The 56560-nt window shown below is 58.5% G+C and carries 55 protein-coding genes (1 of these 55 cut by a window edge); 26 read left to right on the top strand and 29 right to left on the bottom strand.

The genetic code is table 11. From position 1 onward, the window contains the following. The 6 genes in view from BLT54_RS04110 to BLT54_RS04085 are tightly spaced (at most 25 nt apart) and all read right to left on the bottom strand, a layout consistent with a single transcriptional unit that may run on beyond the window. On the bottom strand, positions 1 to 61 hold the 5' end (the start) of the coding sequence (locus BLT54_RS04110) for a hypothetical protein (protein WP_074641284.1). 1397 nt of this gene lie to the left of the window's left edge; only the first 61 of its 1458 coding nucleotides appear in the window; it begins with the start codon at positions 59 to 61; the stop codon falls past the left edge of the window. Further along, complete coding sequence (locus tag BLT54_RS04105; protein WP_074641282.1) at positions 61 to 462, bottom strand: TniQ family protein; 402 nt, start codon at positions 460 to 462, stop codon at positions 61 to 63. Before BLT54_RS04105 ends, BLT54_RS04110 begins: the two co-directional genes overlap by 1 nt. A 25-nt stretch (positions 463 to 487) precedes the next feature. Continuing rightward, on the bottom strand, positions 488 to 1240 hold the full coding sequence (locus BLT54_RS04100; protein ID WP_083351677.1) for a M48 family metallopeptidase: 753 nt from the start codon (positions 1238 to 1240) through the stop codon (positions 488 to 490). After that, positions 1240 to 4506 carry a type I restriction endonuclease subunit R gene (locus BLT54_RS04095; protein ID WP_074641280.1) on the bottom strand — a complete coding sequence of 1089 codons (3267 nt, stop codon included), beginning with the start codon at positions 4504 to 4506 and terminating at the stop codon, positions 1240 to 1242. Before BLT54_RS04095 ends, BLT54_RS04100 begins: the two co-directional genes overlap by 1 nt. Before the next feature lie 15 nt (positions 4507 to 4521). Further along, positions 4522 to 5787 (bottom strand): restriction endonuclease subunit S, encoded by a 1266-nt coding sequence (locus BLT54_RS04090; RefSeq protein ID WP_074641279.1) that lies wholly within the window; start codon positions 5785 to 5787, stop codon positions 4522 to 4524. Next, on the bottom strand, positions 5780 to 8254 hold the full coding sequence (locus BLT54_RS04085; protein WP_074641278.1) for a type I restriction-modification system subunit M: 2475 nt from the start codon (positions 8252 to 8254) through the stop codon (positions 5780 to 5782). The genes BLT54_RS04090 and BLT54_RS04085 overlap by 8 nt, the downstream gene beginning before the upstream one ends. A 529-nt stretch (positions 8255 to 8783) precedes the next feature. Between BLT54_RS04085 and BLT54_RS04080 the strand changes: the two genes are divergently transcribed. From BLT54_RS04080 to BLT54_RS04060, 5 genes are all read left to right on the top strand, one after another. Then, complete coding sequence (locus tag BLT54_RS04080; protein ID WP_176832819.1) at positions 8784 to 10892, top strand: AAA family ATPase; 2109 nt, start codon at positions 8784 to 8786, stop codon at positions 10890 to 10892. 286 nt (positions 10893 to 11178) lie between these two features. Continuing rightward, positions 11179 to 11643, top strand: a complete 465-nt coding sequence (locus BLT54_RS23080; RefSeq protein ID WP_074641273.1) for a transposase — start codon at positions 11179 to 11181, stop codon at positions 11641 to 11643. A gap of 813 nt (positions 11644 to 12456) precedes the next feature. Beyond that, positions 12457 to 13236 (top strand): hypothetical protein, encoded by a 780-nt coding sequence (locus tag BLT54_RS04070; RefSeq protein ID WP_074641271.1) that lies wholly within the window; start codon positions 12457 to 12459, stop codon positions 13234 to 13236. Next, positions 13233 to 15599: a hypothetical protein gene (locus BLT54_RS04065; RefSeq protein WP_074641268.1), complete on the top strand. Its 2367-nt coding sequence runs from the start codon at positions 13233 to 13235 to the stop codon at positions 15597 to 15599. The genes BLT54_RS04070 and BLT54_RS04065 overlap by 4 nt, the downstream gene beginning before the upstream one ends. After that, positions 15599 to 16591 carry an ATP-binding protein gene (locus BLT54_RS04060; RefSeq protein WP_083351675.1) on the top strand — a complete coding sequence of 331 codons (993 nt, stop codon included), beginning with the start codon at positions 15599 to 15601 and terminating at the stop codon, positions 16589 to 16591. Before BLT54_RS04065 ends, BLT54_RS04060 begins: the two co-directional genes overlap by 1 nt. A gap of 366 nt (positions 16592 to 16957) precedes the next feature. Here BLT54_RS04060 and BLT54_RS04055 read toward each other — a convergent pair whose 3' ends face one another. Further along, positions 16958 to 18130 carry an ROK family transcriptional regulator gene (locus BLT54_RS04055; RefSeq protein WP_074641263.1) on the bottom strand — a complete coding sequence of 391 codons (1173 nt, stop codon included), beginning with the start codon at positions 18128 to 18130 and terminating at the stop codon, positions 16958 to 16960. 173 nt (positions 18131 to 18303) lie between these two features. Between BLT54_RS04055 and BLT54_RS04050 the strand changes: the two genes are divergently transcribed. The 4 genes from BLT54_RS04050 to BLT54_RS04035 all read left to right on the top strand — a co-directional run bounded on the left by BLT54_RS04050 (position 18304) and on the right by BLT54_RS04035 (position 21879). Continuing rightward, complete coding sequence (locus tag BLT54_RS04050) at positions 18304 to 19314, top strand: sugar ABC transporter substrate-binding protein (RefSeq protein ID WP_074641261.1); 1011 nt, start codon at positions 18304 to 18306, stop codon at positions 19312 to 19314. An 83-nt stretch (positions 19315 to 19397) separates the two neighbouring features. After that, the gene (locus BLT54_RS04045) at positions 19398 to 20477 is read left to right on the top strand and encodes an ABC transporter permease (RefSeq protein WP_074641259.1); all 1080 of its coding nucleotides are present in this window, start codon (positions 19398 to 19400) and stop codon (positions 20475 to 20477) included. Next, entirely contained in the window at positions 20474 to 21265 is a 792-nt protein-coding gene (locus BLT54_RS04040; RefSeq protein ID WP_218129361.1) for an ATP-binding cassette domain-containing protein, read from the top strand. The genes BLT54_RS04045 and BLT54_RS04040 overlap by 4 nt, the downstream gene beginning before the upstream one ends. Then, on the top strand, positions 21265 to 21879 hold the full coding sequence (locus BLT54_RS04035) for a nucleoside/nucleotide kinase family protein (protein WP_074641253.1): 615 nt from the start codon (positions 21265 to 21267) through the stop codon (positions 21877 to 21879). The genes BLT54_RS04040 and BLT54_RS04035 overlap by 1 nt, the downstream gene beginning before the upstream one ends. Here the strand turns inward: BLT54_RS04035 and BLT54_RS04030 are convergent. From BLT54_RS04030 to BLT54_RS03995, 8 genes are all read right to left on the bottom strand, one after another. Then, positions 21876 to 22445 (bottom strand): maleylpyruvate isomerase N-terminal domain-containing protein, encoded by a 570-nt coding sequence (locus BLT54_RS04030; protein WP_074641250.1) that lies wholly within the window; start codon positions 22443 to 22445, stop codon positions 21876 to 21878. The two genes, BLT54_RS04035 and BLT54_RS04030, sit on opposite strands and share 4 nt — an antisense overlap. Next, positions 22445 to 23548: a cupin domain-containing protein gene (locus tag BLT54_RS04025; RefSeq protein ID WP_074641248.1), complete on the bottom strand. Its 1104-nt coding sequence runs from the start codon at positions 23546 to 23548 to the stop codon at positions 22445 to 22447. The genes BLT54_RS04030 and BLT54_RS04025 overlap by 1 nt, the downstream gene beginning before the upstream one ends. Before the next feature lie 28 nt (positions 23549 to 23576). Continuing rightward, positions 23577 to 24224 carry a maleylacetoacetate isomerase gene (gene maiA / locus BLT54_RS04020; RefSeq protein WP_074641245.1) on the bottom strand — a complete coding sequence of 216 codons (648 nt, stop codon included), beginning with the start codon at positions 24222 to 24224 and terminating at the stop codon, positions 23577 to 23579. A gap of 15 nt (positions 24225 to 24239) precedes the next feature. Then, positions 24240 to 24938, bottom strand: coding sequence for a fumarylacetoacetate hydrolase family protein (locus BLT54_RS04015; RefSeq protein WP_074641243.1), 699 nt, complete (start codon positions 24936 to 24938; stop codon positions 24240 to 24242). A 32-nt stretch (positions 24939 to 24970) separates the two neighbouring features. Continuing rightward, positions 24971 to 26173: a 3-hydroxybenzoate 6-monooxygenase gene (locus tag BLT54_RS04010; protein ID WP_074641240.1), complete on the bottom strand. Its 1203-nt coding sequence runs from the start codon at positions 26171 to 26173 to the stop codon at positions 24971 to 24973. A 136-nt stretch (positions 26174 to 26309) separates the two neighbouring features. Continuing rightward, on the bottom strand, positions 26310 to 27701 hold the full coding sequence (locus BLT54_RS04005) for a TRAP transporter large permease (RefSeq protein WP_074641237.1): 1392 nt from the start codon (positions 27699 to 27701) through the stop codon (positions 26310 to 26312). Continuing rightward, a complete protein-coding gene (locus tag BLT54_RS04000) occupies positions 27694 to 28191 on the bottom strand; it encodes a TRAP transporter small permease (protein WP_074641235.1) in 498 nt (165 codons plus the stop codon). The genes BLT54_RS04005 and BLT54_RS04000 overlap by 8 nt, the downstream gene beginning before the upstream one ends. A gap of 83 nt (positions 28192 to 28274) precedes the next feature. Next, the gene (locus BLT54_RS03995) at positions 28275 to 29309 is read right to left on the bottom strand and encodes a TRAP transporter substrate-binding protein (protein ID WP_074641233.1); all 1035 of its coding nucleotides are present in this window, start codon (positions 29307 to 29309) and stop codon (positions 28275 to 28277) included. A 165-nt stretch (positions 29310 to 29474) separates the two neighbouring features. Between BLT54_RS03995 and BLT54_RS03990 the strand changes: the two genes are divergently transcribed. The 10 genes from BLT54_RS03990 (at position 29475) to BLT54_RS03945 (ending at position 39481) form a co-directional block, all read left to right on the top strand. Continuing rightward, complete coding sequence (locus BLT54_RS03990; RefSeq protein WP_074641230.1) at positions 29475 to 29945, top strand: MarR family winged helix-turn-helix transcriptional regulator; 471 nt, start codon at positions 29475 to 29477, stop codon at positions 29943 to 29945. A 207-nt stretch (positions 29946 to 30152) separates the two neighbouring features. Then, complete coding sequence (locus tag BLT54_RS03985; RefSeq protein ID WP_074641227.1) at positions 30153 to 30917, top strand: SDR family NAD(P)-dependent oxidoreductase; 765 nt, start codon at positions 30153 to 30155, stop codon at positions 30915 to 30917. Positions 30918 to 30940: 23 nt separating this feature from the next. Further along, positions 30941 to 31714, top strand: coding sequence for a crotonase/enoyl-CoA hydratase family protein (locus tag BLT54_RS03980; protein ID WP_074641224.1), 774 nt, complete (start codon positions 30941 to 30943; stop codon positions 31712 to 31714). Positions 31715 to 31811: 97 nt separating this feature from the next. Beyond that, complete coding sequence (locus BLT54_RS03975; RefSeq protein WP_245707942.1) at positions 31812 to 32852, top strand: TRAP transporter substrate-binding protein; 1041 nt, start codon at positions 31812 to 31814, stop codon at positions 32850 to 32852. Between the two features lie 3 nt (positions 32853 to 32855). Further along, the gene (locus BLT54_RS03970; RefSeq protein ID WP_074641219.1) at positions 32856 to 33395 is read left to right on the top strand and encodes a TRAP transporter small permease; all 540 of its coding nucleotides are present in this window, start codon (positions 32856 to 32858) and stop codon (positions 33393 to 33395) included. Beyond that, on the top strand, positions 33395 to 34717 hold the full coding sequence (locus BLT54_RS03965) for a TRAP transporter large permease (protein ID WP_074641217.1): 1323 nt from the start codon (positions 33395 to 33397) through the stop codon (positions 34715 to 34717). Before BLT54_RS03970 ends, BLT54_RS03965 begins: the two co-directional genes overlap by 1 nt. Positions 34718 to 34730: 13 nt before the next feature. Continuing rightward, positions 34731 to 35186 (top strand): MarR family winged helix-turn-helix transcriptional regulator, encoded by a 456-nt coding sequence (locus BLT54_RS03960; RefSeq protein ID WP_074641215.1) that lies wholly within the window; start codon positions 34731 to 34733, stop codon positions 35184 to 35186. Between the two features lie 38 nt (positions 35187 to 35224). Next, positions 35225 to 37042 carry a feruloyl-CoA synthase gene (locus tag BLT54_RS03955; protein WP_143026729.1) on the top strand — a complete coding sequence of 606 codons (1818 nt, stop codon included), beginning with the start codon at positions 35225 to 35227 and terminating at the stop codon, positions 37040 to 37042. 10 nt (positions 37043 to 37052) lie between these two features. Then, on the top strand, positions 37053 to 37928 hold the full coding sequence (locus BLT54_RS03950; protein WP_074641211.1) for an amidohydrolase family protein: 876 nt from the start codon (positions 37053 to 37055) through the stop codon (positions 37926 to 37928). Beyond that, positions 37925 to 39481 carry an acyl-CoA dehydrogenase family protein gene (locus BLT54_RS03945; RefSeq protein WP_074641209.1) on the top strand — a complete coding sequence of 519 codons (1557 nt, stop codon included), beginning with the start codon at positions 37925 to 37927 and terminating at the stop codon, positions 39479 to 39481. The genes BLT54_RS03950 and BLT54_RS03945 overlap by 4 nt, the downstream gene beginning before the upstream one ends. Here BLT54_RS03945 and BLT54_RS03940 read toward each other — a convergent pair. Beyond that, entirely contained in the window at positions 39478 to 40335 is an 858-nt protein-coding gene (locus tag BLT54_RS03940) for a helix-turn-helix domain-containing protein (protein WP_074641521.1), read from the bottom strand. The two genes, BLT54_RS03945 and BLT54_RS03940, sit on opposite strands and share 4 nt — an antisense overlap. Before the next feature lie 91 nt (positions 40336 to 40426). Here BLT54_RS03940 and pobA point away from each other — a divergent pair, with 91 nt between their 5' ends. After that, positions 40427 to 41596: a 4-hydroxybenzoate 3-monooxygenase gene (gene pobA / locus BLT54_RS03935; protein ID WP_074641208.1), complete on the top strand. Its 1170-nt coding sequence runs from the start codon at positions 40427 to 40429 to the stop codon at positions 41594 to 41596. Here pobA and BLT54_RS03930 read toward each other — a convergent pair. The 5 genes from BLT54_RS03930 to pcaD form a co-directional block, all read right to left on the bottom strand. After that, positions 41593 to 42645 carry a 3-carboxy-cis,cis-muconate cycloisomerase gene (locus tag BLT54_RS03930; RefSeq protein ID WP_074641206.1) on the bottom strand — a complete coding sequence of 351 codons (1053 nt, stop codon included), beginning with the start codon at positions 42643 to 42645 and terminating at the stop codon, positions 41593 to 41595. The genes pobA and BLT54_RS03930 overlap by 4 nt on opposite strands. A gap of 68 nt (positions 42646 to 42713) precedes the next feature. Then, complete coding sequence (gene pcaG / locus BLT54_RS03925) at positions 42714 to 43319, bottom strand: protocatechuate 3,4-dioxygenase subunit alpha (RefSeq protein ID WP_074641204.1); 606 nt, start codon at positions 43317 to 43319, stop codon at positions 42714 to 42716. Position 43320: 1 nt separating this feature from the next. Continuing rightward, on the bottom strand, positions 43321 to 44049 hold the full coding sequence (gene pcaH, locus BLT54_RS03920; RefSeq protein ID WP_009573830.1) for a protocatechuate 3,4-dioxygenase subunit beta: 729 nt from the start codon (positions 44047 to 44049) through the stop codon (positions 43321 to 43323). Further along, a complete protein-coding gene (pcaC, locus tag BLT54_RS03915) occupies positions 44042 to 44428 on the bottom strand; it encodes a 4-carboxymuconolactone decarboxylase (protein ID WP_074641202.1) in 387 nt (128 codons plus the stop codon). The genes pcaH and pcaC overlap by 8 nt, the downstream gene beginning before the upstream one ends. After that, positions 44425 to 45207, bottom strand: a complete 783-nt coding sequence (pcaD, locus tag BLT54_RS03910; protein ID WP_074641200.1) for a 3-oxoadipate enol-lactonase — start codon at positions 45205 to 45207, stop codon at positions 44425 to 44427. The genes pcaC and pcaD overlap by 4 nt, the downstream gene beginning before the upstream one ends. A 75-nt stretch (positions 45208 to 45282) precedes the next feature. On the opposite strand from pcaD, the gene BLT54_RS03905 reads away from it, so the two are divergent. Beyond that, entirely contained in the window at positions 45283 to 46197 is a 915-nt protein-coding gene (locus tag BLT54_RS03905; RefSeq protein WP_074641198.1) for a LysR substrate-binding domain-containing protein, read from the top strand. Positions 46198 to 46206: 9 nt separating this feature from the next. Here BLT54_RS03905 and pcaF read toward each other — a convergent pair whose 3' ends face one another. From pcaF to BLT54_RS03890, 3 genes are read right to left on the bottom strand one after another with little or no spacing between them, the layout of a single operon-like run. Next, positions 46207 to 47406 (bottom strand): 3-oxoadipyl-CoA thiolase, encoded by a 1200-nt coding sequence (gene pcaF / locus BLT54_RS03900; protein WP_074641196.1) that lies wholly within the window; start codon positions 47404 to 47406, stop codon positions 46207 to 46209. Further along, on the bottom strand, positions 47406 to 48098 hold the full coding sequence (locus tag BLT54_RS03895) for a 3-oxoacid CoA-transferase subunit B (protein WP_074641194.1): 693 nt from the start codon (positions 48096 to 48098) through the stop codon (positions 47406 to 47408). The genes pcaF and BLT54_RS03895 overlap by 1 nt, the downstream gene beginning before the upstream one ends. Next, complete coding sequence (locus BLT54_RS03890) at positions 48099 to 48818, bottom strand: 3-oxoacid CoA-transferase subunit A (protein ID WP_074641193.1); 720 nt, start codon at positions 48816 to 48818, stop codon at positions 48099 to 48101. It lies immediately after the preceding gene. 106 nt (positions 48819 to 48924) lie between these two features. Here BLT54_RS03890 and BLT54_RS03885 point away from each other — a divergent pair, with 106 nt between their 5' ends. Beyond that, positions 48925 to 49683 carry an IclR family transcriptional regulator domain-containing protein gene (locus tag BLT54_RS03885; protein WP_074641519.1) on the top strand — a complete coding sequence of 253 codons (759 nt, stop codon included), beginning with the start codon at positions 48925 to 48927 and terminating at the stop codon, positions 49681 to 49683. 6 nt (positions 49684 to 49689) lie between these two features. Here BLT54_RS03885 and BLT54_RS03880 read toward each other — a convergent pair whose 3' ends face one another. Next, positions 49690 to 50325, bottom strand: coding sequence for a ChrR family anti-sigma-E factor (locus tag BLT54_RS03880; protein WP_074641191.1), 636 nt, complete (start codon positions 50323 to 50325; stop codon positions 49690 to 49692). Beyond that, a complete protein-coding gene (locus BLT54_RS03875) occupies positions 50322 to 51020 on the bottom strand; it encodes a sigma-70 family RNA polymerase sigma factor (protein ID WP_083351673.1) in 699 nt (232 codons plus the stop codon). Before BLT54_RS03875 ends, BLT54_RS03880 begins: the two co-directional genes overlap by 4 nt. Positions 51021 to 51197: 177 nt before the next feature. Between BLT54_RS03875 and BLT54_RS03870 the strand changes: the two genes are divergently transcribed. From BLT54_RS03870 to BLT54_RS03855, 4 genes are read left to right on the top strand one after another with little or no spacing between them, the layout of a single operon-like run. Further along, a complete protein-coding gene (locus tag BLT54_RS03870; protein WP_074641514.1) occupies positions 51198 to 52511 on the top strand; it encodes an NAD(P)/FAD-dependent oxidoreductase in 1314 nt (437 codons plus the stop codon). Further along, entirely contained in the window at positions 52508 to 53299 is a 792-nt protein-coding gene (locus BLT54_RS03865; protein ID WP_074641189.1) for a DUF1365 domain-containing protein, read from the top strand. Before BLT54_RS03870 ends, BLT54_RS03865 begins: the two co-directional genes overlap by 4 nt. Further along, a complete protein-coding gene (locus BLT54_RS03860; RefSeq protein ID WP_074641187.1) occupies positions 53296 to 53859 on the top strand; it encodes a DUF3833 family protein in 564 nt (187 codons plus the stop codon). Before BLT54_RS03865 ends, BLT54_RS03860 begins: the two co-directional genes overlap by 4 nt. Beyond that, entirely contained in the window at positions 53856 to 54584 is a 729-nt protein-coding gene (locus BLT54_RS03855) for an SDR family NAD(P)-dependent oxidoreductase (protein ID WP_074641185.1), read from the top strand. Before BLT54_RS03860 ends, BLT54_RS03855 begins: the two co-directional genes overlap by 4 nt. A 3-nt stretch (positions 54585 to 54587) precedes the next feature. Here the strand turns inward: BLT54_RS03855 and BLT54_RS03850 are convergent, their stop codons facing one another. The 3 genes from BLT54_RS03850 to BLT54_RS03840 are packed head-to-tail and all read right to left on the bottom strand — an operon-like array spanning position 54588 to position 56413. Then, positions 54588 to 55184: an energy-coupling factor transporter transmembrane component T family protein gene (locus BLT54_RS03850; protein WP_074641184.1), complete on the bottom strand. Its 597-nt coding sequence runs from the start codon at positions 55182 to 55184 to the stop codon at positions 54588 to 54590. Continuing rightward, entirely contained in the window at positions 55178 to 55843 is a 666-nt protein-coding gene (locus BLT54_RS03845; RefSeq protein ID WP_074641182.1) for an energy-coupling factor ABC transporter ATP-binding protein, read from the bottom strand. The genes BLT54_RS03850 and BLT54_RS03845 overlap by 7 nt, the downstream gene beginning before the upstream one ends. A gap of 18 nt (positions 55844 to 55861) precedes the next feature. Next, positions 55862 to 56413, bottom strand: coding sequence for a biotin transporter BioY (locus BLT54_RS03840; protein WP_074641180.1), 552 nt, complete (start codon positions 56411 to 56413; stop codon positions 55862 to 55864). Between the last annotated feature and the right edge of the window lie 147 nt (positions 56414 to 56560).

Here is a 56560-nt window from a genome sequence, read left to right as displayed (position 1 = left end):
CCCGCAGCGTCTCCGTCTGCCAGAGTGGGACCAGGGGATGGCTGTGCTCAACGCAGATCATCACATCCCTAAACTGCCAATCCCCCGCATGGCCATAACCTCATGTGCCGGGCGATCAGTCCCGGCAGCATCTTCCCGAAGGCACATCGGACACCCCCGGACCACCGGGTTGCGCAATGCCCGGGAAACATAGAGTTCACCCCGGAACCGCATCCGAACGTTGCCAGCCCGCATCCCGGTCCACGAGAGCATTTCGGCCATCACCTCCGGCGAGAGATCGGCCCAGCTCGAGAACACCTCCAGCGCCTCGTCATCCTGATCCATCAATCTCTTGAACGAGGCGCCCATGTCGTAGGCCAGCTGCGGGGCATCCGTGCGCCAAGTCGCCGCGAGACGCGCGAGGTAGGAATAAAGGGTTTCTCGTGAAACTGGCGAAGGGGATGAAATCGGTAGGGGCATCATATGCGATATGTCTTTCCCACCAGCATCACAGTCCTTCAACCTGAATTCCGTTCTCGGCCAACCACGTCTTTCGCCAGCGCCAATCTGGCAGGTGTTGCTCCACCTTGATCCAGAAATTGGCTGAATGATCTGGGTAATGCGCGTGAGCTAACTCATGGACCACAACATATTGGGCAATTCTTGGGGGTAGGAGGATAGACTTCCAGTGAAAGGAAACGCGTCCGTCGGAACCGAAAGAACCCCATCTGAACCCCAGGTCTTGGACTTTGACCTCCTGTACGCTCACCGCCATGCGGTTGGAGAGTTCATCGACTTGCTTCTCGAACCATTGTTGGGCTCGTAGCATATACCACGATACAAAGATGTCCCGCCCCCTGTTGATAGAGCTGCGTCTGAGACAGAACCGGCCGTTCTTCAGGCTGAGATCTACCAGCTGGTTCTCGACAAGCCGCAGTCGATGACTCCGCCCAAGATACAGGAACCCTTCGCCCTCTACGAATTCTTTCATCGGGGCGCGTTGTTGGAGACGCGCCTTCTCTTCGACCTTCGTGTGGATCCAGAGCAATTTTTCTTCAACGAAACTGACCAGTTGATCAGCGGGAACGCTCGAAGGTGCGACGATGGACAGATCGCCAGAACGTTCCACAGTAATCTGCATTGTTTTGCGCCGATCACTACGATGCACGTCGAAGGCAAGGCCGTCGATCTCCAGTCGATGCTCGCGCACTCGCGCTGGCTTTCCGCCGGTCCGGATCGGCGTCATCGGCAGCTTGGACATTAGGCCGCCCTCAGCTTGTCTTCGTTGGCTTTCGCTTGCTGCATCAACTGATCTGCAAGAGCTTCTGCCTCGTCAACGCCGAACCCCTGGAGTTGCGCGTCGAAAATGATCTCGAAGATCTCGGACCGGAGATTTTCTTGATCGGCCATTTTGAAGCTGCTCCACAAGGAACGATTTGCGCTGATCTCCTCAATGATGCGGTCCACAGCAAGGCGTGTCATCTCGTGCAACGTGTGGAGCCGGTCAGCGGGGGTCGTTTCATCAGCAGAACATGCCGCCAAGACTGTGCGGAGGAATGGAAGGTAAATCTCTGGGATGTCCGAGGTGGTTTCATCGCTTTCACTGGCTTCACCGCGAAGTTCGTCGATGATGGTTTGCAGTTGTTCAATAATCTGATCCCACTGTTGGCCGAGGCCATTCAGGATATCGTTCAATCGTTCCGACATTTTCCTGAAACGTACAGGGTCAGTTTCAAGGTTCTTGCGTATGTGAGAACGGATCGCGTGTTCCATCTCTGAAGCCTTGGCCCGGCCACTTGAGGCATGTCCAACCTGGTTGTCGAATTCGGCATCCGTGAGTTGCACGGGCGGGATCTTCGGGTCTATGCCGAGAGAAATGACGTGATCGTCAATCAGCTTCCGCACTTTGGCGCCGACATCCGCCCCGATGACCGGGATGTCGCGATACCGGTTGCGGGCGCGGGCCTGCAAATAGGCAAGTCTCTTGGCGTCCTGAACGAAGGGCAGCCCTTCCGGGCGAGGAAGGATGATTTCCAGCGACTTCAGGAAATCCTTAAGTTTGACAGTGAATTCAGCTCTGGCCTTCTCTGTGGAAAGCACCTGCAGGCAATCCTCGTCGTTCGAAAGGTCATCAAGGCCCGCGCGACGGAAAATGTCCACGACCCGGATATGCCGATCCTGAAGAACCGGGATTTGATCATTCAGACTGACCAAAGCGCCATCAATGTCCTCATCAGAATAGGCGGCCAAGGCAGCCTTCAGATGATGGGCCACGCCGAAATAATCGACGACGATGCCGCAGGTTTTCCCGAATCCTGTCCGGTTTACCCGGGCGATCGCCTGTAAGAGCTCGGCCTCGCGGATGGAGCGGTCGAGATACATCACCCCTTCGATCGGGGCGTCGAACCCGGTCAGGAGCATGGACTTGACGATCAGGAAAGCCAGCGGATCCGATTTCGTTGCATCCTTGTGAAACAGGGGCTTCTTGAACCGTTTGATGCGCGTTTCTTGTGCGGACCCGTCCGTCCATTGCTTCCATGAGGCGTCGTCGTTGTTGCCCCCCGACATGACCGCCGCGAACTCGATCTTTTCCAAAGTGTCCCGATAGCGCCAAGCCTGTACCACCGCCTGAAGCGCGGCAGGCTTGGTGCAGAGCACCTCGTCATCCATTGCCTTGTCCGGGTCAGAGAGCGCTGCTGCCTCTGCCAGCAACTCGTCACGGGCTGCCAGAAAAGCGGCCTGATATCGGACCACTGCCGTCCGGCTGTAGGCGACCACCTGTGCCTTGTATCCGTTCGGCAATAGATTGGTCACGTAATGCCGCAGCATGTCACGTGCCTTCTCTTCGATGAGCTCTTTGGCTTCGAGGATGTTGCCCTTGGTGGCGTATTTCTTGCGGATCGCTTCCAGCTCTTCATCCGTGCGGCCACGGAACATGTCCTCGAACAGACCGTCCAGCGTGGCGCCGTCCTTCACCGCACCCTCGGCCGTCCGGCCCTCGTAGAGGACCGGCACCGTTGCGCCATCGGCCTCGGCTTCCTTGATCGTGTATTTATCGATGAAGTCACCGAAGATCTGAGTGGTGCGCTTCTTCTCTCCCATGATGATAGGCGTGCCGGTGAATCCGATACGAGCACTGTTTGGTAGTGCGGCCATCAGGTTTGCGTGCAGATCCCCCGCCTGGGTCCGGTGCGCCTCGTCCACCACGACGACGATCGTGTCATCCTCGTTTAGCACCTCGAAGGCCGGTCCCTTTGTAACCCCCGCCACGTCTTCATCGGTCCGGTATTTCTGGATGGTGGCGAAGACGAGGCCTGGCCCCTTGCGCTTCGCCAGCTTCTTCAACGATCCGTTGCTCGTCGCCATCTCGACCACATCACCGGACAGGGTTGCCGTCTCCGACAGCTGCCGCTGCAGGTCCTTCCGGTCGGTGACCATGATCACCTTGAACTTACGTAGGGCCAGATCCGTCCGCATCTTGCGGATCATGAACACCATGGTCAGGCTCTTGCCAGAGCCTTGCGTGTGCCAGACGATACCGCCACGGCGGTCATACTCGCCATCCTGTAGCCGCGTCTTGCCGCTGCGCAGCCGTTCCAGCGCGCGGTTAACGGCGCGGTATTGCTGGTATCGGCAGACGGTCTTGATGGTCTGACCGCCCACGTTCATGAACAACAGGTAATGTCGCAGGATATCCAGCATATGCGCAGGGCGCAGCATCCCCGCGATAAGGCGTTCCTGTTCCGACAGGCCCTTTTTGCCCAAGGCTTTGATCACGTCATCTTCCGACCCCGTGCCATCCGGCCCCACGACCGTCTTCCACTGACCGTAATGCTCCAGCCCCGCGCCGATGCAACCCACACGGGCCTGATCGAAACTTGTGGCGATTAGCAGCTGGACGCTGGCGAACAGCGCAGGTGTGCCCTCGTTCTCCTCGACCTCCAGCGCGGCCTTGCGGGCGTTGTGATAGCGGCGCAGCTGTTTGACCGCCTCGGCCAGCGGTTCGGGAATGGCGGGGCTCTTCGCCTCGACCACCACCACGGGGATGCCGTTCACCAGCATCACCACATCAGGGATGATAAAGCCCTTGCCCACGTCATGGCCGGGCGGGCAGTCGACGCGGAACTGGTTCGCGACAGTAAAGCTGTTGGCGCCCACATCGTCCCAGGCGATGTAGCGGATAGTCTGGCCGCGCCCGCCGTCCCAGCCCGGCAGGCCCTCGACCGTCAGGCCCTTGAGCAGCAGTTCGGTGACCGCCTGATTGGCCTCCTTCAGCCCGCGATGGCCGTGGCGGGTGAGCGCGCTGACAGCCTCGGACAGGCGGGCGTCGTCGAGCCAGGGCTGGCCGTCCGGGCCCGGGTTGATGGCGCGCAGGCGCTCGCGCAGCGTGGCCTCAGCGATGACCTCCTTGAAGCTGGTGCGGCCCGTCAGGGCGGGCTCATCCTTGCTGCCGGTCTGCGCGGTCCAGCCCATGGCGACGCATTGGTCGATGAAGGGCTTTTCGACGTCATCGTATTCATGTCCCATGGGCAGACCCTTCGGTTACAACAGCGCGGTGACGAGCGTCCTGCCGGTGAGCAGGTCATCCATCAGGCCGGATTTCTGGAGGCGGAGTTTGGCGAGTAAATTCTGCTCCGTCTGAATTCTCACTTCGGCCGCATCAATTTTTGAGGTGATCTCTTCTTGCTCTGCTTTAAGCGGCTTTACGACGATCAACTCCCGCATCTCACCAACGTTGAAATGCTGTTGAGCCAGTCCACCTTGACCACTCAGGACCTGACCTTTTCCGAAAGGCGAGTTGATCCAGCTACACAGGAACTCTGAAGAAACTGAGTTGAGTGGTGTGCTGATCAAAATATCTACGCAGTTACAGCCATTGTATTTTTCCGGCACGACCGCACTTGTTCCGGGGTAGCCCGTCCGAACTGTAAGTATATCTCCTTTCCGGATCTGACTCTTATGGAGCAAGGCGTTTGACGCCGCCGAGATATAGACGAAATCGCTCTCCGATATGTATCCCTCGCGGACGTTGGCGGACCTGAAGGTTGGAACACCTTCGTCAACATAATGATCGGCAGGCCTAATTACGATCCCGACGCAAATGCGCGAACAATAGTCTGCCAACCTGCCCCAATCCCACCCCTTCGGCAGCCAGCCGAGCGGGGTTTGTTTGTAGAGGTGGGGGGCCTCGGGGTGTGGGGGGCGGAGGTCGCCGTTTGCGTCGATGCCGCGGGTCAGTAGGTCATGCAGCAGCCCCTGCTTCATCGCCTTCAACTTGGCCACCACCGCCTCGGTCCCCCGTATCGCCGCGTCCAACGTATCAAGGATTTCGGCGATCTTGGATTGGTGTGGGGGCGGCGCCAGCGGAACTTGAATGTTCAGATAGTCCGCAACCTTGATGCCCTTCACGGTCGATCCCACGGAAACGGCTTCAGCTCGCGGCTTTGCGTAATCGGCCAACCGCAGCAGGTACCGTGTGTCCGTAGAGGACGTCGGAAAGAGCGCTTTCAGGTCCTGGTTAATGGCAACATCCATCGGTGCAAGCGCCACTCTTCCGACCGCCATCCTGGTGCAGACGATTGGAGTGTTCGCAGGAATGAGGTTCGTTGCGCTGGCTGTCAGGCCTTTTTGAGTGATGTACTCGTCCGTCTCGTTGAGTTCGATCTGGCCTTCGTCGAAATCCTTGACCGAAGCCCAAGGGATGGGACCGTTCCAGAAGCCGGGATTCTGACGCGAAGGCGTGCCGCCGCCCACTTGGGCGGCCACAAATGTGCCAATAGGTCCTTCAGGGAAATTCGTCTCAGACATACCCCAGCCCCTTCAGGAAGCCAGCCAGCTTATCGGTCGCCTGCGCCCGTGCGCCTTCGATCTCGGTCAGGGTAACGCGATACTTGTCCCACCAGATTTCAAAGGCCGCCACGATCTGCCCGCGCTGCGCGGCGATGTAGCGGGTCAGGATTTTCTGCATATCATCATGCAAGATCTTCAGTAGCAGTTCCGCCGCCTCCTCGGGTGACAGCCCGTCAACGCCTGCGTTGATCTCATCCGTGAACTGCGCCTGTTTGGCTTTCAGGGTTTTCTTGACCTCGCTCAGTTCCTTCTTCCAGCGCTTGATCTGCGCCTCGTCCACCGGTTCGGCGTCTTCTTCTTCTTCCTCGTCCTCCTCGGGCTTGGCCGTCGCTGCCTTGATCTGCGCATCCAGTTCCGCCTTGCGCGCCTCAAGCTCTGAAATCTCACGCACGAAGTCGCCCATCAGGAAAGTGACCAGCTTGTGATCCAGCGGGTTCTCCTTGTTCCCCTTATCCTCCAGCGCCGTGACGATAGAGGTGCGCCAGGCATCGACAACGCCCTTTGTGTCGCGCGCCATGAGGGTCAGGAAGTCAAACCGCGACTGCATCCAGAACTGCGCGATGATCCCGCGCACGGTGAACGGGTCCAGCATGGCAAGGCTTTCGAGTGTGGTCGAGAAGCTGGACAGAAGCTCGTCGCGTAGGGCGATCAGCGCGGTCGCGTTGTCATCCCCCGCCAGCGCGGTGATGGCGTCGGTGTGGGCAGCCCACCAGCCGTTGAACTTGTCCCAAATCTCGGCCTCGCGCGCCATGAGGCCCGCATTGGTCTCGATGGCCGGTTTGATGTCGGCCTTGGTGGTGATCTGTGGCGCGAATTCGAGGTAACGTTCATCGCGCGGGGTCAGCAGGTCCATCGGGTTCAGGCCGTGGGACTTGAACAGCTCGGCCTTCGCCTCGACCTCCGGCTTCGGGATGCCGCCGACAAGGTGGGCGCGCACGTCATGCGGTTCTGGCGGCGGCGCGTTGTCGGCGTAGCGGCGGATGTTGAGGTTCCAGTCGTTCTCTTTCAGCCTGTCGATGTCGACGATGGTCGAGAAGCCGGGGATCTCGCGGTATTCCTCGAAGGTGGTGACGATCTTCTCAATATGCTCGGGCATCAGGTGGTTCTGCGCGCGGCCCTCGAAATACTCGCGGTCGGCGTTGATGAAGAGCACCTTGCCCTGACGGTCGGCGGGTTTGCCGGAGATGAGCTTCGCACCGTCATGTTTTTGCTGGCGCAGGATGATGACGCAGGCGGGGATGCCGGTGCCGTAGAAGAGCTGCGGGCCGAGGCCGATGACGGCTTCGATCTGGTCGCGTTCGATAATCTTCTGGCGGATCTTGGCTTCGTCACCGCCCCGGAAGAGGACACCATGGGGCATGACGGTCGCGATCATGCCGCCGTCACGGGTGACGTGCAGCATGTGCTGGAGGAACATGAGGTCGGCCTTCTTCGAGCCGCGCGGGACCTCGTGGAAAAATCGTTCGGGGAACTTGGGTTCCCAGAGGTAGTTGCCTGACTTGTCCTTGTCCTTCGATCCCCAGTTGATTGAGAATGGAGGATTGGTCAGGATTCGGTCAAAGCGCAGTAGTTCGCCGGTATTCTCTTCATCAAAATGCTTTGGATCCCCGAGAGTGTCTTCGTTTTGAAGGTTCGGGCTTTCCATGCCATGGAGAAGCATGTTCATCTTGGCGATTGACCAAACTGTTCCAGCATACTCCTGGCCGAAGAACTCGGCCTTGCGGCCGTCTTCCCCGTTCTCGTCAATGTACTCTTTCGCGGCAATCAGCATACCGCCAGAGCCACAACAAGGATCGTAAATGCGATGCTTCAGGGATGGCTTCAATAGCCGCACCATCATCCGAACGACAGATCGGGGCGTATAAAACTCGCCACCCTTCTTGCCGGCAGAATCTGCGAACTCCCCGATCAGATATTCATATGCAGCGCCAAGAAGATCGGGGAACTCAAAGTCCTCATTACGAAGCCGGTATTTTTGGAAGTGCAGTATCAACTGCCGCAGCTTGGTATCGCTGATCTTGCTCTGACCGATAGTTCTGGTGAAACTGATATGATTGATAACGCCATCAAGCGCAGTGTTTTCAGCTTCGAGTCCGCCGAGCGCCTTGTTCAAAAAATCGCCTACATTTAAGTGGGCGTTGTCCACAAGGTAGTCAAATCTCGAATGGGGCGGAACCCAGAATTCTCCGGTCTTGCCATACCACGCCTTGTTTTCGGCATCTTTAGCTGCTTGCTCACGATCAGCGCCCTTTGCGACGTATTTTCCGATCACTTCCTCACGCCGCTTTTCAAAAACGTCGGAACATCTTTTCAGAAACAGCATCCCAAAGATGAATTCCTTGAATTCCGACGCATCCATCTTTCCACGAAGAATGTCGGCGGCGCTGAATAGATGGCGCTCAAGTTGCGCAAGTGTCAAAGGCATGGGAATCTTCTCGTCTGATTTGCTCGCAACTTGAGGTATTTCGGCACGGAGAGCAACGAACAACCAGCGGAGCGGCTGGCCTGACCGCCACTTCCGTCGGAGACCTCGTACCGCGCTGGCGTGCGTCTTGGGAACGGTCGCGATCATGCCATGAGCGTGGCTGCGCCCCCCTTGAGAACATGTCTTTGACGAGCCCCCAGTGAATCACCCGTGCGAAAAGCAGCCATCGTTCTGCCTTCGCACACACGCACGACGCCATTTTTCGCGTCAGGTTTCTACGAATGTAGGCGTTAATCCCCTTCAGGTCGCAGAATCCGGCTTGGAGTCAGCGCTTTACGAGGGGCGCACTTGCTCGCGAAAATCAAAAAACCTTCTTTTTTCGCAATATGTTAGCTTCCAAATGGGGCTTTTTAAGACCTCGCCACTGCGGTATGTTCTTCATATGTTCCACCAGTTGGTGGCCATCCAATACCAGAAACCGAAATGCACGCGGCTTACGCGAACGATACCGCTCGCCCAGGAGATTGATATGCAGACCCAGCACCCCGAAACTGATTGGCGCCCCGTCGTGTTTGACGCTCTAGTTCGATTCTGTGCGGCCGCACATACGCCTGAAGAGGAAAACGGCAGCGAGGGCGGTGTGGCTGGCGTCTCGGCTCCGTCCGCGTCGGGCGCACTGGATTTCCGTAACCTTGCGGGAGAGGATCTGCCTTTAACCCAGGTTGCCGCACTTTGCCTCGTTGCAAAAGCCTGTGTTCAGTCCGGGGATATCGCCGACATCTGGCAGCGAGGCGCCACGACGATCGTGCATACATCGTTGGACGCCCATCGCGTCTCGTGGTCGTGGAAACGCCTCCTACCAGATCACTTTGAGTTCAGCTGGGACACCAGGAGCGAACCGCACCATGTACTCCGAATGATACGAGCCTCAAATCTGGACCCGCGCCGCGCGTCGTTCGAGCATGGCCTCGTAGACGCGATGACACGCAATGACGACCCCATCGTCTTTCTGACATCGTCGCTCGACGATCTGCATCCCGCAGTCGCAATGTTTGACGCCAATGTTGTGTCTATCGGGGGTATTGAACGCGAGGTTCTGCCCGTTCTATTTGCGATTAGGTACCCAGAGTTGACCGATGGGCAGATCGAAGAATTGGCATCTCGAGTACCAGACCTGAGCGCTGTGCCCCCGGGTGACATAGACTGCGTGGTCCTCGCTTTTCGCCAGAGCGATCCCAACGTCGTACCGATGATGATCGCTCGATACGTGGAGCAGAGCTTGGATGAAGAGGCTTCGACCGAACCAAAACTTTGGCGCCCCAGTTCTGTCGTGCCGCTGAATGACCTGGTTGGTCTCGGCGCCGCTAAGGTCGCAGCGCAAGACGCGCTGGGAGCACTTCGCGATTGGCAGGCGGGACTGCTTTCGTGGAACGCCGTACCACGTGGCCTACTCATTGCCGGGCCCGCAGGGACAGGCAAAACAGAGCTGGCGCGGTCTCTCGCCGGCGAAGCTGGCGTTCACTTGGTGGTCGCCAGCTACAATCAGTGGCAAAAAGCCGGGTCTTTAAGTCACTTTCTGACCGCGATGGAGAAGAGTTTCGACGAAGCCAAGCGCGAGGCACCGTCCATTCTCTTCATCGATGAAGTCGATTCCTTCTATACGCGAACGGATCTTAGTGGGGACGGGCGCAATGACTCTTATGACGTCAAAGCCATCGCAGCATTGCTAGAGAAGCTTGACGGGATCTCCGACCGTGAAGGGGTGATCGTCGTTGGAGCTTGCAATCATTTGAAATTCGTCGACCCAGCGATCCGTCGCGCTGGGCGGTTTGATGTGGTGGTCGAGATCGGCCTTCCCACCTTCGAGGATCTTGAGGTCATCCTTGGACAACACCTTGGAGGCATTGCATCGGGGATTGATCTGACTGCATGCGCCGCGGCGGCACTTGGGCGAACAGGGGCAGATTGTGCCGCCGCAGTTCGCCTGGCTGGCGCAACTGCGCGGCGGGGTAACCGTGCGATGACAACTGATGATGTCCTCGCGGCACTTGAAGGTGATGCGCCTAAGATGTCGGATGAAGAATGGCTTCGGCTCGCAGTCCATGAATGCGGGCACGCGATCGTCGCGACTGCGCTGACTGCCGGGTCGATAGAGTATGCCCGCATTGGCAGTTCGGGTGGCGAGTGTAAGGTTGCCGTCACGAGAGTCCTGCAGACAGAGAACGACCTTCACCTCTCTCGGTGCGTCGCGCTGGCGGGGCGGGAAGCCGAGCGTCTGCTCTATGGGTCCATTGTAGTTGGGTCGGGAGGGGTGGTCGATAGCGATATTGCGAAGGCAACTCGTTCGGCGTCTAATCAGATTTGCTCATTTGGAATGGGTAGTCTCGGACCGATCTGGCTGGCACCAGCAGGCTCTCCATCATCGGTGCGCGAAGCTGTTTCCGGCCACTTGCCAGAGGTCGCAGAACTCCTCCAGAGCGCAGAGACCACGGCCAGAAACCTCCTCGTTGAACACCGGGATGTATTGGTCGAGATGGCCAGCTACCTCGCCCAGACAAAGGTACTCTATGGGGATGACCTTGATCGGTACCTGGCGAGAGTTCCCGTTCAGGAAAGGGGTACGTCAGCCATGCGGTAATGAGCTGGCCATGTTAAACACAGGATGTCATCAGGGCTGCGAGCAGGCCATCGATCCCTGATGACATCCAACTCGATCAATCTTACCCTCGCCCCATGAGAACAACATGGCCAGATCATCAGCGCCATCGCATGGACGCACATCGCGCGCCGAAGTTGGAGAAGGCGCACAGCCATATGCCATGCGATAAGGCTGTGCGCCTCTGTGTTCGGTCGTCGGCGCCACGCGCCCGCATAGTGGACCTGGTCAAGTCTCAACAGCAGTATGTCAGCATAGTAGGCACTGCATGTTGAAGAGCGTTTCCCCACAGGCCACTCGTGAGCATTGGAAACTGCTCAGCACGGGCCTCCCGGAGGGGGGAATCGATTCGTTATTCGTCACGGAAATCGAGTGTGTTGAGCGCATGGAGGCCCTCCTGTGGCCCGAAGGACGGGACTGCCCGAGGTGTCGGAGTAAAAAATTTTGGCTGATCAAAGAGCGTAATTTGTATGAATGCGCCCATTGCAGCCATCAATTTTCGCAATGGTCATCAACGCCTATGGCGAGGCGAAAAGTGGGTCTGAAATCATGTATGCTGGGGGCGGAGTTCCTCATCGTGACCATGGCTGCAGGGCGCACGGAAATCCAAACGGTACAGAGGTTCGGAAAGGTAACGAAGCTCTCCTACGGTCCCGCACGCAACCACGGTCCTCAATGCTTAGGGAGCTCTCAAAGCTGTATGGTGGCTTTTGGGGGGGCATGGTTTGTGTGAACGAAATGGACATTACACACTATCTGGAGGATCGGCTGGACGATCTCAGAGCACACTACGGTTTTGACGAAGACTAGATTTGGTCGATCCGGAAACAGTCCAACCTGAGCGAAGTGTATAAATTCCGACATCCTGAAGCGCTTACGGCCCTGTGAAAGCTGCAGGCCAGCCCCTACTTGATTTCCAGAAGGAGGTTGTTTGCGAAAACCGAGGACGTCACATGCGAAACGAAGGAACGGAGCCCTAAAAAAGATTGCGAAAAACGAACTTGCAGAGTTTTTCGCTTTTACCATTTAAATCAATGCCTTGAAGGCTCCCTTCGGGCATGCTTATCAAACAGGCGGCAGCCAGCTCTATGGCCTGCGGCGTCGCACGAAAGGTCGAAAGGAGATCAATACAGCGAGATGTAGGAGGCCCCCGCCCTCGCAAGACGGTGGCCTCCAGAGACAGGATCAAAGCCCGGTCAGTACATACGGGTAAGATAGCCTCGGATGTCCGTGATTTCAACGGATGAATGGTCTGTCGCCGATCCTCTCTGAAGCCCGGCACTTCTGCTGGGGATCGCTCATACACACAGCATTCATGAGCTTGGTCAGCAGACAAGACCGACATCAACATTCCTGGAACATCCAATGCGCTCCGTCAGGGCGTAGCCGGAGACATCTGTCCGCAGCATTCTAGCTGCCTGATTTTCTACCGCCACGGGTTCCGGACAACAGCGAGCCACGGACAGACCGTCCAACGCTCGGGATACGAACAAAGAATCCGGCAACGCCCCACTTGGGAAGCTGCTGGCAGCTGAGAGGCGATAAAATGACCCGCAAGAAGCGAAACTATTCCGACCATATCGAAATGGTCAAAGACAACGACACGTGGCTCTACGCCCCCAAGACGCTCCCCAAAATGGATGAGATCGAATTGGGGGAAATCCATGATGTCCTGCCGTTTGATGGGGTGCGCAATCCGAGCTCCCGAAGCAACAGCAGCCACAAGGTGTTCATCCCCTATCGCACGGAGGCGAACAACAACATGCCCAAGGTGGGGATTGCAGAAAGTGCCGCAGAAGCGGTGGTTTCTATGCAGTACCTTATGTCCCAAGATGTCTATGATTTGCATTTCCAGCCTGTCGAGGTCACCTACACCGACTCGGAAGGCAAACCCCGGGACTACACCCATGATTTGCTTGTGACATTCCGGTCCGGGCATCGGCGCCTCGTGTTTGTTCGCCATGAGGGCAGCCTTCAGAAGCCACATACCACGCGGGACATTCAGGAAGTGATCGCTGCAACCCCGGAGGATGCAGCTGATGATCTGATTGTCGTGAATGCTAACGATTACACGCGACAGCGTCGTGAGAACCTGTCCCGCATGTACCTTTTGTTCTTTGATGAGGATGAAGAGGCAGACACCCTCGTTCTGGAAACCGCCCGTCGGCTGCGGACTCTCTACTATATGCAGGATCTTTTTCCGCACGTGCCGATTTCGCAAGATCGCGCGTTTCAAGCTTGCTACCGACTGGTTGCACGTGGCCTGCTCCACGCGAACCTGGACCATGTTCTCTGGGAGTATTCGCAGATTGGGGTCGCGGCATGACCACGGCCCCACGCTACAATTTCCCGCCCGGTTCCGAAGTTTCTCTGTTGCATCGTCCTATGGTGGTCACGGGCACCACGGACGTCGGATATTCTATGGTTCGCCTCGAGGACGGTGTAGAAACTGTCGTTACATTTGCGCGCCTGGTTGAGTATCTCAAACTCCCTGGCGCAAGGATCAATGCCGCCCCGACCGCAACGAGCGATCGTCCCAATTTGCGTCTTGGCGGATATACCTCTGTCGAAGCTTTGCCCAATTCGCAACAGAGAGCTCAGGCGCGCTTCCACGCAGCCATGTGCGAAGCTGCGGATATCTATGTTGCTCTGCAGCAAGAGAAGGACGCTGCGTATAAGCCCTCCGGCCGCGCTTTGAACAAGGACCACGCCCGCGCGTTCATCGCGCAGCAAATGACGCTGCTTTTGGGTGAGTCAGTCCGGACCAACCCACTGCGCGGGGGCGGAAAGACCACCGGCTGGATCCTCTACAAAGGCCGAACAATCATGGATTACTACAATAGATTTAAGGCCTTACAAGAAGAGGAGGAGATTTCCGGGGGAGGCTCGGAGGGTGGTGGGGTCAGAGAAGCATTGGTGCCTCTCTGGCATGACCGTGGAAACCGAAAGCCGCGGCTGTGCCCACGGCTTCGAGAGCTGATGACTGAGGCCTGGGAACGTATTGGCCTGGATGCGAAAAAAACCGGCGTTTCAAACGTCCTGGACCTGTTGCAAACACTGATCCACCAGGAGAACGAAGTCCGAACTATCAACGACTTGCCCGAGTTGATCGTGCCCGCGGCAAAGTCGCTGGCGCGGCACCGCGATATGCTCCTCACGCCTACAGAATACATGATTGCAACCGAAGGCATGCGGGAGACCAAACGGAAAAGAGGAAGAGGGAGCACAGATGTTCGCGCCCTGATGATCGGCGAGCTCTGCGGCATGGATGAGCAGAAATTCTCCATGGTAGCCGCGGCGAAACTCAAAGGCTTTTGGCATACCCTTTCACAAGATGAGAAGGACGCCTACGAGGCTGCAGATAAGTATATCCGCAAACGGCTGCACATTCTGATCCTCTTCGATGTTGCGAGTAGCATGCCACTCGCCTGGATTATTGCGGAGAACCCGAACGCGGAGGCGACCCTCGCACTCCTGCGCATGGCAACACGCGACAAGACCCGCGAGGAGCGCCGCTACGGCTGCATGAATAAAGCGGCACGGGGTTGTGGCATTCACTTTTTGCGCAACGACAACGGAACCGGACTTCGCAATGTACCGGTCATCAAAGCTCTGATGGGGATGGGCACCATTAATGGCATCACGCGAACTTACTCTCCGAAAGACCGGGCGCATGATGAACGTCTCTTTGGGACGCTCGAGTCACGGTTCTTCAAGGTAATGCCTGGCTACACCGGACGACGCCCTGGGGACATTCCGGGCTATGACGCCATCAAGAATGGGGTGGTCGACGTAGAGCTGCTCTATGGAATGCTTACTAGGTATCTGGTCGACGAATATCCTTTCGAGCGTAACTATGGCGTCGGCATGGGTGGTCGCCGTCCTCGCGATGTGTACGACGCGATCAATGTGGCTCGGAGGCAGGTGAGGATGCCGGATCCGAACACCCGGCGAATTCACCTTGGGTGGGAGGCCAGCACCACTCCCACTGATGACGGCGTCCGGGTGTTTGAGGGAATCTGGTTCAATTCCGACCAGCTCCAACACGCTCGGGAAAATAATCGCTTCAAGGGAAAGGTAAAAGTTTTCGTGGATCCGGATGACCTGAAGTTTGCCACGGTGCTGATGCCCGGAGAACCTGATCCCATCGAAGTCCACCTGCAGATGACAGTTTTCGCCGATATGACCCTCGGCGAAGTGTTGCAGCTCATGGCGGAGTACCGACGCGAGGAGCCTGAGGTTACCGAAATCTACCACGACCGCCTGATGGCCGTTAAAATGCGTCGCTTCGAGGACATCTCGTCGATCGGCGTCGAACACGAACTGCCGCGCAGCTACACTACCGTCGAAGAGTGCAAGGCGATGGCAAAAGTCGTATTCGCCGGTGCTCGGATGGCCCGGTCGGAAACGTTGGCTGGGACAACCGCTCCGGATGCAATCACCAGCCTCGGAAAAGATGCGACGGCGTTCAAGATCGGTGCAGGCGCGTCCGTTATCGATGGCGTCGCGAATGCGGAACCGGCTGCACCATTTGACGACCCCGGCAGTCACAGTTCTGACACAGGTTCCGACGAACGCCTCGCCTCGCCGGTAGATACCGATCACGTGGCCGCGCCTGCTGGTAAGGCGCCAGCCGTCCAGAAACCCGCCAAGCTCGCACGGCCCACCAATATCAAGGAGTTGAAGTGATGAGTTTCATCGATGGATGCGCTGTGAAGATGCTGACACCACTGCTGGCAGCTCGGTTCCCGTTCGGTCGGGCAGACCAACTGAGAGACGTGATGAAGTGGTGTGCAAGCGACTACTTCATCAAGGCATCCATCGGAGAGCGCTTCGAAGCGCGGGGCCTCGTTGTCATCGGGGAGTCGCGCCAAGGCAAATCCACCGAAATTCAAACGATGCTTAAGGCGTTCAACGATGGCACGACGATCATGCCGGATGGGCGTCCAGCAGTCATCGTTTCGTGTCTGCTATCCGGGAAGGTCACCTGGAAGGATCTCGGGATCGTAATTCTTGAGGAGCTGGGGTACCCTCTCAGGGGCCGACATTCGCAAGCCGAGATTTGGTCAAAGGTCCGCAAGTGTGCGGAGCTCCAAGGTGTTGTTGGTATTCACTTCGACGAATGTCAGCACGTTTTCACCGAGGACGATTCCGTCACCAATCAAAAGATGCTCGACAGCTTCAAGTCACTCCTCAAGGATCAGCATTGGCCGTTGATGTTGATCTTCTCCGGCATCCCCAGCCTTTCCATTCACATCAAGAAGGAGGAGCAGCTCGACAGGTTGCTTCGGACCGTGTCGTTCGAAGGGATCGACCTGACCCGAGAGGCAGACATGGAGGAGTTGCTGCAAGTCATCTTTAGCTACGCAGACAAGGCCGGTCTCGACGTTGATAGCTTCGCGACCGATGAGTTCCCTCATCGCCTCGCTTTTGCAGCATGCCAGCGTTGGGGGCTGGTGATCGAACTACTGATCGAGGCCTTCGGTCATGTTGCACATGAACCTGACAAAGTTTGCAGGATCGACCACTTCTCTGCTGCGTTCTCGAAAATTTCCGGACTGCCCCTTGGGTACTCGCCCTTCACGATGCCAGACTACCAAAGGCACTTCGATCAGTCGAAGTTGATGGAAGCCTATGAGAAGACACGATCAAAGAAAAAATCCAGAGCCAAGTCACCATAGCCAAACTGACTGAGCACCATCAGGGAAGAGCTAAGGTCCGCATATTGCGGGCCTTTTTTGTGTTCTGGTGTCCTCGAAGTGTGCATGGTTATGGTCCGAGCGTGCATGCAATTGCCATGCCTTGCCGAAAGAGCATCGATAAGTCTATATTATTCAGACACTTAACCCGAAGAGGCCGCACGCCGAATCATCCCAGCGTGCATTCATATGCTCAATCCTCATATTGTTGTTGGATTTTTGGGTAAGACGTCATCTCCGTCATTACTCATGGCAACGTATTGGGTTTTAAGGAGAGTTCTCCAGTCTTTTCCAGTCCGCACTGCCAAGCCATCAAGGCGCTGAGCGCAGGCTCTGTGTCGATCCGGTTCAGGTCAGGAAAAACTGCGAGAACATTGGTTCGGCGGCGGCGCCGATCACGCGGGCATTGCCGCCGATCTGGGCGGGCTCGATCCGGGGGGTGATCAGGCCGCGCAGATCGAGCGCCTGAAGTTCCGCGCGGGTTTCGGCCACAAGCCGCTCGCGCACATCGGCGGGAAAGGCCCCGTCGATCAGCACCGCTTCGAAATCAATCACGCTACAGACCGTGCGGCTGGCGGAGGCAAGGGCCTTGGCGGACTGGGTGATCCAGTCATCCAAATGCGCGCCAAAGCCGGCCCAATCTTGCGGCATGCGCCACATTGCGGCGGTGTCGCCCCCGGCCTTAAGCACCGCGGCCTCCAACAGATAGAGCGAGGCGGCGTCGATCAATTGCACCTCTTTGCCCTCGGCGGTGATATGGGGCAGGGAGCCAAAGGCCCCGGCATTGTGTTGCCGACCTTCGACGACTGAGGAGGCCATGACAATGCCGCCGCCGATGAAAGAGCCAATGAAGAAATAGGCATAGTCAGAAAAGGCCCGTCCTCGACCAAAGAAATGTTCGGCGCGACAGGCGGCAGTGGCGTCATTGTCAGTGTATTGCGGCAGGTCGGAAAAATTCGCGATCTCTGTCGCAAAGTCGATTTCGCGCCAAATGTTGAAATCCTCAGGCGCGCCCAAAGCATCGCTCCAGCGCCAGATTTCCGAAGGCGCGGCGACACCAATGCCACACAGGCGCTTGCGTTGATAGGGGGTGAGCCGCCCTGCGAGCGCCTCCATGCCCTCGCGCAAAAAGGTAAAGATTTGGTCGGGCATTGGATAACGATAGGTGATCAAGCGCTGTTCCAACACCCGGCCAGACAGGTCCATCACCGCCAAATCTGACGAGCGCCGCCCGATTTTAAGGCCAAAGGACAGCGCCCCGTCAGAGTCGATTTCCATCGGAATCGAGGGCTTTCCTACCTTGCCACGTTTGGGGGCACCGCGTTTGAGAAATCCCTCATTTTCAAGTTTTCTCAATATGTTAGAAACAGTTTGAGCGGAGAGGTCGGTGCGTTTGGCAAGCTCGCTTCCGGGCATGCCTCCATGACGTTGAATGAGCGAGAGGATCAATCTTTCGTTGATCTCACGCACGCCAATCTGATTGACGCCGGATCGAAGCTGGCGCACCTCAATATCATTCATCTGTCGTCCTCCCGTGGGTCATATTGTCGAACTCGCATTAATAAATCAAATGGATTTATTTATTGACGGGGCGTTAGGAATCATGTCTTTTCACCGTGAGCCGCTCGGAGGAAGTGGTGAGAGTGATGCGTGGCCCTGTAAAGGCAGCGCGACGATATTTTGGGAGGACGACCATGAAACAACTTCTGACTGGAAGCGCAATTGCGCTGGCTTTGACGGCATCCGGGGCCTTTGCTGAGGACATCAGTGCGTGCCTTGTGACCAAGACGGACACCAACCCTTTCTTTGTGAAAATGAAAGAGGGTGCAAGCGCACAAGCCGAGGCTTTGGGCATCAAACTCAACACCTATGCGGGTAAACTTGACGGCGATGTGGAAACACAAATCGCAGCCGTTGAATCTTGCATCGCAGGGGGCGCCAAAGGCATCCTGATCACCCCGTCTGACAGCCGCGCCTTGGCACCTGTCGTGACCCAGGCCCGTGAAGCAGGCGTACTGGTGATTGCGCTCGACACGCCGTTTGAGCCGACCGACACCGCAGATGCGACCTTTGCCACCGACAACTTTCTGGCTGGCGAATTGATTGGCCAATGGGCGGCGGCGAAAATGGGCGATACGTCTCAGGCGAAAATCGCGTTGTTGGATCTCAACCCCTCTGAAGTCTCCGTCGATTACCTGCGCAACAACGGGTTTTTGCAGGGCTTTGGCGTCGACATCAAAGATCCGAAAGACATCGGTGACGAAGACGATGCGCGCATCGTTGGCAATGACGTGACCAACGGCAACGAAGAGGGCGGTCGCACCGCGATGGAGAACCTGCTGCAAAAAGACAGCGGCGTGAACGTGGTTTACACCATCAACGAACCGGCCGCGGCTGGGGCCTATGAGGCGCTCAAATCCATGGGTCTTGAGTCTCAGGCCTTGATCGTGTCGGTCGACGGCGGTTGCCCCGGCGTGCAAAACGTCAAAGACGGCGTGATCGGCGCGACCTCCATGCAGTTCCCGCTGTTGATGGCCTCCAAAGGCATCGAAGCGATCAAAGCCTATGCGGACACCGGCGAAAAGCCGATGAACTCCGAAGGGCTCGATTTCTTCAACACAGGTGTTGAGCTTGTCACCGATCAACCGGTCGAAGGGATCCCGTCGATCACCTCCGAGGAAGCGCTCGGCAAGTGCTGGGGCTGACCTGATCCGCGCAGTTTCACCGGGAGAGGCGGCACGCCGCCTCTCCTCCCTCTTTTCGCCCTCCGACCTCGAAGGACAGGGAAATGAGTGACACCACCCCGGCCAAAAAAGGCCAAGACTTTGAACATGTTCTCGACAAGAGCGACCGCTCCGTCGCCTCGTTTGAGACGTCCCAGAGAAATATCATCGAACGGCTTCAGTCGGCTTTGCATGGCAATCCGACGCTGGTCCCAGTGATCGTTTTGGCCGCCGCCGTTGCTGTGTTCGGTCTGGTCGCAGGCGGTAAATTTTTCTCCGCCTTCAATCTGACATTGATCATGCAGCAGGTGTCGATCATCGGCATTCTCGCGGCCGCGCAATCCCTGATCATCCTCACCGCAGGTATTGACCTGTCGGTTGCGGCAATCATGGTTTTGATGGCGGTGATTGCGGGCAATTTGGCGGTGTATAACGGCGTACCTGCGCCCATCGCGCTCATCGTTGCTTTCGTCGGCGGGACCGTGGCGGGGCTGATCAACGGCTTCTTGGTCACCAAGGTCAAACTGCCGCCTTTCATCTCGACGCTGGGCACATGGTCGATCTTTTTCGCGCTCAACCTTTGGCTTTCGGGCGCGCAATCCATCCGCTCGCAAGACATCGACGCCAATGCGCCCTTGCTGAAATTCTTTGGCCAGACCATCGAGATGGGCGGCGCGCGCATCACCTATGGCTCGATCCTGATGGTGCTGGTCTTTGCCGTGCTGTGGTACATGCTCAACAAAACCGCTTGGGGGCGTCATGTTTACGCCGTGGGCGATGACAAAGAGGCGGCGGAACTGGCGGGCATTCGCACTGATCGCACGCTTCTGTCGGTCTATGCGCTTTCCGGTTTCGTCTGCGCCATCGCCGCTTGGGCCTCGATCGGTCGCGTTGGCTCGATCTCGCCGCAGGCCTTTTACGAGGGCAACCTGCAATCCATCACCGCTGTGGTGATCGGGGGCATCTCGCTCTTTGGCGGGCGCGGCTCGATCCTTGGCGCTCTGTTTGGTGCGCTCATCGTCGGCGTGTTCCAATCCGGGCTGCGTCTGGCCGGGGTGGATGTGCTCTGGCAGGTCTTTGCCATCGGTTGGCTCATCATCATCGCGGTCGCCATCGACCAATGGATCAGAAAGGCTTCGGCATGACACAGTCCAACACAACGCCCATTCTTTCGGCCCATGGCCTGACCAAACGCTATGGCCGCGTCACTGCCCTCGACACCTGTGATTTCGAACTCTATCCGGGCGAGATTCTGGCCGTGATCGGTGACAACGGTGCCGGCAAATCCTCCTTGATCAAAGCGCTCTCCGGCGCGGTCAAACCCGATGCGGGCACGATCAAGCTGGATGGCCAGGAGATCCATTTCCGTTCGCCGCTTGAGGCCCAGGACGCAGGCATCGCCACCGTTTACCAAACCCTCGCGCTCTCGCCCGCACTGTCCATCGTCGACAATATGTTCCTGGGGCGCGAGATTCGCAAACCCGGATTTGCGGGCAAGTTTCTACGGGCACTGGATCATGGCGCGATGCGTGATTTCGCCCGTGAAAAACTGTCCGAGCTGGGTCTGATGACGATCCAAAACATCGACCAACAGGTCGAAACCCTGTCGGGTGGTCAACGTCAGGGCGTCGCCGTGGCCCGCGCCGCGGCCTTTGGCTCAAAGGTGATCATTTTGGACGAACCGACAGCCGCCCTTGGTGTCAAAGAAAGCCGCCGGGTGTTGGAACTCATTCAGGATGTGCGCTCGCGTGGCATTCCGATCATTTTGATCTCGCACAACATGCCGCATGTGTTCGAAGTGGCGGACCGGATTCACATCCACCGCCTTGGTCGCAGGCTCTGTGTGATTGATCCGAAGCAATACACCATGTCCGATGCCGTGGCCTTTATGACCGGGGCAAAAGAGCCACCGGCAGAGGCCGCAGCCGCCTGATGGAAAGCCGCCTGAACGCTTTGGGCGCTAAAATTCGCGCTGCCGCAGAGGGGCGAACGCGGCTTTTGGTCGCCGTGGCCGGACCGCCCGGCGCGGGCAAATCGACGCTGGCCGAGGCGCTGGCCGACAAGATCGGACCAGAGGCGCAGGTCATTCCGATGGACGGGTTTCATCGCGACAATGAGTGGCTGATCCAACACGATCTTCTGGCGCGCAAAGGTGCGCCAGACACCTTTGATGCGGCGGCTTTTTTGAGCCTGATCAAACAGTTCGCCAAGGGCGAAAGCCCGCGCTTTCCGCTGTTTGACCGCGCCGGGGATTGCACCGTGCCCGAGGCGGGCGCACTGTCTGAGGCCACGCGTATCCTGTTGATCGAGGGCAATTACCTCTTGCTCGACCGCCCCATTTGGCGCGATCTCGCGGCGTTTTGGGATATGACCGTCTTTATCGACGTGCCAAAGGCGGAACTTGAACGCCGCCTGATTGCGCGCTGGATTGATCACGGGTTGGACCCGGATGCGGCGCGGGCGCGGGCGCAGAGCAATGATTTGATCAACGCCGACACGGTGATCGCGCAAAGCGCTCCGGCTGATTGGACGATATCAAACGGTTAAAGTCCACGCACCGCCTGCGGCAGGTCCGACCTCCGCCCACCATTGTCCAAATCCAACGCGCCAAACCACACCTCCCGCGCCCGTATCATCGGCAGGGCGCGCACGGTGGTCGCCGCCCTATCGGGCAGGGTCAGCGGCATGTCCCAATGCGCATCCGTGAGGTCACGCCAACAGACGTTCAAATGCACCTCAGAGTGATGAAACAGATGCCGCAAGGCCCGCGCCGGCAGGGTCGCGGCCAGATCCAAAGCGGGCATCTGGTGCTTTTCGTCATTGGGCGGGGTGTAGGCCACACCCTTGACCAATGCCTCAAGCCGCAGGGCCTGATGACGGGCGTGATAGCTGACATGGGCGATCACATGCCGCCGGGTCCAGCCGGGGCGCAATGCCGCCCCGTCCAGATCCGTGTCAGACAACTCATTGAGTTTGCGCGCAAAATAGGCGGTGCCACGGCGCGCCATCAACAGGTCTTCGGCGGGCGCAAGGGCGGCGTCATAGCGCGCGCCCTTGCCTTGGCGGGCCTTGAGCGCCGCGCGGGCGGCCTGATCGGTCTCGCCAAGCGCCATCAGCTTTGCCCCTCGACTTTCGTGCGCATGAATGAGAGCGCTTCCATGATCGGCGCGTCCGAGAAACGGAACAGATCGAATTGGCTCTCTGCCTGCAACGACCATTTGACCCAGCTTGGCACGACGAACATATCGCCGGTTTCAAGCGGGGTGGTCTCGCCGTTGAGCACCACCGAACCCGTGCCCTCGAACACTTGGAACACGCTCGATCCGACCTCTTGGCGTGGCGCGGTTTCAACGCCCGCGCGCAGACGGTGGAATTCGCAGCGGATCGTTGGCATCACATCATTGCCAGTGGTTGGATTGACGTAACGGATCGCGGCATGGCCTTGGGCGACGGTGGCGGGTTGGCCTTCGTCCTCCAACAAAAGCTGCTCGGTCAACGCCCGGTCGGTGAACTCCCACCGATAGGCCCCGATCGGCGAGGAGACGGTGTTTTGCAACTGCGACAATGGCCGCAGGCCCGGATGACACCAAAGCCGCTCGCCACGCGAAAAATTCGGCGTGGCGTAATCGGTCACCCGGTCTGATCCAAATTCAAAAAAGCCGACATCCATTTGCTGGCTGAACGGAATATCAAGCCCGTCAATCCACGCCATCGGTTTGTCCGTGTCATTGTGGTGACCGTGGAAATTCCAGCCGGGTGTCAGCAACAAATCGCCGCGCGACATCCGCACCGGATCGCCGTTGACCACGGTCCAAACACCTTCGCCCTCGACGACAAAGCGGAACGCGTTCTGAGAATGGCGGTGTTCAGGTGCGGTCTCTTTCGGGCCGAGATATTGGATCGCGGCCCACATGGTCGGTGTGACATAGGCGTTGGGCGCAAGGCCCGGATTGGCCAGCCCAAGGGCGCGGCGCTCGCCACCGCGACCCACCGGCACCAGTTCGCCGGATTTCTCTGCCAGGGGCAGCAGGGCCGACCATTTCCAAACATGCGGCACAGCCTTGGATTTCGGATGGATCGGCATCAGATCGCCAAGCTGGGTCCAAAGCGGGATCAGGCTTTCGGCCTCGAACCCTTTGTAAAGCGCGCGCAATTCCGGCGTGTCGTCGGGCTGCATCGCATGGTTTACACTGTCGTGATCAAGCTGTTCATTCATGGGAACCTCCTTGCGGGATGGGAACGCGTCAGGCCGCGTCCGGCTGTTGGGGCGGGGCCGCCTTGGCAAAGGCGGGGAGTTGGTCGAGGGCGGCATAAATGCGCGCAATCGTTGGCCAGGGATCAAGCGGGATGCCGAAGCGTGTGTTGTTCCAAACCTGCGCGTACAGGCACACGTCTGCCAAAGTGGGCGTGTCGCCGTGGCAATAGGTGCCGGTGTCTGCGCTATTCGTCAGCGCCGTTTCAAACGCATCAAAGGTGGTGGTGACCCAATGGGTGAACCAGTCTTTTTGTGCCTCTTCATCGGCACCGAATTGGTCGCGCAAGCGGAACAACACCCGCAGGTTGTTGAGCGGGTGGATTTCGCAGGCGATCATGTATGACAGCGCCCGCACCCGCGCCCGCCCATCCGCATCTTTCGGCAAAAGTGCGGGTTCGGGATGGGTCTCCTCCAGCCATTCGATGATGGCCAGAGATTGGGTCATAAACGTGCCGTCCTCGCGCTCCAAGGTTGGCACCAGCCCTTGCGGGTTTTTCGCCAAATACTCCGGCGTGCGGGTTTCCCCGTCGCGGAGCACATAGGGGATATAGTCAAAATCCACCCCCTTGAGGTTCAACGCGGCACGCAGCCGCGTTGAGGTGGAGGAGCGAAAGAAGTTGTGTAACTTCAAGGTCATGGCATTCGGCCCCGCTCAAGAATCTTTGGGGCCGATGGGGGTTTCGATCGACCCAAGGCCCTCGATCGACACCACACAGACATCCCCTTCGACAAGCGGGCCGACGCCCGCAGGCGTGCCGGTCATGATCAAATCGCCGGGGGCCAGCGCGATGGAATGGGACAGGATCGAAATGATCTCCGGCACCGACCAAATCAGCTCATTGAGATCGGCGTCTTGTTTGGTCTCGCCATTGACGGTGAGCTTGATCGAACCGCTGGACGGGTGGCCGACTTTGGCAACCGGGAACACCGGGCCGATCACGGCAGAGCGGTCAAAGGCCTTGCCCCAATCCCACGGACGGCCCTGTTCGCGGGCCACAAGTTGCAGATCGCGCCGGGTCAAATCGTTGCCCACCGCATAGCCCCAGACATGGGATAGGCTGTCCGCCTCGGTAATGTTTTTGCCGCCGCTGCCAATCACCACGACCAATTCGGCCTCATAGTGAAAGTTCTCGGTTTCGGGCGGATAGGCCACGGTCTCGCCGCTGTCCACAACCGCATCTGCCGGTTTGGTAAAGAAAAACGGCGGATCGCGATCCGGGTCTTTGCCCATCTCGCGGGCATGGGCAGCGTAGTTGCGACCGACGCAGAAAATGCGGCGCACGGGAAGACGGTCGTCGGTGCCATCAACTGCAATCGTGGCCTGCGGGGCCGGGGGGAAGACATAAGTCATCTGATCTGTCCTTTGTGTCTTTTCAGGGGAGGTTATTCGGCGGCCAGCGCGGTTTCATCGAGGCCGGTGGAGCCATAAATCCATGAGAGTTGGTCGTACCATTGTGCCGGAGACATGCCCTTCATCACATGGTTGCGCACGGCCGCCTTGGCGTCATCCGGGTGGTAGATATATTCACCGATCAGGCGGGAATTCATCTGAACCCGCGCGGTGCGCACACGGCGCATGTCTTGGTAGCGCTGAAGAGCGTTTTCAACATGGTCGCCATAGTTTTCAATGCAATGGGACAGGGCCACCGCGTCTTCCATCGCCATGCAGGCACCTTGGGCAAAATATTGCAGCATCGGATGCGCGGCATCACCCAGAAGAGCCACACGGTTCTCAACCCAGTTGGAAATCGGCTCGCGGTCGCACAGCACCCAAAGTTTCCAATCGTTGCCATGTTCGATGATCTGACGCGCTTTCGGGTGGATGTGTTCAAACCCTTGCGCGACCTCTTCTTTCGACACGGGGCGACCCGCGATGGCCTCTTTGACGTCGCGGTGATAGGTCACCACAAGGTTGAACATCTTCCAGCCCTTGAGTGGGTAATGGACGATGTGACATTTCGGACCAGCCCACAATGTGGCGGCGTTCCAACGCAGATCTTCGGGCATTTGCTCAGTGGGGATCACCGAGCGATAGGTGGTGTGGCCGGAAATCCGCGGCTCGCCATCACCGATCATCTGCGCGCGCACCGAAGAGCGCAGTCCCTCAGCCCCGATCAAAAACGAGCCTTTGATCGCATCGTGGTCTTTGAGTTTGAGCGTCACCGAGGTGCCGTCTTGGTCGTAGCCTTCGACAACATGGTTGGTGCGGATGTCGATCAGCGGGCTGTCTTCGCAATATTTCAACAACACCCCATGCAAATCGGCGCGGTGCACCACGGCGTAGGGGTTGCCAAAGCGTTCGCGAAACGGCGCGTCGAGCGGGATCGAGGTGATGTCCTCGGCGGTTTGCGCATCCATCAGGCGCAGGGCGTCGATATAAACCGCCTTGTCACGGGCCTCGTCGCCAATGCCGAGATAGTCAAAGCAATGAAAGGCGTTCGGGCCGATTTGGATGCCCGCGCCAATTTCGCCAAGCGCGGGCGCTTGTTCGACAACGATGGAGCGGTGACCTTTGCGGGCGAGGCCACAGGCGGCGGCAAGCCCCCCGATGCCCCCACCAGCGATGAGGATAGGAAGATCAGACATGAGGCGTCTCCTTTTTCGGAACTGAAAGCGTTTCGTGAAAAGCCTGGATCACAGATTTTCGCGAAACGCCGTGCAAGATTTAGATGTTGTGTGCGTTTCGCATCAAACTTGTGTCTCAAGTTTAACGCGAAACGCTTTAGCCGCCGATCAGGCGCGGAATGGTGAGGGTGAGGGCGGGGATCAGGATGATCAGCGCCACACGGATGACTTCAGAGCCAAGAAAGGGCATGACGCCGCGAAACACGGTCGACATCGGCGTGTCCTTGGCGAGAGAGGAGATGATGAACACGTTGAGGCCGACAGGCGGCGTGATCAGGCCAAGTTCGACGACGATCAGCGCCAGAATGCCGAACCAGATTTTCAAATCCTCGATGTCCATGCCAAAGGCGGCATCGGCGGCACTGATATATTCGCCGCCATTGAGCGCAATCAGCGTCGGCCAAAAGAACGGCACGACGACAAGGATCATCGCCAGACTTTCCATGAAACAACCAAGGATCACGAAGGCGATCAACATGATGACCAGCACCAACATCGGGTCCAAGCCAGATGTGGCGGCCCAGTCAGACAGCGCCTGCGGCAGGCCGGAGCGGGTGAAAAAGCCCTTGAGCACTTCAGCGCCAAACAGGATCAGATAGATCATGCCGGAGGTGATGGCCGTGGCCTGAACCGCGCGTCTGAGGCCTTTGAGGTTCAGCCCCTCACCGGTCAGCGCTCGTAGGACAAAGCCATAGGCGGCAATCATGAACACGCCGATGGAGGCGGCGGGTGTGGGGGTGAAGAGGCCAAACCCCAGCCCCAAAATGATCGCGCCGAAAATGGCGATGACCGGGAACAGGCGTTTGAGTGCGATGTTGCGTTCTGCGCGCGGCATCGGGCGCGGCTCGGGGGCCAGAGACGGGTTGATCCGCACCTGAATGGCAACCACGAGGATAAAGGACAGCACCGCCAAAAGGCCGGGGAGGACAGCGGCTTGGAACATTTTGAGGATCGACCCCTCAACGATGATCGCATAGATCACCAGCGCCACAGAGGGCGGGATCAAAATGCCCAATGTGCCGCCGGCCGCCAAAGCGCCCGCCGACAAACGGTCGGCATAGCCGAGTTTTTTCAACTCCGGCAGGGCGACTTTGCCCATGGTCGCCGCCGTCGCCAAGGACGATCCGCAGACCGCGCCAAAGCCACCACAGGCCGCAATCGCCGCCATGGCCACGCCGCCGCGCAGACGCGACAGCAGCGCCTCCAAGCCTTTGAACAGGTCAGAGGACAGCCGCGCTTCGGCGGCGATATAGCCCATGAGCACGAAAAGCGGGACGACCGAGAGGTCATAATTGGCCACGTTTTCCCAAAGCAAAGACTTGAATTGGCGAATATAGGGCACAAACCGCACATAAGGCACAGACAGAGACAGCGCATAGGTGCCGCCGACACCAACCAGGATCATCGCGATGCCCACAGGCATTCTCAGCATCAAAAGGGCGAACAGGACAACAAGGCCGACCACGCCGATGGTGATGGGATCAAGCATAGCGGGCATCTCCGAAAATTTGGCTCACAGAGACGATGGCCCAAAGGATCATCGAGGCGATGCCGGGGATATAGAATGGCCAGATCGGCCAGCCGAGCACCCCGGCCACCACCGCATCCGAGCGCGATTCCAACAGGCCGTTAATCATCCAATAGGCCAAAAACAGCGCCACACCGGCGGTGAGGGTCAGCCACATGTGATCGAGCAGACGCTTGACCGCCATCGGCGCATTGGACACGAAAAGATCGACTGCGACATGGCCGCGCGAGGCCTGCGTGTAAGGGAAAAACATCAAGGCCGCGCCGGAAATGGCGAGTTGAACAAAGTCTTCATAACCGGGCAGGCCAGAGACATTGACGCCAGCGGGCGCAAGGATGCGGTCGAGGATGAATGCGCCGGTGTTGGTGGTGGTGACCATGACGATGACAAAGAGGATCACGCCTCCAAGCATCGCAAAGATGTCAGCCAGACGCGTCACATGGGCGTGCATAGCAGGCCTCCCGGTTGGGTGGTGGTTTGGGGGTCGGTTCAGCGGGGGTATTGGGCGAACCAGCGCCCCCGCTTAGGTTTGGTTTATTGGGCTTCGGCTTTGGCCACAGCGGCACGGGCCGCGTCGACAAGCGCTGCGCCATCAATGCCTTTGCTGGAGACTTCGTCGATCCAGCGGGTCACGACGGTGTCATTGGCGGCGTCAAATTTCGCGCCCTCTTCGGCGGAGAACACGGTGCGGGTCACGCCCGCCGCGTCCAAGGCGGCAATGCCCTCGACTTCGAAATCCTCCCACATCTGGCCGATTTCTGCGGCGACATTGACGGTGGAGTTCGCGTCGATCACTGCCTTGAGATCATCCGGCAGCGCGTCATAGGCGTCCTGGTTCATCGCCACCATGAAAACGGCGGTGCCAAAGCGGTCGCCATTCGGCAATTCGGCAGTGTATTTTTCAAGTTCCTGCAATTTCAGCGCCGGTACGATTTCATAGGTGGTCAAGGCACCGTCGATCACACCTTTGGCCATGGCTTCCGGCACGGCAGGGACGGGCAGGCTGACGGGTTCTGCGCCCATGGCCTCAATCGTCCATGCGCCAGAACGACCCGGCGTGCGCAGTTTCATACCCGCGACGTCTTCGAATGTGGTGATCGGTTTGCTGGCGGAGTGGATCAGATTGCCGTCATTGGCGTGCAAAAACAGCACATGGATGTCCTTGAAATCCTCGGCCAACAGATCAAGCGAGGCATTGAGGGCGATGGTGGTGTCACGGGCAGAGCCTTTGTGAACGCGGGGCAATTCAAACACTTCGGTGCGCGGGAACACCCCCGGCGTGTAGCCCAACAGGGTCCAAACGATGTCGGCGGTGCCGTCGCGGACCTGACCGTACAACTCGCTGGGTTTGCCACCCATGGACATGGCCGGATAGATTTCAATGTCGATGCGACCGTCGCTTTCGGCTTCGATGGTCTGGGCCCAAGGTTCCAACATCACCTTATGGGCATTGGCCACCGGCGGCAGGAAATGGTGCATGATCAGCGTGACGTCCTGCGCCATGGCGGTGGTGGCCGACAGGATCGCGGCGGCCGTGAGTGTGCCGAGAATTTTGGCTTTAGAAAACATATGAGCTCCTCCGAATTTTATCTGGCGCACTCCCGTTGCGCAGATAGTGGGTATACTTACTATTGATCTGGGTCAAGTCTGTAAGCATACTTATTATTGACCTGCCTCAAGTCCCGTGGGCTATGGAGGAGGCATATGGTGGCAAAAATAATGATAAGAGGGCCGATGAAACTTGAGATCCACAACATGGCAGGACATTTGATTCGCCGGCTGAATCAGATCTCGATGTCGGTCTTTAATGAGCGGATGCGGGCCACGGGCCATGCGCTGACCTCGGTGCAATTCGCCGCGATGAATGCGCTGCACGCCAAACCCGGTCTGGATCAGGCCAGCCTTGCCGGGGTGATCGCTTATGACCGGGCGACCATCGGCGGCGTGGTGGACCGGCTGGAGGGCAAGGGGTTGGTCAAGCGGATCGTGAATGAGCGCGACCGCCGCGCCCGCACGATCACACTGACGCCAGAGGGGGAGCAGATTTTGCACGAGTTGATCCCGGTGGTGAAACGGTTTCAGGATGAGATCCTTTTGGGGCTGAACGAGGCGGAGCGGGCGGAGTTTTTGCGGCTTGCGGCCAAGGTTGCGGATGCCGGCAATCACCTCAGCCGCGCGCCGCTGATTCTTGATCGAAAGCCCTGATCTGATTTTTCTGCGCTGCCGCGTCTCGTCTGTTTTAAGGCCGAAAAAACCACACAGCCTGCGCGCCGTGTGGTTTTTTATTTGCCTTTTCAAATCGCGGCCTGCGATCTTACTCATGCTGCATCTGCGAGATAGATCATTCCATTAATTGTTCATTGACATAACAATTAAATCTTCGCATGGTTTGCTCAAATGGGAGGAGATCACATGAAGATCGAAGGGCATGTCGCCGTTGTGACGGGAGCTGCCAGCGGGCTTGGCTTTGCCACCGCCAAACGGCTTGCCGCGCTGGGTGCGAAAGTGGCGGTGTTGGACCTGTCACAAGAGGCCGCCGAACGTGCCGCCACCAAGATCGGTGGTGTGGGATTTGGCGTTGATGTCAGTGATGCTGCCGCTGTTGAGGCCGCGTTTGCCGAGATTGAAGACACCCTTGGCACCCCGCGCGTCACCGTGTCCTGCGCCGGGATCGGCACCGCCGCGCGCATCCTGCCGCGTGATGGCAGCCTGACGATTGATGCCTTTGCCAAGGCGCTGAACGTCAATCTTTTGGGCACTTACGCGGTGATGAACATTGCTGCGCGGGCCATGGCCAAAGCCGACGCGCTGGACGACGACGGCACCCGCGGCGTGATCATCAACACCTCTTCTGTCGCCTTTGAGGACGGTCAAATCGGCCAAGCGGCCTATTCTGCCTCCAAAGGTGGGGTGGCCTCGATGACCTTGCCCGCCGCGCGTGAACTCGCGCGTTTTGGCATCCGGGTCATGGCGATTGCGCCGGGGCTGTTTGAAACCGCAATGAGCGCGGGTCTGCCCGAAGAGATCAAAGCCGACATTCTCAAATCCGTGCCGTTCCCGTCGCGCATGGGCCATGCGGATGAGTATGCGCAGCTTGTGCAGTCGATTGTGGAGAACCCGATGCTCAATGGCACAGTGATCCGACTGGATGCCGCCGCGCGAATGCCGATCAAATAACCGAATAAAAAGAAGAAAATAAAATGACAGCTGATACAGAGATCCTGAAGGTCGAGATTGAGGGCACCATCGCCACGCTGACGATGAACCGCCCGGCCAAACGCAATGCCATGTGCGACGCGCTTTTGGACGCGATCGACGCGTTCTTCTCTCACCCGCCCAAAGGTGTGCGCGTGGTGATCCTGACCGGGACGGCGGGGCATTATTGTTCTGGCCTTGATCTCTCCGAACATGTCGCGCGCGATGCCGAAGGCACGATGCGCCATTCGCGCAATTGGCACGGCGTCATGGACAAAATTCAATTCTCCGGCCTGCCGGTGATCTCCGCCATGTTTGGTGCGGTGATCGGGGGTGGGTTGGAACTGGCGGCCGCGACCCATGTGCGCATTGCTGAACCTTCGACAATGTTTCAACTGCCCGAAGGGATGCGCGGCATCTTTGTGGGCGGTGGCGCGAGCGTTCGGATCGGGCGCATTCTGGGTGCCGACCGGATGTGTGAGATGATGCTGACGGGCCGCAAATACAATGCGGCTGAGGGGCTTGACCTTGGGCTGGCGCATTATGCGGTGAATGAGGGCGAGGCGATGGATTTGGCCCGCAAACTGGCGGCCAAAATTGCCAAAAACGCCACCCTATCGAATTACATGATGATTCAGGCGATCAGCCGGATTTCCGACATGTCCAAATCCGATGGTCTGTTCATGGAAAGCATGTGCGCGGCGGTGTCGCAGACCAGTGAAGATGCCGGGGAGGGCCTGAAAGCCTTTCTCGAAAAACGCGCGCCGGTCTTTCGGTAACGCGCGGTGAGGGGCCTCGCGCGGAGGAACGCGGGGCCGCTGCAAAAGGATCAGGGCTCGGGCAAGGGGCCAGATGTCATCAATGGGAGGAACCAATATGACGACTATGACACGCCGGATGGCGATGACGACACTGGGGGCGGCTTTGGCCACACCCGCATTCCTGAAAAAGGCCCATGCCGCAGAGGTAACCCTGCGCGTGCACCATTTCCTGCCGGGCGTGGCCCCGATGCAGACGCGGTTTTTCGACGTCTGGGCCAAGGAAATCTCTGAAGCCTCGGGTGGCGCGATCGAGATGCAAATGTTCCCGTCGATGCAGCTTGGTGGCAAGCCGCCGCAGCTCGCCGATCAGGCGCGTCAGGGCATCTGTGACATCGCATGGACGCTGCCGGTCTATACGCCGGACCGTTTCCCGGTGGCCGAAACCATGGCGATGCCCTTTATGGTGACCAATGCCGAAAAGACATCGGTGGCGATGCACACGTTGATGGAAGAATTCGGTCAAAACGAGTACAAAGGCATGAAACCTTTGGCGTTCCACACCCATGATGGTGGCAAAATTCACACCCGTGGTCAGATCGTGTCCACCGCCGAAGACATCAAGGGGCTGAAACTGCGCGCGCCGAACCAGGCGACCGGCGAAATGCTGGCCTTGATGGGGGCGGAAACGGTGTTTTTCCCGGTGACCGAAATGGTTGTCGGGCTGTCAAACGGCGTGATTGATGGCTGTTGCCTGCCCTATGAGGTGGTGCCGGCGTTCAAATTGCAAGAACTGACCAAAGTGACCAATGAACCCGAAGCGGGCGGGCGCGGCATCTATGCCAACACCTTTGCCCTCGTGATGAACGAGCGCAAATATGAGGGCCTCTCCGATGATCTGCGCGCGGTGATCGACGCCCATTCCGGTGCCGATCTGTCCCGTCGTCTGGGCGCGCAATTCGATGAATTCGAGGCCTTTGGCAAATCCGTGGTGGAAAAACAGGGCAATGAGATTCACACCATTGCGGCTTCTGAAATCGACACATGGCGCGAGATGGCGACCCCGATTTATGACAAATGGATCGGCAAGCTCAATGACGCAGGCCATGATGGTGCGGCGATTGTGGCGCGGGCCAACGCCCTGTTGGACGCGGGTTGAGCCATGGCCGAGCGGCTCCCAACCGAGACGGAACAGGTGCCCCAAGGCCCAGTGTTCCTGATCCTGCAACGGATCTGCTTTGGGTCTGCGGGCGTGGGCGGGGCGGTGATTTTTGCCGCCTCGATCACGGTCGCGGCCTCGGTGATCATGCGCAATCTGGGCCTTGGCGGCATTCGTGGCGATTTCGAACTGGTCGAATTGGCCTGTGCCGCCTGTGCCTCGCTGTTTTTGCCCCTGTGCCAATTCAACAAAGGCCATGTCATGGTCGATCTTTTCACTCTTTGGCTCGCACCCAAAACCCAACGCCGCATGGACGGGGTTTGGACGTTGCTCTTCGCGTTCGGCTGGGCCTTTTTGGCGTGGCGTCTGTCGGTGGGGCTTGCTGAAATGCACGAGTATGGCGACCGCACCATGTTGTTGCGCGCGCCTGTTTGGTGGGTCTATCTGCCCGCCCTGTTCGGCACCGCGCTGTCGGCCGTCGTCGCGTTTTTGCAAAGCCTGCCGATGTTGAGCCACGCCTTTCGTGCCATGGAGGTACGCTGATGGACCCGCTGACAATCGCGATCATTATGGTCATTGTGCTGTTGATCCTGATCTTTGCTCGCATGCCGATCGCCTTGGCGATGGGGATGGTGGGGGCCGTGGGCTATATGGTGCTTGCCTCGCCCTATGCGCTCATGGCCTATTTCAACACCGCCTGGGTCGACAAATTCATGTCCTATGAGTTGGCCATCGTGCCGCTCTTTATCCTCATGGGCCACCTTGCGACCCGTTCTGGCATTTCCGCCTCGATCTTTGCCGCCTCCAATGCCTGGATCGGGCATTTGCGCGGCGGTTTGGCCATGGCTTCTGTGGCGGGCTGTGCGATGTTTGGGTCAATCTCTGGCTCGTCCTTGGCCACGGCTTCGACCATGGCGCGGGTGGCGTTGCCGGAGATGCGCAAAAATGGCTATTCCGGTGCTTTGGCCTCTGGGTCCTTGGCGGCGGGGGGCACGTTGGGCATCCTGATCCCGCCCTCCGTGGTGCTGATCATCTATGCGCTTCTGACCGAGCAAAACATCGTCAAACTGTTCTTGGCGGCGACCATTCCGGGCATTTTGGCGGTCATCGGGTTCTTTATCGCCATTGCGATCTACGTCCGTCTGTTCCCGAACGAAGGGCCGACCCATGCGCCCGCCGATATGAAAACCCGGTTCAAGGCACTGCGCGACATTTGGCATGTGGTGGCGATTTTTGTGGTGGTTTTGGGCGGCATTTATGGCGGCTTCTTTACCCCGGCCGAAGGCGCGTCCGTCGGCGTCGTCCTGATGCTGATCGCGGGTCTGTTCACCGGCGGGCTGACGTCAAAAACGATCCTCGATTGCCTGATCGACACCGCCGGATCGACCGCAATGATCTTTGCCATCGTTTACGGCGCGGACATCTTTAACGTTGCTTTGGCGCTCTCAAGGATGCCGTCTGATGTGGCTGCATTCTTCTCCGCCGCAGATGTGGCGCCCATCGTGGTGCTTTTGGGCATCATCGCCTTTTATCTGGTCATGGGCTGTTTGATGGACAGCCTGTCGATGATCCTTTTGACCGTGCCGGTGTTTTTCCCAACAATCATGGCGCTGGATTTCGGCCTCATGCCGGAACAACAAGCGATGTGGTTTGGCATCATCTCCTTGGTGGTGGTCGAAATGGGGCTGATCACGCCTCCGGTGGGGATGAACCTGTTCGTCATCTCGTCGATGGCCAAAGACATCCCGACCAGCCAGATTTTCCGGGGCACCACGCCCTTTATCATCGCCGAGTTCTTCCGGATCGCCATTCTGGTGAGCTTCCCGGTTCTGAGTTATTGGCTGGTCGATATCGTGGCCAATTGATCGGGAGAGAGACGTGAAAAAAGAGAGCACCGCCAAAGAGATCACCGACGAAAATCTGCGTCAGTTCGTGGGCTATAATATGAAACGCGCCTTTCTCAACGTGCGCGCGGATTTGGCCGACACGTTGGAGCCGCTCGGGCTGCGCATGACCTCGTTTTCGGCTTTGGCGGTGATCATTGAGAACCCCGACATCTCCCAAAGCCGCCTTGCCGAGGCGCTTCATATCGAACGTTCCGGTGTGGTGGTTTTGGTCGATGAATTGGAAAGCGCCGATTTGATTTCGCGCGGACGAGTTGCGGGGGACCGACGCCAACATGCCCTGCGCGTCACCCCGGAGGGGGCCGCGAAGTGGCAAGAGGCAGAGACCGCTGTCAATGCCCATGAGGCGACGATGTTTTCAAAGCTCACAGAGGCAGAAGTGTCTGTTCTCAAAGAGCTGTTGCGCCGGGTCAGACGCCCGGAGGCATGATCGGATACCGGCTCTTAAAAGGGCCAAGGGAGGAAATGATGAAAGACCAAATCACGGGGCTCACGCTGGTTGAGCATTCTGTTCGGCTGGAAAAACGGGATGATGCAGCCCTGATTTTGACCTCTGACGTGCCGCTCGACCCGGTCGTGGCGCACACCGGCGTGTGGTTGGAAAAATGGGCCGCCGAGACACCCGACACGGTGTTTTTGGCCGAACGTGACGGGGCAGGGTGGCGCGAGTTGGGCTATGGCGAGGTGTTTGCGCGCGTCAAAGCCATCGCCGCCTCGCTGGCCGCCCGCGGGTTGGGACAAGACACGCCGATCCTGATCATGTCCGGCAACTCGGTCGATCACGCTTTGCTCTCCTTTGGCGCGCAATGGGCCGGGGTGCCGACCGTGCCTTTGGCCGAACAATATTCGCTCATCGAAGAGGCTCATTTCCGGCTGCAATACGCGATCAAAAAGACCAGCCCCAAAATGGCCTTTGTCGATGACGCCGCCCGTTACGGCAAAGCCCTCGCCCTTGCGGATCTCGACGGGATCGAAATTGTCGCCTCCAACACCGAAGGCGCGCCGCGTCCGGTCACGGCCTTTGCCGATCTGCTCAAAGGCGAGGCTTCTGTCGATCTCGATGCGGTTCACGCCAAGGTCGGCCCAGAGACGCTGGCCAAAATCCTGTTCACTTCGGGTTCAAGCTCTGACCCCAAAGGCGTGATGACCACTCAGCGGATGATGTGCGCCAATCAGGCCCAAATGGCCTCGGTCCTGCCGTTCATGAAAGAGCGCCCGCAGCACATCGTTGATTGGCTGCCGTGGAACCATGTTTTTGGCGGCTCGCATAACGTCAATATGATGCTGATGCATGGCGGGTCTTTCTATATCGACAATGGCAAGCCCACCAAGGCATTGTTCCAACATACCATTGATAACGTGACGGAAAAATCCTGCACCGCCGCGTTCAACGTGCCCGTTGGCTTTGCCATGCTGGTGCATGAAATGGAGCACAACCAAGCCCTCAAAGAAGCCTATTTCAAAGACCTCGACATGCTGTTTTACGCCGGGGCCTCCCTGCCGCAAGATGTCTGGAGCCGTCTCGAAGAGATGGCCATCGAAGTGCGCGGCAAGCTGCCGTTGATGATCTCAAGCTGGGGCCTGACCGAGACCGCGCCCGCCAACGTCATGGTCCACGAACCCATCGGTCGTTCGGGCGTCATTGGCGTGGCTTTGCCGGGGGTTGAGGTCAAACTCATCCCGGACGCCGACATGCGCTGTGAAATCCGGGTCAAAGGCCCGAATGTCATGCCCGGCTATCTCAACGATCCCGACAAAACCGCCGAAGCCTTTGATGACGAGGGCTTTTTCATCACCGGCGATGCGGTCAAATTTCTCGACCCTGAGGATATGAACCGGGGGCTGGTGTTTGATGGCCGTGTGTCCGAAGATTTCAAACTTTTGACCGGCACATGGGTGCAGGCGGGCAAGCTGCGGCTTGATGCGTTGGAGGCACTGCGCGGGTTGGTGATGGATGTGGTCGTCTGCGGTCATGATCGCGGCGAAATCGGTCTGATGATCTTCCCGCGCCCGGATCACGTTCATGGCGAAAACACCTCTGAAGGGGCCGTCATTGATGAGCATCTTCAGGCCGAGATTCACCATGTGTTGCGCAAAATGGCTCGCGCCGCCTCCGGCTCCGCCAAACGCATTGCGCGAGCTATCATTGTGGCCGAACCGCCCTCGGTCAAAGACGGCGAAATCACCGACAAAGGGTCGCTCAACACCCGCAAAATCATCACCCGTCGTGCCGCGCTTTTGGAGCGGATGTACGACAATGAAGACCCCGCATTGATCCGGGTGTAAGGAACTGAACATGGTCGATTTTACCTCTGTCCGCGCGATTGATTTTCACACCCATGCCGAAGAGGCCTGTGGCTGTCATGATGACGATGGCTATGATGATCTTCAGGCCTCCATGGCGTCCTATTTTGGCGCGCCTTGGTCGCATCCGCCGACCATTGATCAAACCGCCGCGCATTACCGCGACATGAACATCGCGGCGGTGATTTTTCCGGTCGATGCCGAGCGCGAAACCGGCTACCGCCGTTACAACAATTACGAAGTGGCCGACGCCGCCGCCAAACATTCCGACATCCTTATCCCCTTCGCCTCGATTGATCCGGCCAAGGGCAAATTGGGCGCGCGTGAGGCGCGGGATTTGGTCGAAAATCACGGCATTCAGGGCTTTAAATTCCACCCGACAATGCAGGGGTTTTACCCCAATGATCGCAACGCCTACACGCTTTATGAAGCCATCGCTGAAAGCGGCAAACCGGCGCTGTTTCACACGGGTCAGACGGGCGTGGGCTCGGGGATGCCGGGCGGCAATGGGATGCGGCTAAAGTATTCAAATCCCATGTATATTGACGATGTGGCGGTGGATTTCCCCGACATGCCAATCATCCTCGCCCACCCGTCTTTTCCGTGGCAAGAAGAGGCGTTGTCGGTGGCAACCCACAAGCCCAATGTCTACATTGATTTGTCCGGCTGGTCGCCGAAATATTTCCCGCCGATCCTTGTGCGTTACGCCAACACGATGCTGAAGGAAAAGATGCTCTTTGGCTCGGACTGGCCGATGATTGCGCCGGAAAAATGGTTGGCGGCGTTTGAGAAGGCCGAGTTCCGCGACGAGGTCCGCCCACTGATTTTGAAAGAGAATGCGATGCGGCTTTTGGGGGTGACTGCATGACCCCGTTTCAGGCTCCATTGGAGGATATTCTCTTTTGTTTGAAAGAGGTTGCAGGCGCAGATCGTTTGCCCGATTGGGATCATGAGTTGGCCGAGGGCATCCTGTCACATTTCGCCAGTTTCGCCGAGGGCGTGATCGCGCCATTGGATGAGCCGGGCGACGCGCAGGGCTGTGCCTTGGTGGAGGGTCGCGTCACCCTGCCGGACGGGTTCAAAGGCGCCTTTGCTCAACTCGCTGACGGCGGCTGGCAAGGTCTCACAGCCCCCGAAGCGTTCGGCGGTATGGCGCAAAACGCGGTGATCGCGGCGGGCGTATCCGAGATGTTTTCGGGCGCAAACCACGCGCTGCAAATGGTCTGCAACCTCGTGCCCGGTGCCATTTCGACGCTGATGAAATTCGGCTCAGAGGCGCAGCAACAAAATTGGATTCCGCGTCTGGTGTCAGGTGAAGTGCTCTCCACCATGTGCCTGACCGAACCGGGGGCGGGCTCCGATCTCTCTCGTATCCGCACCAAAGCCACCCGTGAGGGCGATTTTTGGCGGATCGAGGGGGAGAAAATTTTTATCTCCGGTGGCGACCAGGACATGTCGGAGGGGATTTTGCACCTCGTTTTGGCTCGCACCGGCGCGCCGGACGAGGGGATCAAAGGCCTGTCGCTGTTCCTCTGTGGCTCTGACATCGACGGCGCGCGCAATGCGGTCACCGTCACCCGGATCGAGGAAAAACTCGGCCTTCATGCCTCGCCTACCTGCCAACTGGCCTTTGATGGCGCGCGTGCCGAATTGATCGGCCCAGAGGGCGGCGGGTTGATGGCGATGTTTACCATGATGAACCACGCCCGTCTGGATGTGGCGCTGCAAGGCGTCGCCCACGCCAGCCGTGCCCATCAGATCGCGGCAACCTACGCCGGTGAGCGCAAACAGGGCCGCAAGCCGGACGGCACAGAAGCGGTTTTGACCGATCACCCGGACGTGCGCCGGATGCTCGACACCCAGAGATCACTGGCACTTGGTGCGCGCGCCATGGCCTATCTGACCATGGTGGAATTGGCCTTGGGCGAAAATCGCGCGTTGGTCGATTTCCTCACGCCGATCTGCAAAGTGTTCTGTACCGAGGCCGGGATTATGTCGGCGGATTTGGGCATGCAAGTGCTGGGCGGCTATGGCTACCTGACGGAATATCGCGTGTCTCAGACTTGGCGCGATGTCCGCATCACTTCGATCTATGAGGGCGCGAATGGCATTCATGCCATCTCTACTGCCACGCGGGGGCTGCGTGCGCCTGAGGGGCCGAACGCTTTTGCCGCCTTGGTCGAAACCCTTGCGGGCGGGGATGCGGCGTGTTTGGCGCTCTTGTCCGATTGGCAAGAGGCGCGAGAGACGATACCCCATGAGACCCTCGAAAAATCCCATGATTTCATGCTCTTGACCTCTGAACTTTTGTTTCAGGCGGTCTGGTGCAAACTTGCGGCCACGGGGGATGCGGAGTTGATCCGCCTGTCCAAACGCGTGGCGCGCCGTCCTTTGCCCGTGCGGCTGCCTTTGGCCGCTTAACCGGCTTCTCCCGCGACCCGGGTGCGATATGTGGTGGGGGTTTCCCCCATGCGCGCCCGGAAGCGGCGGGAGAAATACGGCGGGTCAGAATAGCCCAAACGGTAGCCAACTTCGGCCACGGACAGCCGCGTGAAGGCCAAGAGGCGGCAGGCCTCGGTCATCACGGTTGTTTCCAAAAATTGCGACAGGCTCGCTCCGGTCTGATGTTTGACGATCCGGTTCAAATGCCCCGTGGTCATATGCAGCGCGGTTGCAAATTCGCTCGGCCCCCAACCCTCAGTCAAGTGATCGGAAATCAGCGCCTCAAGCCGTTGCATTTGCTGGGTCGGAGCGTGATTTGGCGGCGCGCCGTCATCACTTTCCTCGGCCAGTGTCACAAGGAGGGCGTTTGAGAGGGCAATCAAGCGCTGTGTACGAAATGTACCAGAAACCGCATAGGAATGTGCAATCGCATTGAGCAATTGCGTGGCCGCCGTGCCCAATGGGCCGTGATGGGACGTGTTCAGCCACGCGGTAAGGGCCGGAGTGCGCGGCCCCACGCGTTGCACCACAGGCGAGGGGAGGGACAGGACCAAACCTTCGGTGCCTTTCTGAAAGGCAAACCCATGCACGATTTTTGTCGGAACATATAGGAATTCGCCGTTTTTAAGGGTTTTCTCTTCGCCATCCAAGGTCGCGCGGGCGTGACCCTGTTCGATATGGAAAATCTGGGTCATTTGATGGTGGCGGTGCGGCGAGATCACCCAATCATGCAATCCCGCCCGGTCAAACACCCGCTCGCAATGCACCACATCGGGAAAGGCGCTGGTTTCGCCAAACAGGTTGAAGGCCGGGATGATGTTTGTGTCACTCATGCCTGAATAATACCATTCATTGCCGACCCCGTCCATTCTGATGACGTGTGGTTCTCTCTAAACTTATCGATAAGAAAAGGGAGAAACGCATATGAAAACCCAAGTCGCCATTATCGGCGGAGGCCCGTCTGGCCTTTTACTGTCACACCTGTTGAACAAAGCGGGCGTCGAGACCGTGGTGCTCGAACGCTCCAGCCGCGCGCATGTGCTCTCGCGCATCCGTGCGGGCATTTTGGAATGGGGCACGGTCGAGCTTTTGAACGAGGCGGGCGTCGGCGCGCGCATGGAGAAAGAGGGCATTCCGCATGATGGCTGTTACCTCACTGACGACGAGTTGATGGTCCATATCGACTTTAAGGAACTGACCGGAAAACAGGTCATGGTCTATGGTCAGACCGAGGTCACCACCGACCTTTACAATGCCCAAGACGCCATCGGCACCACCGTGATCCACGGCGTCGAAGATGTGTCGATTCACGATCTTGACCAAGCCACATCCTATGTCGAATTCACCCATGACGGCGCGCGCAAGCGGCTTGAGTGCCTCTATGTGGCGGGCTGCGATGGCTTTCACGGGGTGTCGCGCAAAACCATCCCCGAGGAAAAACGCCGCGAGTTTGAACGCGTCTATCCCTTTGGGTGGCTTGGGATTTTGTCCGAAACCCCGCCGGTCCATGACGAGTTGATTTATTCCAATTCGCGCCACGGCTTTGCGCTCGCCTCGATGCGCAACGAAAATCTGGTGCGCTATTATGTGCAGGTGCCGCTGTCGGATAAGGTCGAAGATTGGTCGGATCAGCGGTTTTGGGACGCGTTTTCCCGCCGTATTCCCTCTGACGCCGCCGCACGTCTGATCACCGGCCCGTCGATTGAAAAATCCATTGCGCCGCTGCGCAGTTTCGTGGCCGAACCTTTGCGTTGGGGCAATATGTTCCTTGTTGGGGATGCTGCACATATCGTGCCACCGACCGGGGCGAAAGGGCTTAATCTTGCGGCTTCGGATGTCTATTACTTGTACAAAGCCCTCATTGACGCGGTGAAGGGCGGTTCAAAGACTGGCATCGACGAATACTCTGCCCGCGCCTTGGAGCGGATTTGGAAAGCCATGCGCTTTAGCTGGCAAATGACCACGATGTTGCATCGGTTTGACGGTGAAGATGCCTTTGCCGAACAAATGCGCAAAGCGACGTTGACGCATCTTGCAACCTCGGAAACCGCGCGGCGTGATTTGGCGGAAAACTACATCGGCTTGCCGTTTTAAGGCGTTCCGATCCGCTCAATATTTTTGATCAATGTGATGGCCATGGCGAGCGCCCGCCCCGTGGCCATCATCATTTGTGGCAGGACCATCCATTCAAGCGACCACGCCGCGCCCGAGCGGTCTTGTTCATGGATCATGGCGTGATGCATGGCTGAGACCTGCGTGGCGTTGAACCGTGCAAGGGTGACGAGGAGTTCTGCCGCGACCGGGTTTTGTTTATGTGGCATGGCCGACGAACCACCGCTGCCGGAAAGGGAAATCTCTTCAATACCTTGTTGCGACATAAGGGCGATGTCTTGGCCGATTTTACCAAGGCTTCCGGTGATGAGAGAAAGGAAAGAGGCATAGCCTGCGAGGCCATGCCGCATGCTGTGCCATGCCTTGTCTGTGGGCGCGAGGCCAAGGATTTTCGCGACCTCAGAGACGACCAGATCGGCCTGATCCCCAAGTGCTTTACGGTCGCCTGAGGCGCCGCCGATTTGCACTTTTTCAACATTTTCACGGCTTTGATCGAGCGTTTTGAGGTGATCCGCAAGCGGCAATCGCCAGGTCAAAACCCGATCCCGAACGCTGATCTCCGTGGCCGCTTGCATCCGGGTGCGACCCATCAACGGCGCATCGCCAAACCGGTCTTCCAACGCTTTCAAATAGGTTTCCAACGCCATCAAACGCCCCGCAATCAAAAATGACGCTTCGCGCAGGGTGAGCACCAATGCGGTGTCGACCACATCCTGTGAGGTCGCGCCTTTGTGTAACGCGGCGGCAGGGGCTGTGGCTTTGAGCTGAGCAATCAAGCGCGGAATGGGCACGCCGTCTTGCGCCATGCCTTTGGCAATATCGGCAAAGTCGATTGTGGCGCGTTCAATCGCGCGCGCGGCCTCTTCCGCCAGCGTCGGATCAAATATGCCCGCTGCGCCACAGGCGCGCGACCATGCGGCTTCGAATGTCAACATATGCGCCATCTGCCGCTCAGGCGACAGGATCGCGGCCATCTCAGGATCGCCAAAAAGGCCGGACAGCCACGGGTGATCAAAAACAGAGCTGCTCATCGAATTGTCCTTGTTTATGGCGAAAGGGGCGGTGGTTGCCGCCCCTTATAGTTTGATTTGTACAAAAGTTACAGGTCGAGAAACACCGTCTCACCTGCGCCCTGAAGGCGGATGTCAAAGCGATAGATGCCGTCGGCGGTCTTTTTTGCGATCAAAGTTTCAACGCGCGGGCGCTGTTCGATCCGGTTCAAAAGCGGGTCATTGGCATTGTCCTCATCCTCGAAATAAATTCGGGTGTTGAGGCCAATGTTGATCCCACGCGCCACCACCCAAAGGGAGATATGCGGCGCGCTTATGACGCCACCTCGGCCCATGTAAGACCCGGGTTTCACGGTGCGCAGCGTAAATTCGCCAGTGTCTGCATCGGCGGCAAAACGGCAATGGCCAGTGAAAGCCGGGTCTGCACCCTCAGCGCCAGGAAACACGCCAGCGGCATCGCATTGCCAGGACTCAATGAGAGCGTCGCGCATTGCCCAGCCGGTGCCATCAAACACCGATCCGACGATTTCAATTACGTCACCTTTGGCTTTGCTCTCGTCCACAAAAGGCGTCGTTGCGATCTCTTCGTCGTAATAGCCGCCATTGCCCGCGTAGGTCGGCATCAACCCGATATGGACATAGGGGCCCGCTGTTTGAGACGCGGTTTCAATCAATGTGTCAAGTTTCTGGACCATCTTACATGCCCTCCAGCTTGTTTTCGAACATGGTCTGGCGGCGACCGCGCAGCACGATGTCAAATTTATAGGCGAGGAAATCGAGTGGACGCGATTTCGAGAAATCCAGCGGCGCGACCAGACGATCCAGCGAGCTGCGGTCTTTGATCGTCGCCGCAATCGGGCAGTGATTGATCAAAGGATCGCCCTCGAAATACATCTGGGTGATCAGGCGCTGGCCAAAGCTGTGACCATAGACCGAAATATGGATGTGCATCGGCCGCCAATCATTGGCGCGGTTCGGCCAAGGGTAGGCGCCGGGGCGCACGGTCAGAAACTCATAATATCCGTTTTCATCCGTAATGGTCCGGCCACAGCCGCCAAAATTCGGGTCGAGCGGGGCGAAATAGCTGTCCTTCTTGTGGCGATAGCGTCCGCCTGCGTTGGCTTGCCAAATCTCGATCAATGTGTTCGGCACTGGGCGGCCCATTTCGTCCAAAACCCGACCATGCATCAGGATGCGTTCGCCCACAGCGGGGGCTGCGCCCTTGGTCCAGTTCAGGATCAGGTTGTTGTCCAAAGCGCCGAGTTTGTTATGGCCAAACGTCGGGCCAGTTTCCTCGGACGGGCTGCTTTCCATCGACAAAAGCGGCAGGTTGGGCGAGCGCGATACGCTCGTCTTATAATCCGGGTCGTAAGGCACCGGATGGATCGCGCGATTGCGCGGGATCAAGGGACCCATATCAGTCATTTTCACTCTCCTCCATTTCGGCAAAGGTCTGTTTGGCCAATTTCAGGGCGTGATTTGCCTTTGGCACACCCGCGTAAATCGCCACATGTTGCAGAGCCTCCGCCACATCCTCTTTCGATGCGCCCGTGCGCGCGGTGGCGCGGATATGCATCGGAATTTCCTCAAAATTTCCAGTCGCGGCCAATAGCGCGATGGTCAACATCGACCGCTCTCGACGCGAGATTTTGTCCGACGACCATACCGTCCCCCAAGCCCCCTCGGTGATCAGCGTTTGAAACGGCAGATCAAAGTCGGTTTTGGCGGCCTCGGCGCGGTCGACATGGGCATCGCCCAAGACCTCGCGGCGGGTTTTCATCCCTTGGTCGAATGCTGTGCTCATGCGGTGATCCTTTCGACAAATCGGACAAGCGCCTGGGTAAAGGCGTCGGGTGTTTCAATCGCGGGCAGGTGGCCTGTGGTTTCGAACATCATGAAATCGGCGCGGGGCAGAGCACGCGCGAGGGCCTCGACCACGGTCGGCGGCGTGGCCAGATCATGCTTGCCGGCGATGACCAGCGCGGGTTGGGTGATTTCGCTTAGGCGCGCGGTGATGTCGGTGCCCGCAATCGCGGCGCAGGTGGCGATATAGCCATCCTGATCGGTGCGCGCCAACATCGTGCGCCAAAGTGCTGCATCGGGATGGGTCAGAAAATCCGGCCCAAACCAACGTGGCAAAACCCCCTCGGCCATCGCTGCCATGCCCTTGCTGCGAATGGCCTCGATGCGCGACAACCAACCCTCAGCCAGGCCCAGTTGCGGCGCGGTGTTGGACAGAACCAGACCGATCACCCGTTCGGGTGCCATCAGCGCGATATGTTGCGCAATCAACCCGCCGATGGAACAGCCGACGATCACAGCGCGCTCAATCCCGGCGTGGTCCATCGCGGCCAAAACGTCTTTGGCCAAATCGAGGATGCCATAGCCCTCGGGCGCAGTCTCGGACAGGCCATGCCCGCGTTTGTCCATCCGTAGCGTGGCCCACTCCTTTGGCAGGCGCGTGCAAACCGCGTCCCACATCCGCAGGTCGGTGCCCAAAGAGTTCAGGAACACCAAAGCGGTTCCCTCGCCCTGTGTCTGGCTCAAATGCTGTGTGCCCCAAGGGCGGGTGAATGCGTGCATGTGATCCTCCTTGCTTTAGATTGCCATAATATTTTCATTGGAAAAAATACAATATCATGCCAAAACCATAACCAAATGAATATACCTAACGGTCTCAAACTCCGCCACCTCGAAGCCTTCCTCTCTGTTGCTGAGGCGGGCACCATCTCTGCTGCGGCACGGGTGCGCAATGTGTCGCAACCGGCGCTCTCGAAAACCGTGTCGGAACTTGAGGCCCAGCTTGGCACGGAATTGTTTGAACGCACAGGGCGGCGCGCGATCCTGACCCCCGGTGGCGAGGCCTTTCGCCGTCATGCTATTGCTGCCTTGCAAAGCCTTGAGGCCGGGTGTCGCGTCCTCAGCGGCCCGTCGCATCGTGATCTGGTCAAAGTTGGCGTCCTGCCCACCGTGGCGGGCGGGTTCTTTCCCTCGGTCGCTTTGGAGTTTCACGAGCTGCGGCCAGAGGCGCGCATCGGCGTGATGACCGGGCCCAATCGCTACCTGATCGACATGCTGCGGTCGGGCAAAATTGATCTGATGATCGGGCGGATGCCGGGGTCAAAGGACATGCCCGGCCTGTCCTTTGAGTATCTCTATGATGAGCCGATTGAACTGGTCGCGCGCGCCGGTCATCCGGCCTTGGGTCGCGACCCGGTTCAGGCGCTTTCGACCTATCCGCTGATCCTGCCCAACCCCGGTGCGATCATCCGGGCCACGGTCGATCAATACCTCTCCGCGATGGGCCTGTCGGCGCTGCGTCCGGTGTTTGAAACCGTGGCTTTGCCAGTGGCGCTGACGCTGTTGGAGCAATCGGATATGCTGTGGTTTATCTCGCGCGGCGTGGTGGCACGGGAATTGGCGGCGGGCACATTGGGGACGCTTGATATGAAGGCCGATTACATGTCCGGCGCGGTCGGTTTGACGCGCAAATTCGCCTTTGGTCAAAACACGCCTGCCGATCTTTTGGCGAGTTTGCTTCATCAGCGGGCGGAACAGATGGCCGCCCGCTGATCTTTGATCTTACACCGCCTCAAGCACAATCGCGATGCCTTGGCCGACGCCAATGCACATGGTCGAGAGCGATTTTTCACCCGGTTTGAGTTCCAACATCGCGGTGCCGGTGATCCGTGCTCCTGACATGCCAAGCGGATGGCCAAGCGCAATCGCGCCGCCGTTCGGATTGACGCGTGGATCGTCGTCGGCAATACCCAAATCGCGCAGCGTGGCGAGGCCTTGGCTGGCGAAGGCCTCGTTCAATTCGATCACCGCGAAGTCCTCTTGCGTGAGGCCCAGCCGCGTCATCAGTTTTTTCGACGCCGGTGCCGGGCCAAAGCCCATGATGCGCGGCGCAACCCCCGCCGTGGCCCCGCCCAACACTTTGGCAATCGGCGTAAGCCCATGTTTTTGCGCGGCTTCTTTCGTCGCCAAAATCAAAGCCGCCGCCCCGTCATTGACGCCGGAGGCATTGCCCGCCGTCACCGTGCCGTCGGCTTTGACAAAGGTTTTGAGCTTTTGCAAATCCGCCAATGTGGTCGAAGGGCGCGGGTGTTCGTCGGTGTCGATGATGATCGGATCGCCTTTGCGCTGCGGGATTGCCACCGCGACGATCTCGCGCGCGAGCCGCCCGTTTGCCATCGCAGCACCCGCTTTTTGTTGCGAGCGCAGGGCGAAAAGATCCTGATCCTCGCGCGCGATATTGAAATCTTCGGCGACGTTTTCGGCCGTCTCGGGCATCGAGTCGACGCCGTATATCTTTTTCATCAGCGGGTTCACAAATCGCCAGCCGATGGTGGTGTCATAGACCGCATTGGCGCGCGAAAACGCCGTCTCGGCCTTGGGCATCACGAAGGGCGCGCGGGACATGGATTCGACCCCACCCGCGATGATCAATTCGGCCTCGCCCGCCTTGATCGCGCGCGCGGCGGTGATGATCGCGTCCATGCCGGAGCCGCACAAACGGTTCATCGTCGTGCCCGGCACAGAGTCCGGGAAACCCGCCAGCAAAAGCGACATCCGCGCCACGTTGCGGTTGTCTTCGCCCGCTTGGTTGGCACAGCCAAAGATCACCTCGTCAATCTCTGAGAGGTCCATGCCGGGGTTGCGTTTTGCCAATTCTTTCAAAGGGATCGCGCCCAAATCATCGGCGCGCACCGAGGCCAAAGCCCCGCCATAACGGCCCACAGGCGTGCGGATATAGTCGCAGATATAGACGTCTTGCATTACAAATCCTCCGGTACATTCAGGTCGGCCACATCGCCGTCAACATGAAGCGTTGCGCCCGTGACGGCCTGCAATTGCGCCAAGGTCATCCCGGGCACTTTTTCGCGCAGGATGAATTTTCCATCCTCAATGTCGACGACCGCCAAAGAGGTGTAGACGCGGGTCACGCAGGCGACGCCGGTCAGGGGAAAGGTGCAGGCCTCAACCAATTTCGGCTTGCCATCTTTGGTGACGTGATCGGTGACCACAGCGACGCGTTTGGCACCATGGACCAAATCCATCGCCCCGCCCACCGCAGGCACCCCTTTGGAGCCGACGCGCCAGTTCGCCAAATCGCCGTTTTGGGCAATCTGATAGGCCCCCAAGACGGCAAGGTCGAGGTGACCGCCGCGAACCATGGCGAAACTGTCGGCATGGTGGAAAAACGACGCGCCCGGATTGAGCGTGATCGCCTTTTTGCCCGCATTGATCAGGTCCCAATCTTCCTCACCCTCAAGCGGCGCTTTGCCGAACCCCAAAACGCCATTTTCGGTGTGATAGGTGACGTCGCGGCCCTCGGGTTGGAATTTGGCGATCATCTCGGGAAAGCCGATCCCGAGGTTCACATAGGAGCCGTCTTCGATGTCTTGCGCGGCGCGCCAGGCGATTTGGGCGTTCGAGAGCGCCACGTCGGAAATGTTGAAATCGGACATTTAATGAACCACTCCCGTGCGCACGAGCACTTCTTCTTGTTGGGGATGTGCAACTTCGACCACCACGTCGACAAAGAGGCCGGGGGTGATAACCTGTTCCGGGTTTATGCCGCCGGGGGCGACGAGTTCGGACACTTGTGCGATGGTTTTCGTCGCGGCCATGGCCATCAGCGGATTGAAATTGCGGCCCGCAAGGCGGTAGGTCAGGTTGCCGACCGTGTCGCCCATTTGACCTTTGATCAGGGCAAAATCGGCCTTTAGACAACGCTCACGAACATACATTTTGCCGTCGAACTCTTCGGTCGGTTTGCCGATTGCAAGTTCGGTGCCAAAAGAGGAGGGCGTGTAAAACGCCGGGATGCCCGCACCAGCCGCGCGGATGCGTTCAGCCAATGTGCCCTGCGGCACCAGTTCCAATTCGATCTCGCCCGCGAGATATTTCTCGTTAAAGGCTTCGGCGTTGGAACTGCGCGGGAAGGAACAGATCATTTTAGCGACCATGCCCGCTTTGATCATCGCGGCAATGCCGATGCCGCCATTGCCCGCGTTGTTGTTGATCACGGTCAGGTTTTTCGGGCTGCCGGTTTCGCGAAAGCGGTCGATCAGCGCGTGGATCAATTCGATCGGTGCGCCGGAACCACCGAAACCGCCGATCATGACCTGTGCACCGTCGGGGATCTCGGCGATGGCCTCGGCCACTGTAGAGATGGTTTTGTCCATGAGACTCTCCTTATTCTTAACGTTGATCTAGCTTTGCAGGCGCAAAAGGCCGAGTCATTTTGTGCGCATCTTGACATTTGTTCGGCTGTTGATAATTCTCGTGCGCATGGCGAACAAATCATCAGACACCATCTCCTCTCTGGCCAAGGGCCTGCATGTTCTTGAATGTTTCGGGGCTGAGACGCCGAAACTGTCGATCACCGATGTGTCGAAACAAACCGGGCTGGATCGGGCCACTGCGCGGCGCTGTCTTTTGACGCTGCATGCGGAGGGCTATGCCGAGTATGACGGTAAATTTTTTACGCTGACCCATCGCGCTTTGCGGCTTGGGATGGGCGCGATTTCGGCCTTGCCGCTGCCGCAAATCGTGCAGCCTTGGCTGGATCAACTGACGGAAAATATTGGCGAAAGCTGTTCGGTGTCGATTTTGGATCGCACCGAAATCGTCTATCTTGCCCGTGCGGCGCAAAAACGGGTGATGTCCATCGGGTTGATGCCCGGCTCGCGCCTTCCGGCGCATTGTACCTCGATGGGGCGGGTGCTTTTGGCCGCTTTGCCGCGCGAGGAAGCGAGGGCGGTGGTCGAGGCCTCTGACCTCTCGCCACGCACGAAATTCAGTGTCACGGACCCCGAAGAGGTCATGGCGCGGGTCGATTTGGTGCGCAACCAAGGCTATGCGTTGATTGATCAAGAGGTGGAGATCGGGCTGCGCTCCATTGCCGTACCTTTGGTGAACAGCCATGGCGCAGTCGTGGCGGCACTCAACACCGGAATGGCCGCCACACAGGCGCGTGTGGAGGCCTTGATCCCGGTTTATTTGCCGAAATTGTTGAAGGTACAGTCAGGGTTGAAGCGGGTGTTGTAACCCGCCTCAAATCCGAAAGATTGGTTGCAACAGGCGCGGCACAAGCGACAAGAACCGCAATTGCGCGTCGGTCGCAGCCAGACAAATACAGGCCTCTCCCGGCTCGGCGATCGGCGTGTGTTCCAAACTGCCATCGGCGGTCTCCAGATCGCCCACGCCATAGCGCCCGGTCTCATCGCGAAACGCGCCTTGCAACACCAAGGTCAACTCCAACCCGTTGTGGCCATGATCGGGCACGGCCATGCCGCCGGGGATATACAAAAGCCGCACGCTTCCGGCCTTGTCATGCTGCAAAATCGCCTGTTTCGTGCCAAGGCCCATATGTTTCCACCGGGGTTCGGTGCCGCCAAGCGCCGCCATGACCGGGGCCGGGTAGGGGCCTTTGGCCTCAAATTCCGGTTCATCCACCACGGGGGCGTCGAGTGCGTCAAACAGCCGCGATTTCAGCGCCTCCGAGACATCGGACGTCGCACCGGCCTCCATCACCACGCCACCGGCATGGGCATGGGCTTCGGACCGTGCGCGACACTCGTCGCAGAGCGACAGATGGCTGGCGACCACCACCGCATAGGGCTGTGGCAGGTGACCCGACACATAGGCCAAAAGAACATCGTCAGAGACGTGATGGGTGATATGGCTCATGACCGTGCTCCTTTCATTTCGTGTCTGAGTTTTTCCAAGGCGAGGCGGATGCGGGATTTGATGGTTCCAAGCGGCAATCCGGTTGCTTCGCTGATTTCACTGTGACTGAGTTCGCCCATGTAGGCCTGTTCCACCATCTGCCTTTGATCCGGGCTGAGTGCCGCCATCGCGCGTTTGAGGTGCTGAACCTCTTGTTCGAGCGCAATGACGTGGCTGACGTCTGGTTCCGGCGGCTCCGGGGTTTTCAACGCCTCTGGCACAGGCCGCGCATTTTTGCGGAAATGATCGGTCTGTTGATTGCGCGCAATTTGATAAATCCACGCCGAGACCTGCGCCCGTTCAGGATCAAACAAATGCGCCTTGCGCCAGACCTTTAACATCACGTCTTGCACCACATCTTCGGCCTGCGCCGAGGACGCACCAGAGCGCATCACCATGCCTTTCAGGCGCGGGGCGAAATGGTCAAACAGCGCGGAAAACGCCGCCTTGTCACGCTGATCGCGCACCTTGAGCATCCATTGGGTCTGATCCGATGGGGTGTCCGTCGAGGGGGATGTCACGTGTGTCGGCCCTTTCGCGACGCTCCGGGGGCTGGTCGCGCGCCGTTGAGTGCGGGCCGGGCCCGCCTTTTCAATCGGCAACACAAACGCCCCAGCCTCAAAAGAGGCCGCGGGCCCCAGCGCGGATGCAAACATATGATGGTCTTGGGTCAACATATCTGGTTTACGCGGCCCGTCGAGGGGTGGATCACTTTTGCTCTCCCTTTTTTGCGATTTGTCGCACCGCTTCTCCGTTTGGTTCGGCCTGTGATCATCGTTTTGATCCAAACGCACGTTCGCCGCGTAGTGCTTTGTAACCAAGGAGATATCTATATGTCATTTGACGCATCCCCCGCCCCCGTTCAACGGATTGCCATCATCGGCGGTGGCATTTCAGGCCTTGCTGCCGCTTACCGTCTGGCCGGAACGCATGCTGTGACCCTGTTTGAGGCCGAGCCGCGACTGGGCGGTCATGCGCGCACAGTGATGGCCGGGGTCAAGGGCGACAGGCCGGTGGACACCGGGTTTATCGTGTTCAACTACGCCAATTACCCGCATCTCACCGAGATGTTTGCCGCCCTCAATGTGCCGGTTGAGCCAAGCGACATGAGCTTTGGTGCAACGATTGATGGCGGGCGGGTGGAATATGGGTTGAAATCCTTGGCGGCCTTGGTGGGGCAAAAACGCAACCTGCTGCGCCCCGGTTTCATCCGCATGGTTCGCGACATTTTCCGCTTTAACGCCGGCGCCGAAGCCGCCGCCAAAGATGAGAACATGACCATTGGCGAGATGGTTGAGGAGATGAAGCTCGGGGAGTGGTTTCAGCGCTATTACCTGATGCCGATCTGTGGTGCGATCTGGTCGACCTCGCCCGAGGACATCCGTGCCTTTCCGGCCCGTGCCTTGGTGCAATTTTTTCGCAATCACGCGCTGCTCAGCGCCACGGGCCAACACCAATGGTGGACGGTTTCGGGCGGATCGGTCGAATATGTCCGCCGCCTTGAGACACATCTTATGGGACGTGGTGCCGATTTGCGCACAGGCACACCAATTGCCAAGGTACGGCGCGATGCGATCGGCGTTGAGATCACGCCCGTCGGTGGCGCGCCGGAGCGGTTTGATCAGGTGATTTTTGCCTGCCATTCCGACACGGCGCTCAAACTGCTTGCCGCGCCCACTGCGGCTGAGACCCATGCGCTCTCCGATCTGCGTTACCAAGACAACCGCGTCGTGTTGCACCGCGACGCCTCCTTTATGCCAAAGCGCAAAACGTGTTGGTCCTCTTGGGTCTATCAGGCCAAATCCGACGAGAGCCGCACCCAAATCGGCGTCACCTACTGGATGAACCGGCTGCAAAACATCCCCGAGCACGACCCGCTTTTCGTCACGCTCAATCCGGCCCACAGGCCCGATCCAATGATGGTCTATGACGAGATCATTTTCCGCCATCCGGTGTTCGATCATGCGGCCCTGCGCGCCCAAGGCGAGATCGCAGCGCTTCAGGGCCAAAACCGCACATGGTTCGCGGGGGCTTACCTTGGCAATGGGTTCCATGAGGACGGGTTTGCAAGCGCCGTGCGCGTCACCGATGCGCTGAGTGCGCAGGCGTCCGTGGCCGCGCGCGCCGCCACGATTGCCGCGCAATGATCGCCCCCGAACATATCGCGGGCCACACGGTTCACGCCCGGCGCGGGGCGATTAAACATGCGTTTCGCTATGGCGTTGACTATGTCTTGATCGACCCCGAAAGCCCGCGCCACCCACGCTTGTTTTCGCGCAATCGCTTTAACCTGTTTGCGGTGCATGACCGCGATCATGGTGGCATTCGCGACGCGGGGCAGGGCGCGGTTTGGGCGCGGGAGACGTTGGAAAACGCTGGTTTGTCAGAGGGCTACAGTCTACGGCTGTTGACGCAACCCTCTTTCGTCGGGTTCTCATTCAACCCGGTCAGCTTTTGGTTGGCCTGTCGCGAAGATGCGCTTGTCGCGGTGATTGCCGAGGTCAACAACACCTTTGGCGATCGGCACAATTACCTCTGTCACCTGCCAGATTTCGCACCGATTTCACCCGATGATGTGATCACCGCGCGCAAAGTGTTTCACGTCTCGCCGTTCCAAGAGATCAAAGGCGGATACAGCTTTAGTTTCGCCATTCACAGGGATCGCATCGCCATCCGCATCCTGCATGACAATGGCCAAGAGGGCCTGATTGCCACACTCACCGGCGCGCGGCAGCCACTCACCAATGGCTCGATCCTGCGCGCCACGTTGCGCCGTCCTTTGGGAGCGTTGCGCACGTTGATTTTGATCTACACCCAGGCATTGCGCCTCAAGCTCAAGGGCGCGGCTTATCGCCCGCGTCCTGCGCCGCCAAAAGACAGTTTGAGCCCGCCCAAAATGCCCCTCACCCCCTCGACCAAAGAGGTTCAATCATGAAACTCATCCTCATCGTGCTCGTCGTCATCCTGTTGCTCGCCGTGGTGGTTCTCTGGCGACCCGGAAATAATTTTCGCGCGCAAAAACCGGAGGATTATGCCGACACATTGCCGGTGTTCGACCCGCAGGTTCACCTCAACGGACCGATTGAGTCCGAGGGCGTGATCTATGGCCTTGATGGCCGGGTCGTGTCGCGGTTCGTGGCCCGCATGAGCGGGACATGGGATGGGCTGAACGGCACGTTGCGCGAGGAATTCACCTATGCCCGCGGCGGTCAGCAGGTGCGCGAATGGACGCTGTCCTTTGATGACACGGGCGCACTGACCGCCACAGCGCCCGACATCATTGGCACCGCCACCGGCCAATTGTCCGGGGCGACGCTTTCGATGCGTTACAAAATCAAACTCGAAGACGACGCGGGTGGGCATGTGTTGGATGTCACCGATTGGCTCTATCTGGCGCCAAATGGCGTGATCGTGAACCGCTCTGAGATGCGTAAATTCGGCATCAAAGTGGCCGAACTGGTGGCCACGATGCGGCCCGCTGAGGCGGCGAAATGACCTATCAGGGCAAGACCTATTGGATCATCGGTGGCAGCGAAGGATTGGGCCGGGCGTTGGCCGAGGCACTGGACGCGAAAGGCGCGCGGCTGATCCTGTCGGCGCGCTCCGAAGATCGGTTGAAGGAGGTCGCAGCCACGTTAAAAAACGCCCGCGCCGTGGTGATGGATGTGACCGATGGGGCCTCCGTGGCGCAGGCTTACACGGCGGCGGGCGCGGTCGATGGCATGATCTATGTTGCGGGCACTTACGAGCCGATGACGGCACAACAGTGGCAGGCCAAATCGGTCGCCACCATGTTCGCGGTCAATCTGATGGGGGCGGTTTTTGTGCTCAATCACATCGTGCCGGAGTTTACCAAACGCGACGCTGGCCACATCGTTTTGATCGGGTCCTTGTCGGGCCATCGCGGCCTTCCGGGCGCAATCGGATATGGTGCGAGCAAGGCGGGATTGATGCATTTGGCGCAAACGCTTTACGCCGATTTGCACAAAAGCGGCGTGCGGGTGCAATGCGCCAATCCGGGCTTTATCCGCACGCGGCTGACCGACAAAAATGACTTTGACATGCCGATGTTGATGGAGCCGAAAGAGGCCGCCGCTCACGTCATGCGCGCGATGGACAGCGGGCGGTTTGAAACCAATTTCCCCCGGCCTTTTTCATGGCTGTTTTCGCTGTCACATTTTATCCCACGTCGTATTTTCTTGAAAATAACAGGCGCTTGAGAGTCAATCCTCCAAGGACCGCGCGTGGATCGCCTCAGAGATTTCATCGGCGGATTTCAATGTGCGCACAATAATCGGCACGAACAACGCGGTCATATTACGACCCAGCCCGCGCGCGCTTTGCGCCTCGCGCACCTCGTCAAAAATCCCGCGCACCATCGGGATAAACCGCCAGACCAAAGACATCGCCAGTGCGATTTTCGCCTTGGGCACCCAAGCGGGCGCATAGGTCAGCGCGGCCAAGATGCCGTCGATGAATTCGCTGGCTTTGGTGGTAAAGGTCACAAGGCTTGCCGCCATTAAAAGGCAGGCAAATCGCGCAACGATATAGGCGGCCATGCCGGGGCCTTCGAGCCAAAGCTGCACCGCGAAAATGATCACCAAGATGTAAAATGCCGGGCGCACGGCCATCACTGCATGAGAGGCTTTCAACCCGGCGAGGGCATAGCCAAACGTGACCACCGCGGCACCTATCGCCAACACGCCTGGATGCGGGATCACAAACAACAGGGTGCAATAGACGAACAACAGCCCCAGTTTCAGCGCCGGAGGAGCGAGGTGCAGCGGGCTTTGCCCTACAACGTAGAGTTCGGTCAGCATGTTGACCGCGCGATATAGGCCGGGATGACCACGTCGGGCGCTCCGTCAGCGATGATATGGCCGTCCTCAATATGCAGGATGCGATCAAAGCCCGCGAGCAAATCGAGATCATGCGACACCACCACCGCAGGGTGCGGCAGGGCATCGAGCACGGACATGAAGCGCAGCTTGTTGCGCAGATCCAACAGCGTGGTGGGTTCGTCAAAGACGATAAGATCGGGACGGGTGACCAGCACACCCGCCAGTGCCACCATCTGCTTTTCTCCGCCCGACAATTGATGGGTCAGCCGCTCGCGCAGATGGGTCAGGGACAGTTCGGTGAGCACGGCGTCGATCCGCGTTTTGATCTCGGGTTTCGACAGTTTGCGCGCCTTCAGCCCAAAGGCGAGATCCTCGTCCACCATCGGGAAAACGATTTGATTGTCGGGGTTTTGAAAGACAAAGCCAACATGTTGACGCAGGTCGGTTTTGTCCTCTCCTTTGTAGCACACGCGCCCCGTGGTTGGGCGTTCCAAGCCGTTGAATAGGCGTAAAAATGTGCTTTTGCCGGAGCCATTGTTGCCGATCACGCCAATACGGTGCTCGGACAAATCAAGGCTGATCTCCGACAGGATCGTGCGACCCTCTTTGGCAACAGTGACCCTGTCGAACTGTATCATCTGAGTGTCTGATCCAGATTACGCGGCGCGCGCGCCGATGATCGGATAGCTGCGCTTGACGGTGATCATGACACCCGCCGCAATCACGCATTTGACCAGATCGCCGGGAACAAAGGCAATGGAGCCAGCGATGGCTTTGGACAGGGGCACGCCTGCGGAGAGGGTGATCCACGGAATGCCGATCAGATACATCACAACGATGCCGCCAAAGGCACAAATGAGGGCGGCGTGGATGAAGGACAAGCCGTCCCAAAACCGTTCGGTGAGCCAGCCGATGACAAAAGCGGCGACGACCCAACCGGCCAGAAAGCCCGCAGACGGTCCAAAGAAGACGGCCAAACCGCCGCGCCCGCCCGACAAAAGCGGCAGGCCAATCGCGACCAGAACCAAGAGCAGGATGATCGACAAAGCGCCGCGTTTCGCGCCCAGGACACCGCCAGCCAGCATCACGCCCAGTGATTGCGCGGTGATCGGCACAGACAAGAGCGGCAAGGTGATCGGCGGAAAGATCCCCGCCACGGCGGTGATAGCGGCGAACAGGGCGATGAATACGATGTCGCGTGTGGTCATGGGGTGGGTCCTCTGTCTGGTGCGGTTTTGTTCTTGGCCGTGTTTTTGACCGTGTTTTGGGTCGTTTTTGCTTGGCAGACGAAATGGAGGTCTCGAGGGCCAAAGGTCTTGGCCCCGAGTGTTACCCGGCTGGGACGGGCGCGGTAA

It is taken from the genome of Celeribacter baekdonensis (assembly GCF_900102315.1).
GTDB lineage: Bacteria > Pseudomonadota > Alphaproteobacteria > Rhodobacterales > Rhodobacteraceae > Celeribacter > Celeribacter baekdonensis.
Note: the sequence above shows the minus strand (reverse complement) of the source record. Positions and strands in the feature narration are given on the sequence as shown.

Bases quoted from the DNA above. Each gene is read 5' to 3' on its own strand.
- BLT54_RS03890 (WP_074641193.1), bottom strand. From the start codon at position 48,818: ATGGACAAAACCATCTCTACAGTGGCCGAGGCCATCGCCGAGATCCCC.
- BLT54_RS03905 (WP_074641198.1), top strand. From the start codon at position 45,283: ATGAATATACCTAACGGTCTCAAACTCCGCCACCTCGAAGCCTTCCTC.
- BLT54_RS04055 (WP_074641263.1), bottom strand. From the start codon at position 18,130: ATGAATGATATTGAGGTGCGCCAGCTTCGATCCGGCGTCAATCAGATT.
- BLT54_RS03875 (WP_083351673.1), bottom strand. From the start codon at position 51,020: ATGTTTGCATCCGCGCTGGGGCCCGCGGCCTCTTTTGAGGCTGGGGCG.
- BLT54_RS03845 (WP_074641182.1), bottom strand. From the start codon at position 55,843: ATGATACAGTTCGACAGGGTCACTGTTGCCAAAGAGGGTCGCACGATC.
- BLT54_RS03870 (WP_074641514.1), top strand. From the start codon at position 51,198: ATGTCATTTGACGCATCCCCCGCCCCCGTTCAACGGATTGCCATCATC.
- BLT54_RS04085 (WP_074641278.1), bottom strand. From the start codon at position 8,254: ATGCCTTTGACACTTGCGCAACTTGAGCGCCATCTATTCAGCGCCGCC.
- BLT54_RS04035 (WP_074641253.1), top strand. From the start codon at position 21,265: ATGGAAAGCCGCCTGAACGCTTTGGGCGCTAAAATTCGCGCTGCCGCA.
- BLT54_RS03995 (WP_074641233.1), bottom strand. From the start codon at position 29,309: ATGTTTTCTAAAGCCAAAATTCTCGGCACACTCACGGCCGCCGCGATC.
- pcaD (WP_074641200.1), bottom strand. From the start codon at position 45,207: ATGCACGCATTCACCCGCCCTTGGGGCACACAGCATTTGAGCCAGACA.
- BLT54_RS03850 (WP_074641184.1), bottom strand. From the start codon at position 55,184: ATGCTGACCGAACTCTACGTTGTAGGGCAAAGCCCGCTGCACCTCGCT.
- BLT54_RS23080 (WP_074641273.1), top strand. From the start codon at position 11,179: ATGTTGAAGAGCGTTTCCCCACAGGCCACTCGTGAGCATTGGAAACTG.
- BLT54_RS04065 (WP_074641268.1), top strand. From the start codon at position 13,233: ATGACCACGGCCCCACGCTACAATTTCCCGCCCGGTTCCGAAGTTTCT.
- BLT54_RS03990 (WP_074641230.1), top strand. From the start codon at position 29,475: ATGAAACTTGAGATCCACAACATGGCAGGACATTTGATTCGCCGGCTG.
- BLT54_RS04015 (WP_074641243.1), bottom strand. From the start codon at position 24,938: ATGACTTATGTCTTCCCCCCGGCCCCGCAGGCCACGATTGCAGTTGAT.
- pobA (WP_074641208.1), top strand. From the start codon at position 40,427: ATGAAAACCCAAGTCGCCATTATCGGCGGAGGCCCGTCTGGCCTTTTA.
- BLT54_RS03985 (WP_074641227.1), top strand. From the start codon at position 30,153: ATGAAGATCGAAGGGCATGTCGCCGTTGTGACGGGAGCTGCCAGCGGG.
- BLT54_RS04025 (WP_074641248.1), bottom strand. From the start codon at position 23,548: ATGAATGAACAGCTTGATCACGACAGTGTAAACCATGCGATGCAGCCC.
- BLT54_RS03945 (WP_074641209.1), top strand. From the start codon at position 37,925: ATGACCCCGTTTCAGGCTCCATTGGAGGATATTCTCTTTTGTTTGAAA.
- pcaG (WP_074641204.1), bottom strand. From the start codon at position 43,319: ATGGTCCAGAAACTTGACACATTGATTGAAACCGCGTCTCAAACAGCG.
- BLT54_RS04100 (WP_083351677.1), bottom strand. From the start codon at position 1,240: ATGTCCAAGCTGCCGATGACGCCGATCCGGACCGGCGGAAAGCCAGCG.
- BLT54_RS03865 (WP_074641189.1), top strand. From the start codon at position 52,508: ATGATCGCCCCCGAACATATCGCGGGCCACACGGTTCACGCCCGGCGC.
- BLT54_RS04080 (WP_176832819.1), top strand. From the start codon at position 8,784: ATGCAGACCCAGCACCCCGAAACTGATTGGCGCCCCGTCGTGTTTGAC.
- BLT54_RS03955 (WP_143026729.1), top strand. From the start codon at position 35,225: ATGAAAGACCAAATCACGGGGCTCACGCTGGTTGAGCATTCTGTTCGG.
- BLT54_RS03880 (WP_074641191.1), bottom strand. From the start codon at position 50,325: ATGAGCCATATCACCCATCACGTCTCTGACGATGTTCTTTTGGCCTAT.
- BLT54_RS03930 (WP_074641206.1), bottom strand. From the start codon at position 42,645: ATGAGCAGCTCTGTTTTTGATCACCCGTGGCTGTCCGGCCTTTTTGGC.
- BLT54_RS03965 (WP_074641217.1), top strand. From the start codon at position 33,395: ATGGACCCGCTGACAATCGCGATCATTATGGTCATTGTGCTGTTGATC.
- pcaC (WP_074641202.1), bottom strand. From the start codon at position 44,428: ATGAGCACAGCATTCGACCAAGGGATGAAAACCCGCCGCGAGGTCTTG.
- pcaF (WP_074641196.1), bottom strand. From the start codon at position 47,406: ATGCAAGACGTCTATATCTGCGACTATATCCGCACGCCTGTGGGCCGT.
- BLT54_RS03840 (WP_074641180.1), bottom strand. From the start codon at position 56,413: ATGACCACACGCGACATCGTATTCATCGCCCTGTTCGCCGCTATCACC.
- BLT54_RS03980 (WP_074641224.1), top strand. From the start codon at position 30,941: ATGACAGCTGATACAGAGATCCTGAAGGTCGAGATTGAGGGCACCATC.
- pcaH (WP_009573830.1), bottom strand. From the start codon at position 44,049: ATGACTGATATGGGTCCCTTGATCCCGCGCAATCGCGCGATCCATCCG.
- BLT54_RS04050 (WP_074641261.1), top strand. From the start codon at position 18,304: ATGAAACAACTTCTGACTGGAAGCGCAATTGCGCTGGCTTTGACGGCA.
- BLT54_RS04010 (WP_074641240.1), bottom strand. From the start codon at position 26,173: ATGTCTGATCTTCCTATCCTCATCGCTGGTGGGGGCATCGGGGGGCTT.
- BLT54_RS03950 (WP_074641211.1), top strand. From the start codon at position 37,053: ATGGTCGATTTTACCTCTGTCCGCGCGATTGATTTTCACACCCATGCC.
- BLT54_RS03940 (WP_074641521.1), bottom strand. From the start codon at position 40,335: ATGAGTGACACAAACATCATCCCGGCCTTCAACCTGTTTGGCGAAACC.
- BLT54_RS04005 (WP_074641237.1), bottom strand. From the start codon at position 27,701: ATGCTTGATCCCATCACCATCGGCGTGGTCGGCCTTGTTGTCCTGTTC.
- BLT54_RS03855 (WP_074641185.1), top strand. From the start codon at position 53,856: ATGACCTATCAGGGCAAGACCTATTGGATCATCGGTGGCAGCGAAGGA.
- BLT54_RS03970 (WP_074641219.1), top strand. From the start codon at position 32,856: ATGGCCGAGCGGCTCCCAACCGAGACGGAACAGGTGCCCCAAGGCCCA.
- BLT54_RS04105 (WP_074641282.1), bottom strand. From the start codon at position 462: ATGATGCCCCTACCGATTTCATCCCCTTCGCCAGTTTCACGAGAAACC.
- BLT54_RS04095 (WP_074641280.1), bottom strand. From the start codon at position 4,506: ATGGGACATGAATACGATGACGTCGAAAAGCCCTTCATCGACCAATGC.
- BLT54_RS04045 (WP_074641259.1), top strand. From the start codon at position 19,398: ATGAGTGACACCACCCCGGCCAAAAAAGGCCAAGACTTTGAACATGTT.
- BLT54_RS03895 (WP_074641194.1), bottom strand. From the start codon at position 48,098: ATGTCCGATTTCAACATTTCCGACGTGGCGCTCTCGAACGCCCAAATC.
- BLT54_RS03885 (WP_074641519.1), top strand. From the start codon at position 48,925: ATGGCGAACAAATCATCAGACACCATCTCCTCTCTGGCCAAGGGCCTG.
- BLT54_RS04040 (WP_218129361.1), top strand. From the start codon at position 20,474: ATGACACAGTCCAACACAACGCCCATTCTTTCGGCCCATGGCCTGACC.
- BLT54_RS04030 (WP_074641250.1), bottom strand. From the start codon at position 22,445: ATGGCGCTTGGCGAGACCGATCAGGCCGCCCGCGCGGCGCTCAAGGCC.
- BLT54_RS04000 (WP_074641235.1), bottom strand. From the start codon at position 28,191: ATGCACGCCCATGTGACGCGTCTGGCTGACATCTTTGCGATGCTTGGA.
- BLT54_RS04070 (WP_074641271.1), top strand. From the start codon at position 12,457: ATGACCCGCAAGAAGCGAAACTATTCCGACCATATCGAAATGGTCAAA.
- BLT54_RS04060 (WP_083351675.1), top strand. From the start codon at position 15,599: ATGAGTTTCATCGATGGATGCGCTGTGAAGATGCTGACACCACTGCTG.
- BLT54_RS03860 (WP_074641187.1), top strand. From the start codon at position 53,296: ATGAAACTCATCCTCATCGTGCTCGTCGTCATCCTGTTGCTCGCCGTG.
- BLT54_RS03975 (WP_245707942.1), top strand. From the start codon at position 31,812: ATGACGACTATGACACGCCGGATGGCGATGACGACACTGGGGGCGGCT.
- BLT54_RS04090 (WP_074641279.1), bottom strand. From the start codon at position 5,787: ATGTCTGAGACGAATTTCCCTGAAGGACCTATTGGCACATTTGTGGCC.
- maiA (WP_074641245.1), bottom strand. From the start codon at position 24,224: ATGACCTTGAAGTTACACAACTTCTTTCGCTCCTCCACCTCAACGCGG.